Here is a 57,671-nt window from a genome sequence, read left to right as displayed (position 1 = left end):
ACCAAGGTTTACTAAGCGACCTTCAGCAAGCAAGATGATATCTTTCCCGTTAATGGTATACTTATCAACCTGTGGCTTGATCTCTATTTTAGAATCACCATGCTTTTCGTTTAACCAGGCAACGGCGATCTCGTTATCAAAGTGACCAATATTGGCAACAATGGTCTTGTCTTTCATTGCTTCAAAATGCTCTCCACGTACGATGTCTTTGTTTCCTGTAGTAGTGATCACGATATCTGCCTTTGGAAGTACAGTTTCAAGTTTCTTAACCTCGAAACCATCCATAGCAGCCTGTAAAGCACAAATAGGATCAATTTCAGTAACAGTAACAATAGAACCTGCACCTTTAAAAGATTGAGCCGTTCCTTTACCAACATCACCATATCCACAAACAACTACACGTTTACCGGCAAGCATCACATCTGTAGCACGACGAATCGCATCTACAGCACTCTCGCGACAACCGTATTTATTGTCGAATTTTGATTTTGTAACCGAATCGTTCACGTTGATAGCAGGCATAGGAAGTGTCCCCTTTTTCATACGCTCGTATAATCTGTGAACTCCCGTAGTAGTTTCTTCAGAAAGACCTTTGATACCTTTACCAAGTTCAGGATATTCATCAAGAACCATATTGGTAAGATCTCCTCCATCATCAAGGATCATATTCAGGGGTTCACGCTCTTCTCCAAAGAAAAGTGTTTGCTCAATACACCAGTTAAATTCTTCCTCAGTCATTCCTTTCCAGGCATAAACCGGAATTCCGGCAGCAGCAATAGCAGCAGCAGCGTGATCCTGAGTAGAGAAAATATTACAGGAACTCCAGGTAACATCAGCACCAAGCTCAACAAGCGTCTCGATTAATACTGCTGTCTGGATCGTCATATGTAAACATCCCGCAATTCTCGCTCCTTTTAAAGGCTTAGACTCTCCGTACTCTTTACGAAGGGCCATAAGACCTGGCATTTCTGCTTCAGCAAGTTCTATTTCGCGGCGTCCATATTCGGCAAGCTCAATATCTTTTACTTTATAGGCGGTATACGGTACTGTTTTAGTTGACATATTATTATATTTGAATATTAGCAATTTTTGTGCTTGCAAAAATAAGGAAAAGCTTATAAATTTTATGCCTCTTTTTAAAACAATAACAGTTGATGAACGTACTAAAGTCTTCATTTGGAAGGTTGAAGAATCTTTTGAATGGCTGTCTCAAGGTGTTGAATTAACAGATCATTGCCAGAAGAGAGTTGATGGAATGAAGTCTGAAATACATCGTCGTGGTTTTATGAGTATCAGGCATTTGATGGCTGAAGCTGGTTATACAGATCACGATCTTTATTATGATGATCATGGGAAACCCCATCTTAAAGATGATAAATATATTTCTATCACGCATTCTTTCAACTTCACTGCGATCATCATTAGCGATAGAGATGTGGGGATAGATATTGAAAAGCAGCGAAATAAGATCCTTACCATTGCTAATAAATTCACTCCGCTGGATGAATATCATACCCTGGCTAATGAAGATGCTTTAATTCGAAAACTTACAATCGTTTGGGGTGCCAAGGAATCTGTATATAAGATGCTGGCTCAACCCGGGGTTGGGTTTTTACAGCATATCAATGTGACCGACTTTGATTTCGATGATGCTGAAACTACCACCCATGTTAGATTCAATGGAATTGATGACTGGTTTGACGTCAATTTCCTGGAATTTGAAAATTTTACGTGTGTGTATGCTTTACCTTCTAATTCCAAGCCGAAAGCCTGATGATCGAAGTTCAAAGTTATCTGGAAGAAATTCAGCAGGCAGCTTATGAAAACAGGAAGCTCCTGGCGGTACTTGTAGATCCTGATAAATTTGATGAAAACAGTATTTCTGAATTCATTCAAAATTTACCGAAGGAAACCACTCATATTTTTGTTGGAGGAAGTACCGTTGAAGAAGGAAGAACCTGTGCAGTGGTGAAGGCTTTTAAAAACCTGCGTGGATTACCAATAATACTTTTTCCCGGAGATCATAGTCAGATCTCTTCACATGCCGATGCTTTACTTTTTTTAAGCCTTATTTCCGGGAGAAATCCTGAATTTTTGATCGAGCAACAAGTTCGTTCTGTAAAAAAGATCAGAAATACGAGTCTTGAAATAATTCCAACAGGTTATATTCTGATCGATGGCGGCAGAGAAACTTCGGTTCAGAAAGTGAGTAATACAGTTCCATTAGCTCAGATGAATGTTGAGCAAATTGTGAATACCGCGCTGGCGGGGCAATATTCCGGTAAAAAGCTGATCTACCTGGAAGCGGGTAGTGGAGCGAATAATCCCGTTTCTTCGGAAATTATTAGTTCTGTAAAGAATGAATTGAATATTCCAGTTATTGTAGGTGGTGGAATCCGTAGCACACAACAACTCCAGCAAGCTTATGATGCTGGGGCAGATTTAGTGGTGATTGGAACTGCTTTCGAAAATGGATCTTTTCAGCAATAAGAGCACTTGGACAGGCTCAGTGTAACAAGTTAAACAATCTTAATATACCTCTTTGTCACCCTGAACTCGATTCAGGGTCTCCTGAGATGCTGATTCAATTTCAGTATGACATCCGTTTCCAAAGGTCATTCCGAGCAAAGCGAAGAAATCTTTACGTAGTTGAGACAGCTCATTTTGTTTGTATTGACACAGGAGCACATCGACAATCTCAGTGTAACAAGATAAACAATCTTAATATAATTTTTCGTCACCCTGAACTCGATTCAGGGTCTCCAGCGATGCTGAATTAATTTCAGCATGACGGTTTAGGATTTTTCATCCAGTGCGTAGTCGAGGAAACTTCACAACTGGATTTTTTTGTCATTTCGACCAAAGGGAGAAATCTTAAAATTTAGATTTCTCAGTCGCCTTGCTTCTTCGAAATGACCTGGAACTGTCCTCCTTAGCGAAATTGAATTATGCTAAAACTAAGTCCGTACGAGCATTTCAATGTGAACATGATATGACATAAAATCAGCAAAATCTCCCCTTTAAATTCTGATTGAAAAAAGGTTAAATTTAAGTCTGTTTAACTTTTAATCAAATAATTATGAAAACTGAAAATCCGGTAGTTTGGTTTGAGATCTATGTGAATGATCTGGACCGGGCCAAATCTTTTTACGAGCAAGTCTTTAAAACTAAATTAACTCCTTTGGGTAATCCAACAGAAGATACCTTGCAAATGCTTTCTTTTCCAGGGGATATGGATTCAAAAGGAAAAACATCTGGCGCCCTGGTGCATGTCGAGGGTGTGGAAGCTGGAGGTAATAGTACCATTGTTTATTTTGGAAGTGAAGATTGCAGTGTCGAGGAATCCCGGGTTAAAGATGCCGGCGGGGATTTAGTAAGAGAGAAAATGTCTATTGGGGAATTCGGTTTTATAAGTCTGGTTAAGGATACCGAAGGTAACATGATCGGGATTCATTCCATGCAATAGAAAGGTATTTCGACAGGCTCAGTGTAACAAGTTGAACAATCTTATTATAATTCTTCGTCACCCTGAACTCGATTCAGGGTCTATTGAGATTCTAAACCAATTTCAGCATGCCGGTTAAGAACTTGTCTTCATGAGCGTATTCTAGGGATACTTCATAACGGGATTTTCTTTTTTTGTTAATTCGACCAAAGAGAGAAATCTCGGGTAGTTGAGACCAATTCATTTTGTTCGAAACGATATAAAATAGATTTCTCAGGTGCTTCGCTTCTTCGAAATGACTTTTTAATTAATAGGAAGTTTCTTCACCTTTATAGTCAGTTTTTAATTGTCCATTATCAATTACCAGATTTCCATTCAGTTTTGGCTAACTTTGGGATGAAAACAGAATACTATGAATATTTCAGTTGAACTTACACTAACCCCTATTCAGGATAATTACGAACCAGCTATTATTAACTTCATTAAAAAGATGCGTGAATCTGGTCTTACGGTTAAAGAAAATCCGTTGAGCACCCAGGTTTATGGAGATTATGATGAGGTGATGGGATTATTAAATAGAGAGATCAAAAATGCATTTGAAGCCATAGACCGCGGCCTCATGTATGTGAAGATCGTAAAATCTGACCGTAGCGAGTATGCAGCCGATTTTTGATTTTTTCTTTCAGCAGTATTCAGATTACCCAACGCTTTTTATAATTCTCGAGATCATTGCGGTGATCTTCGGATTCTTATCGGTATGGTATTCCAAACAAAATAATATCCTGGTTTACCCAACAGGGATCGTGAGTACGATGATCTTTGTCTATCTGCTTTGGCAATGGCAACTGTTAGGGGACATGATGATAAATGCCTATTATTTCTCGATGAGCATCTATGGCTGGTATATCTGGACCAGAAAAGTTGATTCGGAACATTATACACCCATTACTTCAACTACGAAGAGGGAACAAATACAGTCTGTTTTTATATTTATAGGAACTTTATTATTTGTCTTTGCAGTTTATGAGTGGTTCGATAAATGGAATAACTGGACGGCATATGTAGATACAATTACTACCGCGATCTTCTTTGTGGGGATGTGGTTAATGGCGAAAAGAAAGATCGAAAACTGGATCTACTGGATCATTGGTGATATTATCTCAGTTCCGCTATATTTTTACAAAGGACTTACCTTTACCAGTCTGCAATATCTGGTGTTTACCATCATTGCTATTTACGGATATAAAGCATGGAAGAAAAACTTGCGCAACGACCTGCGTCCTGCATAAAAATCGTCCTTTTTGGACCTGAATCTACCGGAAAGACCACACTTTCTGAAGATCTTGCCAGGCACTATCAGGAACCAATGGTTAAGGAATATATGCGGGAATACCTTCAGGAGGTATGGAATTCTGAAAAACGTATTTGTGAACCTAAGGATATCATACCTATCGCCGAAGGACAAATGGAAGCAGAAAACCGACTTTCAGAAGAGGCAGAAGAACTTTTGATCTGTGACACTAATCTGCTCGAATTAAAGGTTTATTCTGAAGCTTATTATGATGGCTATTGCGACCCGCAACTTCTTAAACATGCGTTAAACAACCACTATCATCTCTACTTTTTAACGTATATTGATGTTCCCTGGACTCCAGACGATTTAAGGGACAAACCTCGCGACCGTGAAGAGATGTTCCAGAGATTTCAAAAAGCACTGGAGCTACATCAAAAACCTTATTTTATTTTAAAAGGAGACAGGGAAGTGCGTTTTAATAACGCAGTGAAAAAAATTGACCAATTAATAAAAGAGAAGAACCGTGAATTTTAGTGAAAAAGATATTTTACAAATAGAAGAAAAAGGTATAACCTCTAAGGAAGTTGAAGAGCAGATAGAAATTTTCAAACGCGGAAATATAAAAGTCGACATCACCGAGGCAGCAACAACAGGGAACGGAATTAGCAAGATTGAGTCTGCTGAAAAACATGAGCTAATCGAATTTTACGATACCGAAAAGGACAAACATGAGATTTTAAAATTTGTTCCGGCGTCTGGAGCTGCATCAAGAATGTTTAAATCACTGCACAATTTCGCTGATGAATTTGATCCAGAAAGGCATGAATTACGGGAATATATAGATGGGACCGGCGACAAAGATCTAAGGCATTTTTTTAATCATATTGAAAAACTGCCGTTTTATGAGCACGCTCTTAAAAAGACCAGGAAAAATCATTCTGGTTATGATGACTTTTCTCATGATGCCCAGTATAAATTACTGGTAAAAACTATTCTGAAATCAGATGGATTGTTTTTAAGCAATTTGCCTAAGGGATTGGTGCCTTTTCATAAATACGGAACTCATATCGCGACGGCTTTCGAAGAACATTTACTTGAAGCCGCAAAATATCTGGAGGTAAATGGAGTTGCGAAACTTCACTTTACGGTCGCTGAAGGAGATAAAGAAAAATTCCAGGGTGAATGGAAAGAAATTCAGGAGCGGGTAGAAGAGAAGACCGGAGTAAAATTCGAGATAGAATACTCCTATCAGGATCCTAAGACAGATACTATTGCTGTAAACAACGATTATGAACCATTTAGAACTGAAGAAGATGATCTTTTCTTCAGGCCTGGTGGTCATGGGGCACTTATCGAAAACATGAACCAGCTTGACGAAGAAATTGTTTTTGTAAAGAACATCGATAATGTAGTGACTGAAGATGCGCTTCAGAATGTTGTGGATCATAAAAAAATGCTGGGAGGTAAACTGTTCCAGGTTCAGAAGAAAGTTTTCAATTATCTGGAGATCCTGGAAAAAGGGAATGTGTCTTCAGAAAAATTAAATGAAATTCAGGCATTCTTGAATGATGAACTTTTTATTAAAGGCTCCTCTAATGAGGATCTTTTTGTAGAATATCTGAAGGAAAAACTACATCGCCCTCTAAGAGTATGCGGCATGGTTAAGAATGAAGGTGAGCCCGGAGGTGGTCCATTCCTGGTAAAAGATAAGAATGGAGAGATATCTCTTCAAATCATCGAAGGAGCGCAGATAGATAATGATAATCCTGAACAGGCAAAAACAGCCCGGGAAGCTACTCACTTTAATCCTGTGGATATTGTGTGTAGTTTAAAAGACCATAAAGGCGAAGCTTTCGATCTTCATGAATATGTTGATGAAGAGATGAGTTTTATTGCTGATAAAACCAAAGATGGGAAACCTTTAAAAGCATTGGAACGTCCGGGGTTATGGAATGGAGGAATGGCGAAGTGGAATACAATCTTTGTAGAAGTGCCAGTAGAAACCTTTAATCCTGTGAAGACAGTTTCAGATTTGCTTAAAGAATCTCACCAGCCGCGTTAATATGAATGATGAACTCATTCTTACAGAACTGGATTATAAAGCTGTAAGAAGCTCAGGACCGGGCGGTCAGCATGCAAATAAAACTGCTACCAAGGTAGAACTTAGCTTTGATGTTGAAAATTCTGAGGCTTTGTCTGAGAAAGAGAAGCTGCGAGTTCAAAAGAAACTGGCCGGGAGAATTAATAAGGAGGGCTTTCTAAAGATGAGTAGCGAAGACTCGAGAAGTCAGCATACAAATAAAGAGATCGTAACTCAGAATTTCCTTTTCGAGCTAAAAGAGTCCTTGAAAAAACCAAAACCTAGAAAAAAGACCAGGCCAACTAAAGCTTCGAAAATTAAACGTTTAAAAGCTAAAAAGAAAAAGTCTGAGATCAAGGCAAATAGAAAAGATCCACTGAAGTAAAAATTGGGGAATTCTTACTCAATTGTGAAACGTTTTCTACAAATTTTTTGGGGAATTGTACTTTTAAAAATTAAGCCCTGAAAATATAAATAGCTGTTCTCCTGTATTTAACGGGGTCGAATAGGTTTTTTCACTTATTGGTATAGTTTTTACAATGTAGTAAGTAGGTTAGTATTGGGAATAGAATAAATTAAAAACTAACTAATTTATTCTGTTTTATAATTTAGATTTTCGGATTGAAAAGGCTCCACTCGGAGCCTTTTCTATTTTATAACAATTCGTACTAAGAAAACTATATAAAACTGATGCTTAATTTCCACAGTTGTGGTTGAGGAATCTCTACTTTTCTACATAAAATTTTGTAAAAAATTCAACTAAAATTTAAATATCCTTCTGTTTATCTGGCATTTAGAGAAAATGTATTAAAATGGCACAATTATTCTATATCTATTAACATAACAGAATGATCAAATAACCAGGATCAATAAAACCACATATTATGAAAAAGTTTGCATTAAGTATTATGACAATTGGTGCCATGTTTTTTGGAACACAAAATATACAGGCACAAGTTGAAGAAGAAATTGAAGTAGAAACTGAAATGGAAGTTGCACAGGAAGAATTTGCTAGTGTAGATGTAGCTGAACTTCCTCAGGCGGTAAAAGATGCTTTAGCCACAGATTATAATGGAGCAGTAGCTTCAGAAGCCTGGATGAAATCGAAAGATGACAAAAAGGTATATAAACTTAAACTAGACGTGAAAGGCGAAACAAAAAAGGTTTATATAGACCAGGATGGTAAATGGCTTGAAAAAGAAGATAAAGGCCAGACTGAAAAGTAAATGCCCAATACTGGAGAAACCAACTTCAGGGCAACAGATTGATGACAATGCCAAGTAGAATATAAATCTACCCCGGCAAACTTGCAAAAAAGTGACTGTTTTCAGAATTTATTCTGATTACTAACGACCAGAAAACTAACACTATAAAAGTCACTTTTTTGCTTGTTTATAAGGTTTGAAGAGGAAGATCTGTTAAATGGGAATTAGTTAAGGCAGTTTTTTTTAATCAAAAATTGCCAGAAAAGAGGGGTTGTACTACAACCTCTCTTTTTTTATGCTTTCTTTTAAAACCTAATGGTTTAAAGATTATTACCTTTGTTAAGCTTTTTAAATTTGATCTATGTCTAAAGTTTTGGTCGTTGAGGACGATGTTGCATTTGGAACCATGTTAAAAACCTTTCTGGAAAAAAGGGATTACAAGGTAGCACTGGTTTATTCAGCTTCTGAAGCCTTCAAGAAAATATCTTCAGATAAATTTGATCTGGTACTTACAGATGTGAGACTTCCAGATAATGATGGGTTGGAAATTCTTAAGAGTGTTAAGACTGAAAATCCTTCTACCCAGGTAATTGTAATGACGAGCTATGCTGAAATAAGCATGGCCGTAAACGCAATGAAAGAAGGCGCTTTTGATTATGTGGCCAAACCTTTCAGGCCTGAGTCCATTCTTCAAACAATAGAAAATGCCCTGCATACTAATGAGGTTGCTCCGGTTGTAGAAAAACCTAAGCCAGCCAGGAAAAGCAATGGACCGTTAAGTGAAAATAAAGATCTTGTGAAAGGAGTAAGTGAGCCTTCACGAAGGTTGAGTGATTATGTAGAGCTGGTGGCGCCAACCAATATGTCTGTGCTTATAACAGGCGAGAGTGGAACCGGTAAAGAGCAAATTGCAAAAAGTATACACCTGCAGAGTAAAAGACATGCGGCTCCTTTTATAGCTGTAGATTGTGGTGCCATTCCTAAAGAGATCGCTTCCAGCGAATTCTTTGGTCACCTTAAAGGATCTTTTACAGGTGCTATTAACGATAAGACAGGACATTTTGCTGCTGCCAACGGTGGTACACTTTTTCTGGATGAGATAGGAAATCTTACTTATGAACTACAGGTGCAATTATTAAGAGCACTTCAGGAAAGGCGTATAAAACCGGTAGGGAGTAATAATGAAATAGAAGTTGATATTCGCGTGGTCACGGCTACTAACGAGGATCTTTCTGAAGCTGTTAAAGAAGGTGAATTCAGGGAGGATCTCTATCATAGATTGAATGAATTTTCAATTAAAGTGCCGGCATTAAGAGAAAGAAAAGAAGATCTAATGCTTTTTGCTAACCAGTTCCTGGATGAAGCGAATGCCGATCTTGAAAAGAATATTGTAGGTTTTTCTGATGAAGCAATACATGCCTTTAAGAACTATAACTGGCCGGGGAATTTAAGAGAGCTTAAGAATATGGTTAAAAGGGCAGTGCTTCTAACTAAAGACGATCTTATTCCGCTTAAAGTATTACCACATGAGATCGCTACTTCTACGCGAACAAATGATAGTGATTACGGTTTGTTCAAAAATAAGAATGAGGAACAATTGATCCTTGATGCTTTAGAAAAAACTGGAGGTAATAAAAGTAAAGCAGCAAGAATGCTTTCGATAGACCGGAAGACTCTTTATAACAAATTGAAACAATACGGGATTAAACTGTAATATTAGGATCGAGACTGGCCATTAATCGGTTGATCTTGACCACAAAATGGTCAAATTCAGGTTGACTTACTTTTTCCCGGGATTCCAGTTTCATTAAGATAACAACAACTTCGTTGGCTTTCATTTGTCTAAGCATAGGTAACATTCGATGCGCTAATTTCCCTAGTTTATCTTCATCTTGAACCTCGTAAGCTGCTTTTAGTTCATTCAGACTTTGATTTGCACCCTCAATAAATGCCTGAATAATGGTTTGCATGGCATCTTCATCTCTACCAGAAAACTCGTAAATATCAGTAAGATCGTAATTATCAGATTTTAATCTCTCGTTATCAATTTCTACTGATTCCTCTTTCTTTTCATATTCCAGATGAAGCAGCTCGGCGATGTTCTGCTTTAATTCCTCTGGCTTGTACGGTTTTAATAGCTTATTGTTGAAACCTGCTTTAGTATAGACTGCTTTTTCAATATCTGTTCTGCCAGACAATGCGATCACTGGTATATCTTTTAGACCTTCACTACGACGTATAGATTCAATAAGTTTAAACCCGTCAAAAATAGGCATTTGTATATCTGTAAGCACAATATCATAATTATCTGTAGTGAGCTTTTCAAGTCCGCTTTTGCCATTCTCGGCTGTTTCTATTTCAAATCCCATAGATTTTGCTACTTCTACAGTTAGGGATAGCTGTCCAGGCTCATCATCTATGATAAGAGCTTTCAACCCTGTAGCATCATGGTCTATGGTTTCTAGTGTGATCTCATCTTCCTGTTCTCTTTCAGAATCTTCGCGGGTTTCAGAAAGTTTAACTACAGGGATAAGAATGGTAAATTCGCTTCCCTCTCCCTGAACACTTTCCAGTTTAATTTCACCATCTAAGAGCTGCGAAAGTCTTTTGGTAATTGCCAGTCCAAGCCCGGAGCCACCAAAACGTTTTTCAATACTGCTGTTTTCCTGGGAGAACTCTTCAAATATATTCTCCTGCATTTCTTTTGAAATCCCTATTCCGGAATCTTTCACCCTGATTTCCAGAATATGATTTTCACCAGATTGATTCTTAAGTGCAGCCGAGATCACTATTTCTCCCTTTTCGGTAAATTTCCACGCATTCGAAATTAGATTCGCCAGTATCTGTTTTATTCTGAATGGATCACTCTGTATCTGGACATTTGTATCTTCAGATATTTCAATAACAATATCTACATCCTTATTTTTTTCAGCCGGTATGATATTGTTTACAGTATCGTGAATAAGTTTTTTTGGATTGAAAGACAGATTTTCAATAAGCATTTTCCCCGCCTCCAGTTTTGAAAGATCCAGGAGATCGTTCACCAGCCTTAGAATGAATTCTGAAGATTTTTTGATCTGGTTTAAATAGTGTTTCTGCTTTTCGTTGAGTTCTGTTTTCTGGATAAGGTCTGTATAACCCATTACTGTGGTAAGCGGACTTCTTAGGTCATGAGTAATAGCGGCCATGAATTGTTCCCTGCTGGCTAGAAGAGATTCAGCAAAATCCTTTGCTTCTTCAAGCTGTACCCTGTAGCGCTGACTTCTGGTTACGTCTCCAATGATATTAATAATGAAATAAAGGATAATAAGCAAAATGATACATCCACCTAAAATTATAATATTGGAAGTTTTATCCAGCATATTCTGGAAAACTTCGGCCCTTTCAACAGTATTTTCTCGTTCCTTCAGTTCTAAACTAGATAATAGGCTTTGCAACTGTTGATTAAGTATAAGGTCATTATTAAGTAATTCGTTTTCCTTCTGAATCACTTCATTCTGAAATTGCCTGTTGGCAAATTCCAGATCTGTAAGTACACGCTTCACAGATTTTACTACAGAATCCAATCTCTCGGTAGTAATCCGTTCTGCATTGTCTTCTTTGGAATATTCCAGCCATTTTACCAGAACGTCTTTCTGGTAGGGTTTTAAATTCCTGAACCGGTTTTCGTAACTATAATCTTTAAAGGAGGCATCTATATTTCGTAGCTCCCTAAGCGCTTTAGAATAATAATTGGTGTTCCGGTCTGAGTCTCTTAAGGCAACTAGTTCCTTTAAGTTTTCAGTCTTTTTGTCTAGAAGTTTATTTATACTATCAGTTTCATTTTCAAGGTAAATATTCTCATAAGACTGCTCCAGCGTTTGAAGTTTGGATTTTATGCCTTCAATCTGGGAATTGTATAGTTTCAGTTCTTTCTCCTCACCAGATTGTATTAATCTTCGACTTGTATTTTCAGATTCATTAAGGTTGGTGCTTATTTCACTTACCAGGATAAGTTGCTGGTTGTTTTCGGTGTTAGATTGGGCAATTTCAGAATATGCGATTACCTGATTGTATACATACCAAACCGCAAGACCGGCAAGTATTGCAACGATTACATATCCTGTAACGATCTTTACGGTGATGGAGCGTTTTGCACTAAACATTACTTATGTTTTATCTAAAATTAAGCCAATTCTCTTAAATCTCTCCAAATGTATTGTATTTCTCAAAAAGCGTATTACTTTTGCGCCACAATCTCATAAGGGGTGCCCGGAAGGGCTGAGATCATACCCAATGAACCTGGGCGGGTAATGCTGCCAAGGGAATTGTGCGAAAGCACAGTGTATGTACTCCTGATTTTGCCAGATGGCAGGTTCAGGATTTTTTATTTTTAAACCAAATCAACAAGAATAATCGCCCCTTTTATTCGTAAAATTATTACGAATGAAAAATGTGTTATTTCTGGCAGGCCTTTTACTTCTCTCATTGCAGGGCCTCGCACAAGAATTTAAAGTAACAGGAACAGTGACTGAGAATGGAGACCCCCTGGAGGAGGCCACCATCTATGTGAAAAGTACCGGCGTTGGTACGGTTGCAGATGAAAATGGCAATTACGAACTTACTCTTAAAAAAGGAACCTATACCCTTGTTTTTGCCTTCGGAAATCAGAAAAGTAAGAAACTGGTACTGGATTCAGACATGCAATTGAATGTTGATCTTGCCGGAGCCAAAGAAACTTTAGATGAAGTATTCCTTTCCGCAGTAAGAGTAACAGAGCAATCTCCCATCACCTACAGTAACCTTAGTAATGAGGAGATCGAAGACCGAAACCTTGGTCAGGATATTCCAGTTTTAATGAATTATATGCCCAATGTGGTAACTACTACCGATGCTGGAAACGGAGTGGGATATACAGGAATTCGGGTAAGGGGTAGTGACGCTACCAGGGTGAATGTAACCATAAACGGAATTCCTTATAACGATGCTGAAAGCCAGGGAACATTCTGGGTAAACCTGGGGGATTTTGCCTCATCTGTAGAAAACCTACAACTACAAAGAGGGGTTGGAACTTCAACTAATGGCGCCGGTGCTTTTGGCGCTAGCTTAAATATTCTTACAGATTCTTATAAAGAAGAAGCACAGGCTGAGGTTTCAAATAGCGTTGGTTCGTACAACACTTTTAAACATACCGTGAAATTCAGCACAGGATTAATAAACGATCATTTTTCAATTGGAGGAAGAGCTTCTAAAATTCGGAGCGATGGTTATATAGACCGGGCTTCCAGTGATCTTAAATCCTATTTTTTACAGGGTTCTTATGTAGATGAAAATACGTTGGTTAAAGCGGTGACTTTTGGTGGTACAGAAAGAACTTACCAGGCCTGGTATGGAATAGATCAGGAAACGCTGGAAAATGACAGGACTTTTAATCCAGCCGGGATCTATACCGATGAGAGTGGAAATACAAAATTCTATGATAATCAAACCGATAATTATAGTCAGGATCATTACCAGTTCTTATGGAACCAGGACTATAACTCTAACTGGTCTTCTAATATAGCTTTGCATTATACGTATGGTAGAGGATACTATGAGGAATATGAAGAGGATGCTGATCTGGCAGATTTTGGTTTACAAGCTTTTAATTCAGAAGGAGAGGAAGTGAATACCTCAGACCTTGTGGGAACTAAATGGCTTGATAATCATTTCTACGGAACGGTTTTCAGTTTAAATTATCAAAACTCAAATTGGGATGTGACTCTTGGCGGTGGATGGAATAAATACGAAGGAGATCATTTTGGGGAAGTTGTTTATACAAGATTTGCCAGGAATAACGATCCCTATGAGCTTTATTATTTTAACCAGGCAGATAAGACCGATTTTAATATCTACGGAAAAGCAAATTTCAAGATCACTGAAAAACTTTCCGGTTATGGCGACCTTCAGTTGAGAACCGTGAATTACGAAACCGATGGAGTACTAGACGATCAGTCAAGATTTCAAAATGACGATAATTTCAACTTTTTCAATCCAAAGGCGGGATTAACTTATGCATTGAATGATGCAGATCAATTTTATCTTTCCTATGCTCGTGCGCATAGAGAGCCAAGTAGAAATGATTACGAAAATGGGGATCCGGAACCTGAAGAATTAAACGATTTCGAGCTTGGATGGAGACATAAAAGTCAAAATTTTATTCTGAATACAAACCTGTATTATATGGGTTATGAAAATCAGTTAGTTCTAACCGGCGGTATAGATGATGTTGGAGCTTTTATTCGCCAGAATAGCGGAAACAGCTACCGTTTCGGGCTCGAGGTAGATGCAACAGTTAGATTTTCAGATAAATTATCTGTAAGACCAAATATTGCCCTGAGCCGGAATAAGAATATAGATTTTGTTTCACCTTTTGATGGAGAATTGGTTGCCTATGGAGATACAGATATTTCTTATTCTCCTGAGATCGTAGCTGGTAATATTATTGGTTACGAGCCGGTAGGAGGTCTGGAGCTGAAATTACTTTCAAAATATGTGGGCGAGCAGTTTATGAGTAATGTAGAAGCTATTAACTCTAAACTCGATAGTTATTTTGTGAACGATTTTAATATTCAGTACACCTGGGATAAGCCATGGTTCTTTAGAGAAATCGTACTTACAGGATTGGTAAATAATATCTTCAATGAGAAATATATTTCAAATGGCTACTACTACACTTTCAATATTCCTAGTGAAGATACTCCTTCTGGTGTGCAAACTTTAGATGGGGCCGGATATTATCCCCAGGCCACTACCAACTTTTTACTAGGACTAACAATGAAGTTTTAAAGTTCAATAGTTTAATCGGCTTCCTTTCCATTTCGCGGAGTATCTGGAAAGGGGGCTTTTTTAATTAAATACTTCTAATAAATCCCCAGATCGTTGAACCCGGTATGGTTGCATGGTGTATTCACCATCACCATCTACGAGCTCACCAGTGATAACATTATACTCATTATCATCGCATCCACAGCTGGCAATGACCCCATTAACTGTCATTCCCGAGCAACTACTCGGCGGGTGATTGGGATCGCTAAGTTCAAACGCAGCATATTGCTGATTATTTATATTGTATATAACTACTCCTCTTACTCCATGATTGTAGGTTGCATAAGAGTTTCCCGGAAACTGCAGATCGTTATATTCCGGTAAATTTAAGTTCAGCTGAAAGCGGAAATTCACGTTCGGCAAATTTGGGTTATTGCGGTAAGAATCATCAGAACCCGAACAGGCCATAAGCAGCGAAATAATGGATAAAATGAAGAGCGTTTTTTTCATAAAAAATTGAGTTACAGCGAAAATAATATAATTGTACCGAAAGATTAAATTTCTTACATTTGTTTATAGAAATCCCGCTATAAATGGGATTTTTTCAGTTAATGATACAATAGTTTGAACCCGGAGAGTTAAAAACTTATAGAACCGGGCAATCCCGCATCCAGGGATTTATTTTAGTACTAAAATCATTATAAGGTATGTTTTCCGGTTTCAGGAGTTTCTCCTGGACCGCGATTAATAAAACGATAAAGTTATGAGCAAAGTATCTTATTATACCCCAGAAGGGTTAAAAAAGCTTAAGGATGAGCTTAATCACCTTAAAGATGTAGAGAGGCCTAAAGCTTCAGAAGCGATTGGTGAAGCTCGTGATAAAGGTGATTTAAGTGAGAATGCTGAATATGATGCAGCAAAAGAAGCGCAGGGCCTATTAGAAATGAAGATCTCTAAATTAGAAGAGGTGGTTGCTAATGCCAGAGTTATAGATGAATCGCAATTAGATACCTCCAAGGTTTTAGTGCATTCGCATGTGAAAATAAAGAACAAGACCAACGGCGCAGAGATGAAATATAAACTTGTTGCCCAAAGTGAAGCCGATCTTAAAGCCGGTAAGATCTCTGTAGATTCTCCTATTGGGAAAGGGCTTCTTGGTAAAGAAGTTGGCGACACTGCAGAAATTGAGGTTCCTAACGGAACTGTGACCTTTGAGGTTATAGAGATCTGGAGAGAATAAGCCTGTTCGTATCAGTTAAAATTTCATCCTTTTCTTTCATCTGTATTTTCGGATTTGAGAAAAGGATTTTTTATTTTTATTAAAAACCAACCTAATCATGTCAACACTATTCACAAAGATCGTAAAAGGAGAAGTGCCTGCGTATAAAGTCGCTGAAAACAGCCAGTTTTTAGCCTTCTTAGATATCAGGCCAAATGCAAAGGGACACGTTTTGTGTATCCCGAAGAAGGAGATCAACAAGATCTGGGACCTGGAAGAGGAAATGTATCATGAACTAATGCGTTTTACGAGAAGAGTATCTATTGCGTTAGAGCAAACAGTTTCTTGCAAAAGAGTAGGGATGGCCGTAGTAGGACTGGAAGTACCACATACCCATGTTCATCTAATTCCGCTTAATAGTATGAAGGATATGGACTTTTCTAATAATGTAGAAATGTCTGATGAAGAATTTAAGGAACTGGCCGCTGCAATAAGCGAAAATGTTGAACTGTGATAAAAATTTCTGATTATAAACTCAGTCTGGAATTACGCATAGATTGGGGAGATCTGGATATGTATGAGCATGTGAATAATGTTTCTTATATGCGTTATTTGCAAAGCGGAAGAGTGAATTTCTGGGAAGCCTCGGGTATTCATGAATTCTATCGCAATTCTAACCAGGGTACGATGCTGGTTTCTACGAAATGTGATTTTAAAAGATCATTAATTTATCCCGGAAAGGCGGTGGTTAAAACCAAACTCGATTTTATAGGTAACAAAAGTTTTGGATTGAAGCATTTAATTCTGGATGAAAAAGGGGAGATATGTGCTGAAGGTACAGATGTTGTGGTTTGCTTCGATTTTGATAAAAATGAAACTTTTCCCGTGCCAGATTGGTTGAGAAAAAAGATCTCTGAATTCTAGATCTTTTTCAGACTTATCTGAAAAGTTGTTCCTTTATTGATCTCACTCCGGGCAACTTTGATCTTTCCTTTGTGATATACCTCGATAATTCTTTTAGCCAGCGATAGGCCTAATCCCCAACCTCGTTTTTTTGTCGTCTGTCCAGGATCAAAAATAGACTTGAATCTATTTTTATCGATCCCTTTCCCGGTATCGGTAATGTAGATATGCGCCTCTTTTATATCCTGCTTGATCTCGATCATTAGCTCACCTTTTCCACGCATGGCATCAATAGCATTTTTCACGAGGTTTTCTATGGTCCAGCTATAAAGCTGTTCATTTAGCTGAACATAAATAGGCTGTCTTGGTGTTCTTATGCTGAAATCGATAAGATTAGAGCTTCTTAGTTTTAAATAATCAAAACTTTCCCTGGTCGCGGCCACTATATCTGTTTGCTGTAAATTTGGTGCAGAACCTATTTTGGAAAATCTTTCGGTAATGGTTCGTAACCTGTCAATATCCTTTTCCATCTCCTCCACGTAAGATGGATTTACATTTTCTGTCTTTAAAATTTCGGTCCATCCAATAAGAGAGCTTAGCGGCGTTCCTATTTGATGAGCAGTTTCCTTGGCCATCCCGGCCCATAGCTTATTCTGTTCGCTTGATTTTGTAGTTGTATAAAAGAAGTAAACAACTCCAATGAATAAGAACCCGATCAAAGTTAAGCCAATAGGGTAATACTTCAGTTTATTTAGAGCCGGTGAATTCCCGTAATATAAATACTGTATCTGGTTATCACCTAGATCTACCTCAATTGGTTCATTTTCTTCCTTCAGGTCTTCCAGGTATTCTGCGGTTCGTTCAGGATCTTCAAGAATGGAAGGGTCTAGATTAGTGGTATATGCTATTTCTCCGTTCTCATCGGTATGTATGATGGGGATGGTAGTGTTATTATTTAAAATTTGAAGAATCAGGCTCAGGTCGGCATCTTCCGGAGCATTGCTTAGTTCCTCCTGTGCCTGCGCCCAGATATTCATTTTCGCCCGTTCATCTTCTTTTAGTCGCTGAAAAAATATACTTGTATTCCAGAGCACCAGTACGATGAGCACAAGGCAGGAAATAATGATAAACCAGCGATTAAAGCTGCGCTCGTCGGGTAGATTCATGTATGTTTCCGGCTTTTAATCAAAAATAAATATAAGCGTTTTAAAACTATTTTTATTGTAATGCATTGCTTTTCATTCCTTGCTCGATTCTTTATCTTTGGCAAAAATTAATCTATGTTCAGTATAGAACCCAAGGACGTAAGTGTCGGGAAATTACATAAATATCTTCTGGGTGCTATAGGTCCAAGGCCTATTGCATTTGCCAGTACAATTGATGAAGATGGTAATCCTAATCTTTCTCCTTTCAGTTTTTTCAATGTTTTTGGAGCGAATCCGCCGGTATTGATCTTTTCTCCGGCAAGGAGAGGAAGAGATAATACTACGAAGCATACTTTTGAAAATGCTAAAAAAGTAGATGAGGTGGTGATCAATATCGTGAATTATGATATAGTTCAGCAAATGTCACTTTCAAGTACTGAATATGGTGAAGATGTAAACGAGTTTGAGAAGTCTGGATTAACCATGCAGAAATCTGATCTCGTAAAACCTTTCAGAGTAGCAGAATCTCCGGTTCAGTTTGAATGTAAGATCAAAGAAGTGATCGAAACTGGAACTGAAGGTGGCGCAGGAAACCTGGTGATCTGCCATGTTGTGAAAATGCATATCAAGGAGGATATTCTGGATGCAGACGGATTTATAGATCAGCATAAAATAGATCAGGTAGCCCGTATGGGTGGTAACTGGTATACCCGTGCTAAAATGGGAATGTTCGAAGTTCCAAAGCCACTTTCAACATTGGGAATTGGAGTAGATGCGATGCCAGAAGGTGTTAGAACCAGTGAGATCCTTACCGGGAACGACCTTGGTAAATTAGGGAATGTAGAAGCTCTGCCTGAAAACGGGGAAATTGAAGCTTTCCTTAATTCAAATAAAGAAGAAGCCGAACTTGTAAAAAGCGGTGATAAAAAGAAAATTCATATACGGGCGCAGGCTTATCTTGAAGAAGACAGACCTGAAGACGCCTGGAAAATATTATTAGCAAAATAAACAGACAATGGAAGTACAGGGAAAAATTAAGCTTATTGGCGACACAAAAACATTTGGAAGCAACGGATTTCAGAAAAGAGAAATGGTTGTAACCACAGAGGAGCAGTATCCTCAACATATAATGATCGAGTTCGTTCAGGATAAATGCAGTCTTTTAGATGCATTTCAGGTTGGGCAACCGGTTAAGATTGGAGTAAACCTTAGAGGACGTGAATGGGTAAGCCCACAGGGTGAGACTAAGTATTTCAATTCTATCCAGGGTTGGAGAATTGAAAATCTTGCAGCACAGCAGCCGTCAGGTGGCTCTAACGTGCCACCACCGGACCAGTTCGAGCCGGCTAGCGATCTTAATGAAGAAGATTATGATGATCTTCCTTTCTAAGGCAATTTGAGTCATTTCGATCAATGAGAGAAATCTATAGAGATCTTTCACTTTTGTTAGAGATGTCTCATTTTAAAATTATTTGTAGAACTGAGCTTGTCGAAGTTCGATATAATAAAATCAAAGTCCGGTTAGAAAATTCGCCGGACTTTTTTATTTTCAATTATTAAAATAATATCATTTGTATTTTATCTATCCAGACCAGGAATTGCCACCGGTGAGTTTCGCAGACAGCGAGGGATTACTTGCTGTGGGTAGAGATCTAAGTCCTGAAAGGTTGAAAGAGGCTTATTATAAAGGTGTTTTTCCATGGTATAGTGAAGGGCAACCGGTCCTTTGGTGGTCACCAGATCCAAGAATGGTTCTTTTCCCTGAAGATCTTAGAATAGCCAGAAGCATGCGACCCTTTTTAAACCAGGATAAGTTCCAGGTTACTTTCAATCAGGAGTTTGAAAGAGTTATTGAGAATTGCGGGCAGGTAGATAGAAAAGGCCAGGATGGAACCTGGATAACTCCCGAAATTAAGGAGAATTATCTTCAACTACATAAAGAAGGTTTAGCGCATTCTGTAGAAGTATGGGATAATGAGGATTTAGTAGGTGGACTTTATGGAATTTATCTAAAGGACAAGCAGGTATTCTGTGGGGAAAGTATGTTCGCCAAGGCCAGTAATGCTTCTAAATTTGGATTTATAAAGCTGGTTCAAAAACTGGAAAGGGATGGGGTGAAATTAATAGACTGCCAGATATATACCAGCCATCTGGAAAGTCTGGGAGCAGATGAGATCCCCAGATCGGAATTCCTGGAATATCTTAAATAGAAATTTTCTCTCCTAGCTTCTTTACTTCCTTATACCGGAAGCAATCTGTCTGATGATCGTTCACCATGCCGGTAGCCTGCATGTGGGCGTAGATCACGGTGGAACCTACAAATTTGAAGCCTCTCTTTTTAAGATCTTTGCTTAGTTTATCACTGAGGTCTGTAGTGGCAGGTGCCTTTTTATAATCTTCAACTTCATTTTGTATAGGCTTGCCATCTACAAATTGCCAGATGTATTTACTGAAACTGCCAAATTCATCCTGAATTTTTATAAATTCCCTTGCATTGGTCACAGTGGCCCTGATTTTCATTTGATTCCTGATAATACCGGCATTCTGCATTAATTCGGTGATCTTGGCATCTTTGTATTGCGCTATTTTTCGATAGTCGAAATTATCAAAAGCTTCTCTGAAATTATTTCTTTTTCGAAGTACGGTGATCCAGCTTAGTCCCGCCTGAAAGGTTTCCAGGGTTAGAAATTCAAATAAAGTGTCGTCATCCAGTACAGGAACTCCCCATTCATGATCGTGATAAGCTTCATATAATGGATCACCTACACACCAGCCACAACGTTTTATATCTTCCATAATTTCTAAGATCTAAAATGATAAGTAATTGTCCCTATCTGAGAATCTCTCCCAGCCAGTTTACTGAATTTAGCTCCTGAAGAATATTCCAGAGCACGATCTGTAAGACATTCATTAGAAGTTGTTGAACTTCCCTTGTTCACTGAGCTGTCCAGAACATAGCCGTTCGCATCTACCGTGATATTGATCACCACTTTTCCGGCCTGATCACATGTGTATACCGGATTAGGAATTTTCACGGCTCGTCTACCTTTTAACGAATATGAAATGGAACTATAATCGTAAGCTGCAGATTTTTGAGAAGCTTCTTCAGCCGAATCATCTCCGTCTGATCGCTTTTTCCTGTCTTCAGCATTCTTTTTGCTCAAGGCATAATTTCCTTCGGAACCTTCGGAGTCTTCATTTTCAGATTGTTCCTGTTGAGCCGAATTCTTTTCGAAGATCTTATCCAGTTGATTTTTAAAATCTGCTTCCCGGGTTTCTTTATCCTGATTATAAGCCTGGTGAGTTTGAACATCTCTTGGATTTCTCCGTTGTGCCTCTTCGGGCTGTTCAGGTTCTACCTCTTCTTTTTCTTTAACTTTGAATTGATCGAGATCCACCATCATTTCAGCCGTAGCTTGATTGTTGTTGGCGAGTTTAAAATTATACAGAGCCAGCATCAGGACAGCAAACGAAAGTGTAGTTAGGATAAGCGCTTTATGCTTATCAAAAAAATCCTCAAAACGTTTCATATACAGTTAACAGTCGGTAGACTTAATTATTCTCTCGTGAAGGTAGCAATTTTTCGAAATATTCGATATCCATCGCTTTTTCTACAGAATGATCACCAATCGCAGTTCTCCTTAATTCTGAAAGATGTGCTCCGCTATGCAATGCCTGGCCAAATTCATGAGCAAGACTTCTAATATAAGTTCCTTTGCTGCAAACCACCCTGAAATGAACCTTGGGAAATTCTTTTGAATCGATCTCAAATTCCGAAATTTCAACCTTCCTGGATTTAACTTCAACTTCCTTGCCTTCCCTGGCATATTCGTAAAGCCTTTTTCCGTCTTTCTTTAAAGCGGAGAAAACAGGCGGAGTTTGGTCAATTTCGCCTATGAATTTTTTTGTGGTTTCCTGAAGAAGCTCTGCAGTAATATGATCTGTGGGGAATTTTTCGTCAATTTCTGTTTCAAGATCGAAGGATGGGGTAGTAGCTCCAATAGTAAATGTTCCTGTATATTCCTTGATTTGCCCCTGAAGTTCGGGAATCGTTTTGGTGAATTTTCCGGTGCAAATGATCAGTAATCCGGTGGCTAACGGATCTAATGTTCCGGCGTGGCCTACCTTGATCTTTTTTATATTACAACTTTTTCTGATAAGCCATCGCACTTTATTTACTAACTGAAAAGAAGTCCAGTTAAGTGGTTTATCAAAAAGTAATACCTGTCCTGTTTTAAATTCTTCCGGAGTAATTTCCTTATTGCGCATATGCAAAAATAATAGCCGCCAGTCCCACTACAAAACAATACACGGCAAACCATGAAAGTTTGCTTTTCTTAACCAGAGCTATCATCCAGGTGCAGGCAACAAGTCCGGCCAGGAATGCTGCCACAAAGCCAACTGCCAGAATGGTGAAATCGGCATTGCTTTCCTTCAGCTCACCGCTTAAAAGATCTTTAGCGATCTTCCCGAAGATTAATGGTACTACCATTAAAAATGAGAATCTTGCTGCTTTTGTTTTATCGTTCCCCAGTAATACTGAAGTTGAAATGGTAGCTCCACTTCTTGAAATTCCTGGTAACATGGCGATTGCCTGAGATACCCCAATTACGAATGCATTACTGTAACTTACTTTTTTACCTGTATTCTTGGCTTTATCAGCCAGCCAAAGCAGTAATGCAGTGATCAATAACATAAAGCCTACGAAAAGGATATTTCCCCCAAATAAAGCTTCTAATTGTTCTTCGAATAAGAGCCCAACAAGAACTGCCGGGATCATGGAAACGATGATCTTTAATGAGAATTGAGTTTCCTCATTCCATTTAAAACTTAGCAAGCCGCCTATGATTTCTATAATGTCTTTTCTAAAGACCACGATCGTACTCAATGCAGTGGCAAAGTGAAGTACAACTGTAAATAGTAGTGACTCTTCGGGCACACTGGTGTCCCCTAAAATAGCTTTTCCTAATTCTAAATGTCCACTGGAGGATACAGGTAAAAATTCGGTAAGTCCCTGGATGATCCCAAGGATCACGGCATCTAATACGTCCAAACTTTTTATTTTTTATTAGGATTCAACAAAATGGCATATACCTCAATGGCAAAACCAATTAGCACCATAGCCGGTGCAAGTCGAATTCTTTGAAAATTATAGATGGCATCATTAAATTCGTTAGGATCTTCGCTACCACCGCCAGACATTAATATAAAGCCTAATGCGATCACCGCCAACCCTATGAACATAAAGGTGTAGTTCTTCTTCCCGAATACAAATCCGGTATTAAAACTACCGCCGTTGTGAATCTCCTTATCCTTTTTCATCTTCTAATAATATAGTTCGTCGGTTTTCAAGTTTAGAAAACGCGAGGTGGCAAAATACGTACTTATCCATGTAATTACAATTCCCATCAGGAAAATCCCTGAGAATAAGATCACCAGCATTTTTACGTCTCCCAAAAGATTAAGTTCAGTAAAACTGTTGTTCAGGTAATATAATACTGCAGCCATTCCTATTAATGCCAGAATTGCTCCTATAAGTCCAAGTTTTACGCTTTGCCATATAAATGGTCTTCTAATAAAACCTTTGGTGGCTCCAACCATTTGCATGGTCTTAATAATAAATCTTTTTGAATACACAGCTAATCTAATGCTACTGTTAATCAATAGCACAGCAATGAACGTGAAAACGCTGCTGGCTATTAAAACCCAGAAACTAATTTTTTTTACGTTATCGTTTAATAAAGCGATAAGCGGTTTGTCATAAACCACCTCGTCTACAAAATTCTTTGAAGTGAGATCTTCTGCGATCTGGTCTACCTGTTCAGAAGACACAAAATCTGCATTCATATATACATCTATAGAATTCTGAAGAGGATTATAGCCCAGGAATTCCATGAAATCTTCGCCAATTTCCTCACTATGCGCCTCGGCAGCATCTTCTTTAGAAACATAAGTGGTAGACTTGGTATAGTCGGCCATGGCCAGGCTTTTCTTTAATTGCTCAATTTCGACTTCCTTAGCGTTATCTTTCAGGTAAACAGTAAGTGCGATCTGCTCTTTAAAATGATCGGCAACCTTTTTAGTGTTCAATACCAAAAGGCCCAGCATTCCTAATAAGAATAGTACTAAAGAAATACTGATAACTACTGAAAAATAGGAAGATATGAGTCGGCGTTTCTGATACCTTTCAAAAGATGTGGTCATAGATTGACTTCAGATTTTTTGTAAAAATAAGAAAGTTCAGCTTTCCTAATCTTTAAAACGTTTAAACTTTTGAAAATATTGGGAATCCTTCTTTTTTATCTAAGAATGTCATGCTGAGCCTGTCGAAGCATGCGTTTGAAGAAATGCACTTCGACAAGCTCAGTGCAACACAGGGATGTCATGATGAACTTGCTTCAGCATCTCATCTACAGACCCTGAAGTTCAGAGTGACGTTCGCTCTAAGTTTCCTAAATTTGATAAAATTCGATTTATGGAAATACTGGTTTACGGTGTAGGTGGTGTTGGAGGTTATTTTGGTGGAAGGCTGGCAGAAGCCGGGCATAATGTTAGTATGATCGCCAGGGGAGATCATTTAAAAGCTATTCAAAAAAACGGACTTGAGGTTGAAAGTATCAAAGGAAATTTTAAGGTGAAGCCGACGGTTGCGACTTCAGAAGTTGCTGAAGTTCCAAAACCAGATCTCATTATTCTGGGAATCAAATCCTGGCAAATTCCGTCTGTCGCTGAAGAATTAAAGCCGATAATAGGAGAAAATACGATCGTTCTTCCTTTGCAGAACGGTGCAAATAATTATGAGAAATTAATAGAAGTGCTTCCAGAAGAAAATGTTCTGGCAGGTCTGTGCTTCGTCGTTAGTTTTATTGAAAAACCTGGAAAGATCAAACATGCGGCTTACGAGCCAAAGATCGTTTTTGGGGAAAATGATAATTCGAGATCAGATCGTGTGATGAAAATTCACGACATTCTTGATGAGGCAGGAATCGAAAATAATATTCCGGAAAGTATTCAGCTTGAAATATGGAAAAAATTCCTTTTTATCTGCACTATCAGTGGTATTGGGGGGCTCACTCGGGTTCCTATAGATAAGATTCGGGACAGTAAGTTTCTATATGATATGATGAGAGATTCGGCTAAAGAGATCATCGAAGTTGGAAAAGCAAAAGGCATTCCGCTCAGTGAAAAACATGTGGAAATGGTCTTCGAGATCATTAATTCTCAGCCGGAAGGAACTACCGCTTCAACTCAGAGAGACCTCATGAACGGTAAACCTTCAGAATTAGAAAATTTCAATGGCTTTATTGTAAAAGAAGGAGAAAAGTTGGGGATTGAAACTCCGGTGAACAGGTATATCTATGAGTGCCTGAAACCTATGGAAACTGCCGCTCGAAATTCGAAATAATAGAACATCTAATCATTCCGCATAAGTCCTTTAAAATTGTATTTTTGCAGGCAGGTTAAAATACGTCACCCTGAACTTGATTCAGGGTCTTATTTTTAGATGCTGGATCAAGTTCAGCATGACGAAATCTAAAAGAAAGCGATAGAAGATGAGTTACCACTTTAATAAGATCGAGGAAAAATGGCAGAAATACTGGGCAGAGAACCAGACATTCAAAGCTTCAAACGATTCTGATAAATCAAAATATTATGTGCTGGATATGTTCCCTTATCCTTCGGGAGCAGGCTTGCATGTTGGGCATCCGCTGGGTTATATCGCCAGTGATATCTACGCGCGTTTTAAGCGTCACAAAGGCTTCAATGTGTTGCATCCCCAGGGATATGATAGTTTTGGGCTTCCGGCAGAGCAATACGCTATTCAAACCGGGCAACATCCTGCGGTAACTACAGAGAATAATATAGCTCGCTATCGTGAGCAATTAGATAAGATAGGGTTTTCTTTTGACTGGAGCCGCGAAGTGAGAACCAGTGAACCAGACTATTATAAATGGACCCAATGGATCTTTATTCAGCTTTTCGAAAGCTGGTATGACCAGGAAGCTGAGAAATCCCGTCCGATCTCTGAATTGGAAGACATTTTTTCTTCGGAAGGTAACTCGAGAATAAATGCAGCTTGCGATGATGATTTTGAGGAATTTTCTGCTGAAGAATGGAATAAATATTCTCAGGATGAAAAAGAGCAAATATTGCTGAAATATCGCCTGACTTATTTAGCGGAAGCTGAAGTGAACTGGTGTCCACAATTAGGGACCGTTCTGGCGAATGATGAGATCGTAAATGGTGTTTCTGAACGTGGAGGATATCCCGTAGTTAGAAAGAAAATGACCCAATGGAGCATGAGAATTTCTGCTTTCGCAGAAAGACTGCTTCAAGATCTTAATAAAATAGACTGGACTGAAAGTTTAAAGGAAAGTCAGCGTAACTGGATCGGGAAATCTGTTGGAGCTCATGTAGACTTCAATATTAAAGATACAGATCATAAAGTTGGTGTTTTTACTACCCGTCCCGATACTATTTTCGGAGTTAGCTTTATGACCCTTGCACCAGAACATGACCTGGTAAAAGAGATAACTACTTCAGCGCAAAAAGAAGATGTAGACGCTTATATTCAGGCCAGTGCCAAAAGGAGTGAACGTGAGCGTATGGCCGATGTGAAGACCATTAGCGGTGTGTTTACCGGTGCTTATGCGGAACATCCGTTTACAAATGAATCTATACCGATCTGGATCGGGGATTATGTGCTTGCCGGATACGGAACCGGGGCGGTAATGGCGGTTCCATGTGGAGATCAACGTGATCATGATTTTGCAAGACATTTTGATCTGCCAATTCCGAATATTTTTGAAAATATAGATGTTTCCCAGGAAGCATATGCGGGAAAAGAAGGTACGGTGATCGCGAATTCAGATTTCCTAAGCGGACTGGAATATAAAGAGGCACTTAATAAAGTAATTCTTGAGCTGGAGAAAACTGGTCAGGGTTACGGAAAAACGAATTACAGGTTGAGAGACGCGGTATTTAGCCGCCAGAGATATTGGGGAGAGCCATTCCCGGTTTATTATGTGAATGGTTTACCTAAAATGATAGACCTTGAGCACCTTCCTTTAAGGTTGCCTGAAGTTGAGAAATACCTGCCTACCGAAACCGGCGAGCCACCATTAGGAAATGCAACCGATTGGGCCTGGGATACAGAGAAAAATGAAGTAGTTCCCAATAAGATGCTGAAACAAGTTCAGCATGACGAATCTAATTCTGATGTCACCCTGAGCGAAGTCGATGGGTCTCAAGACAACGGAATCTATCCTTTAGAGCTGAATACCATGCCGGGTTGGGCTGGTAGTAGCTGGTATCTTTTCAGATATATGGATTCTGGAAATCCAGATCGTTTTGTTTCTGAAGAAGCTCAGCAATACTGGGAAAATGTAGATCTATATATAGGTGGTAGCGAACATGCTACAGGACACCTATTATATTCCAGATTCTGGACGAAGTTCTTACATGATCGCGGATTTTTAACCGTTGAAGAGCCATTTAAAAAACTGATCAACCAGGGAATGATCCTGGGAACCAGCGCTTTCGTATACAGACTTGAAGGGGAAAATGTTTTTGTTTCCAAAAATCAGATCAAAGGAAATAGCGTGCAGCCTATACATGCCGATGTTTCTCTGGTGAATTCATCAGATGAACTGGATATTGAAGGCTTTAAAAAATGGCGACCAGAATTTGCAGATGCTAAATTCCTGACTGAAGACGGAAAATATGTTGTAGGCAGGGAAGTGGAGAAAATGTCCAAATCCAAATACAATGTAGTGAACCCTGATGAGATTTGCCATGATTATGGAGCAGATACTTTAAGAATGTATGAAATGTTTCTTGGGCCATTAGAACAGGCAAAACCATGGAATACCGCAGGAATTACCGGAGTACATAACTTCCTGAAAAAGCTCTGGAAGCTGTATCACAATGGAGAAGATTTTTCTGTTTCTGATGATAAGGCTTCTGCAGATTCATTGAAGAGTCTGCATAAGACGATAAAGAAAGTAACAGAGGATATTGAGGATTTCAGCTTTAATACTTCGGTTTCTACTTTTATGATCTGTGTAAATGAATTGACTGCTCAAAAATGTAATAGCAGGGAAGTACTTGAGCCGCTTGTAGTATTAATCGCTCCATATGCTCCTCATATAGCAGAGGAGCTCTGGGAGAAGTTAGGGAATTCAGAATCTGTTACTACGGCGAGCTATCCTGTTTTCGAGGAGAAGTATCTGGTAGAAAGCATGAAGAACTATCCGGTTTCCTTTAATGGAAAAATGAGATTTACGATGGAACTTCCGTTAGATATGGGTAAAGATGAAATTGAAAAAACGGTGATGGCAGATGATCGAACACATAAGCAACTGGATGGTCGAACTCCTAAAAAAGTGATCGTAGTGCCGGGTAAAATTGTAAATATTGTAGGCTAGGCCATTTACTATATAAACTGATAATGACCGCTTTCGAAAGAGGGCGGTTTTTTTTATGCATTAGCGTCATGCTGAACTTGTTTCAGCATCTCTTGATAACCGGAGAAATAAAGGAGGATCAGCCTAAGTATAGGTCAACCAGACCTTCAGGGGTGATTACATGGAGCTTAGAGTTCTTTTTGTCAATCTTATCAATGAATTGGTCATTCATAGGAATAAGGATCTGCTTACCATTTTTGTCTATTTCGAATAAAGCCTGGGCAGTAGAGTCGTTTATAGAGACTATTTTCCCAATATTACCATGTTCAGCATCGATCACATCAAAACCTATGATCTCATGAAAGTAAAATTTATCCTCAGGAAGTTCCGGCAGCATGGTTAATGGAAGATAGAGATCGGTGCCTATCATATCTTCGGCATCATCTTCTGTATCTATATCTTCAAATTTAGCACGTAGGAGGGTGCTTTTGTGGAGGTAGGATCTTTCAATAAAAAATGGAACCAGATTATCGTTGTATTCAACGAAAACTGATTCCATTTCTGTGTAAGTTTCGGGTTCATCGGTGTCCAGTTTAATGAGCACCTCTCCCTTAAAGCTAAATTTTGCCACGATTTTCCCGAGGTAGAAGCATTCTTCCTTAGTCATCGCTGGCTGCTATTTAAGCGTCTTTTTTGTCTTCAGTTTTAGCTTCTTCTGCAGTTGCAGCTTCCACCTCTTCTTCAGCAGCTTCTACTGTAGCCTCATCTGTAGCTTCTGCAGTTGCAGCAGCTTCAGCCTCAGCAGTAGCTTTCGCTTCAGCTTCTTCAGCATCCTTGAATTCAGCTTCACGCTTAGCGTTAGCTTCTTTCTCAGCCTCTAGAGCTTTAGCTTTTTCAGCTTCCTGAGCTTTGCTCAAAGAATCTTTTTTAGCTCCGATCTTTCCTTCTTTTTCTTCTAACCATGCTGTGAATTTCTCCTCAGCTTGCTCTTCAGTTAAAGCTCCTTTATTCACACCTACTGCAAGGTGTTTCTTAAGAAGAGCTCCTTTGTAAGAAAGGATAGCACGAGCGGTATCTGTTGGTTGAGCACCATTTTGCAACCACTTAACAGCTCCATCTACATCTAATTCGATAGTAGCAGGATTCGTGTTAGGATTGTAGATTCCCAATTTGTCCAAAAATTTACCGTCTCTTTTAGCGCGGGTATCCGCAGCTACGATCCAGAAAAAAGGTTTTCCTTTTTTACCGTGTCTTTGTAATCTTATTTTTACTGGCATAAAAATTAAATTTTGGGGTTCTCGACCCCGGTTATTAATAAGTGCGCAAAGATACTACATTTTTCTTATTTCCAAGGTTTTCTGAAATTAAATTGTTGGAATGTGTGGCTGAATTATTAGATATGCTAAACATAATATTTAGGAAGAAATTTGGTTAAAATTCGGGCTTGCTGTTAAAAGAGGTTAATAAGTGCTAAACCCTGTTAAAGAGGTTGTTGGGGCAGATTACTGACCTTATCTTTACTCAAAAGAAAAACAGAAAAAGAGCTATGAGTTATTCAAATGAGATTTCTAAGAAACTAAATGAGTTACTGGAAAAAAATTATGATGCTGAGAAAGGATACAAACTGGCAGCGGAAAAAGTTAAGAATGAGCGTTTAAAAGCATTTTTTACTGAGCGTGCTCAGGAAAGATATGATTTTGGACATGAATTGAAAAATGAAATCAGGAATTTTGGTGAGAATCCAGATAAGGGAACAAGTCTTGCTGGAGATGTGCATAGATCATGGATGAATTTAAAGGCAACCTTAACCAATGATAAAGATGAGTCGGTTTTAGAAGAAGCGATTCGCGGAGAAAAGGCTGCAATAGAAGAGTATGAGGATATATTGAAAGACTCAGAAATTCCAGCATCTACCGGAAACATTTTATTAAAACAGAAAAACGCTATTGTCGCTTCTTTAAATGAAGTAAAGACATTAGAAAAACAAGCTTAGTATACTACTATTAATAGTCTTTCGGGAAAATCACCCCAATGACACGATACTGAAAGATAGTATACCCAAAGATGCGAGCAATGTTTGATTGAAGTAGTAGTAGTTTTTAGTGTTCGTATCAGGCCTCACAAATTAGCTGTTTATTCAGTATTTTGTGAGGCTTTTTTTACAGTTAATAATTCCTGAAAACAAAGTTTTATTTCAGGGATAAAAGTCCTTATTTTAGCCCGGATGGTTTAATTTTGCAAACCACTAATTTATCTTCATAAAGGCTTAAAAATACTAAGGAATGTACCTCATTTTTGATACTGAAACCACTGGTCTTCCCAAGCGCTGGGATGCCCCTCTAACCGATTCTGATAATTGGCCGCGATGTATACAGATCGCCTGGCAGTTGCACGATGAGATGGGGAATCTTATAGAAAATCAGGATTACCTGGTGCAGCCTGAAGGTTTCGATATTCCTTATGATTCTGAGCGAATTCATGGTATCTCAACAGATCTGGCAAAGGAACAGGGGATTCCGTTGGATGAGGTGTTGGAAAAATTCAATACGGCCCTGAAAAGATCAAAATTTGTAGTGGGTCAGAATGTAGGTTTTGACCTTAATATAATGGGAGCGGAATTCATCAGGAGAGATTTTGATAATTCGCTACAGGAAATGCCAGTTCTGGATACCTGTACAGAAAAGACGGCCGAACTTTGTAAAATTCCCGGTGGTCGTGGTGGTAAATTTAAATTACCAACCCTTACCGAGCTTCATGAATTTTTATTTGACCAGGCTTTTGCGGAAGCGCATAACGCAACTGCCGATGTTGAAGCAACTACACGTTGTTTTCTTGAATTAATTCGTCAAAGGATTTATACAGTAGAAGAACTGGATGTTCCTGCCAATTATTTTGAAAACTTTTCAGAAGAAAATCCGCAGCGCATAGAGCTTATAGGGCTGAAGCATATCAATCTTAAGAAAGCTTCAGATAAGATCAGGAAAAGGCTGGAAAAGCAACAGCCTTCAGATGATATTTCTAATGAAGAGATCCAGGAGAACCTGGAAAAACTTGATGAGGTTCCTTTTGCTCATTTACATAATCATTCCCAATTTTCAGTATTACAGTCCACTATAAGTATTCCAGATCTGGTTGCTGCGGCTGCAGAAGAAGGTATGAGCGCGGTTGCACTAACCGATCATGCAAATATGATGGGTGCTTTTCACTTTGTAAAAGAAGTAGGGACTTATAATAAGAGTGTAAAAGAACATAATGCAACTGCCGAGGAAAATGGTGAGGATCTGAAGAAACCATTAAAGGCAGTTGTTGGCTGTGAATTTTTTGTTTGTGAAAATCATTTAGATAAGAGCCGAAAGGATAACGGATACCAGATAGTGATGCTGGCCAAGAATAAGAATGGTTATCACAATCTGGCTAAAATGTCTTCCAAGGCCTATACAGATGGGTTCTACTATTTGCCTCGTATAGATAAAGAAGTCATTAAGCAATATAAAGAGGACATAATCGTCCTCACTGGTAACCTCTATGGTGAAGTGCCAAGTAAGATTTTAAATGTTGGAGAAAAGCAGGCTGAAGAAGCTTTGCTCTGGTGGAAAGAAGAATTTGGTGAAGATCTGTATATCGAACTTATGCGTCATGACCAGGAGGATGAGAACAGGGTAAATCCTGTTTTGATAGAATTTTCCAGGAAGCATGAGGTGAAATTGATCGCAACTAATAATACTTATTACTGGAGACAGGAAGATGCCAATGCCCATGATATTTTACTTTGTGTAAAAGACGGGGAGAAGCAGGCAACTCCAATAGGACGTGGACGTGGCTATCGTTACGGATTACCTAATACGGAATATTACTTCAAGTCTGGAAGCGAAATGAAGAAACTCTTCAAAGACCTGCCAGACGCGATTAGTAATATTCAGGAAATAGTAGATAAAATTGAGCCATTTGAACTGGCCAGGGATGTATTGCTTCCGGCTTTTGAGATCCCGGAAGAATTTATAAGTGAAGAAGATAAAGCTGATGGTGGTAAAAGAGGTGAAAACGCATTTTTAAAGCATATCACTTTTGAAGGAGCTAAAAAGCGATATCCGGAGATCACCCCGGAAATAGAGGATCGTTTAAATTTTGAGTTATCGGTTATTGAAAATACCGGATATCCCGGGTACTTCCTTATTGTAGAGGATTTTATTCGTGCGGCCAGAGAGATGGGTGTTTCGGTAGGGCCGGGACGTGGATCTGCAGCGGGATCTGTAGTGGCATATTGCCTTTGGATCACCAATATCGATCCGATCAAATACGATTTACTTTTTGAGAGATTTCTTAATCCGGATCGTGTGAGTATGCCCGATATTGATATTGACTTTGATGATGAGGGTCGAAGCCGGGTAATGGATTATGTGATCGAGAAATATGGAGCAAACCAGGTGGCACAGATCATTACCTATGGTACCATGGCTGCAAAATCTTCAATTCGTGATACCGCCCGAGTTCTGGATCTGCCGTTGATGGATTCAGACAGGATCGCGAAGCTTATTCCGAATACCAAGCTAGGAAAGCTATTCGCAATGGATGAAAAGACGATCAAGTCTAAATTCCGTAGTGAAGAAATTGAAAAAATAAACGAACTCTTTAATATATCTGAAGGAGATGACCTGGAGGCGCAAACTGTGAATCAGGCTCGAATTCTTGAAGGTTCAGTACGAAATACAGGTATTCACGCCTGTGGGGTGATCATTACTCCCGGGGATATTACCAACTATGTACCGGTATCGGTAGCTAAAGACTCAGATCTTTATGTGACTCAGTTTGATAACTCGGTTGTTGAAAGTGCCGGGCTGCTAAAAATGGATTTCCTGGGTCTTAAAACCCTGACCTTAATTAAGGATACTGTGAAAATTGTAAAGGGGAGACATGATGTAGACCTGGACCCGGATAATTTCCCGCTGGACGATGAGGAAACTTATAAGTTGTTCCAGAGAGGAGAGACAGTTGGGGTATTCCAGTATGAATCTCCCGGGATGCAGAAACACATGCAGTCGTTGAAACCAACGGTTTTTGATGACCTTATTGCAATGAACGCCTTATATCGTCCGGGGCCGATGGAATACATTCCAAGTTTCATTGCCCGTAAACATGGGGATGAGGAGATCGCGTATGACCTTCCAGAAATGGAAGAGTACCTGGAAGAAACCTATGGAATTACGGTCTACCAGGAGCAGGTGATGCTTCTTTCACAGAAACTCGCCGGTTTTTCCAAAGGTGAAGCCGATATGCTTCGTAAAGCGATGGGTAAAAAGATCGCCGCTTTACTTGCAGAATTAAAGCCGAAGTTCATTGGTGGAGGAGAGGAGAAAGGGCATCCAACAGAAGTTCTGGAGAAGATATGGAAAGACTGGGAAGCCTTCGCTTCTTATGCTTTTAATAAATCTCACTCCACCTGTTATGCTTGGATCGCCTATCAAACGGCCTATTTGAAAGCACATTATCCTGCGGAATATATGGCAGCGGTACTTTCGAATAATATGAACGACATTAAGCAGGTTACGTTCTTTATGGAAGAATGTAAACGAATGAAGCTGAATGTTCTTGGACCAGATGTAAATGAATCTTATTATAAGTTCTCTGTAAATAAAGACAATGCTGTTCGATTCGGAATGGGAGCAATTAAGGGAGTTGGTTCCGGAGCGGTGAAGACCATAGTTGAAAACAGAAAATCAAAAGAAGGACCATATCGATCAATTTTCGATATGGCAAAGAGAATAGACTTAAGAGCTGCGAATAAAAAGGCATTTGAAAATCTTGCCCTGGCAGGAGGATTTGATGGTTTTGGAACCACGCATAGAGCACAGTATTTCCACGATGACGGGAACGGAATGAGTTTCCTTGAAAAAGTAGTGAAGTACGCTCAGAAGTTTCAGGAGAGTCAGAATTCTTCACAGGTGAGCCTTTTTGGTGAAGCCAGTGATGTTCAGATCCCGGAACCTGAAGTTCCAGGATGTGAAGAATGGGGAACCATGGAGAAATTACGACGTGAGAAGGAAGTTGTGGGGATCTATATTTCGGGTCACCCTCTTGACGATTTCAAGATCGAAATGAATTATTTCTGTAACGGAAAATTATCAGATTGCAGAGATCTCGAGGCTATTGTGAATCGTGATCTTACAATGGGTTGTGTAGTGGTAGATGTGCAGCACCGGGTTTCCAAGAACGGGAAAGGCTGGGCGATATTTACCGTTGAGGACTATGATGAATCTTATGAGTTTAAAATATTTGGAGAAGAGTATTTGAGGATGAAGCACTTCTTTGTTCCTAACAACTTTATACATATGAAGATCTTTGTGAAAGAAGGTTGGACAAATAAGGATACGGGAAAGAAGGGAGAGCCTAGAATACAATTCAGGGAAATGAATCTTCTACATGATGTGATGGATAAAAATGCTAAGAAGCTAACCATCCAGCTTAATATTAATGATCTTAAGAATGAAAAGATAGAGTGGTTAAAAGATACTTTTATGTCTCATAAGGGGGATTGTCATTTGAATTTTGTGGTTTATGAAATGGAAGAGCAGGTAAAACTGCGTATGCCTAGTAGAAAACATAAGATCAAGATTTCACAAGAGTTGATCGAGGCCTTGGAGAAAGAGCAGTTTATGTATAAGTTGAATTAATCTTTATTTTAACGTCATCCTGAACTTGATTCAGGATCTCAGAGAATAGTGCTTCGACTGCGCTTAGAATGACTGAAACATTCTGAAGTCTGGGCCAGGGATTGAGGCGAGCTACCGTGTAGCGCCGAAAGCCCGGTCACGCCATAGGCGTGAGGACCCAAAATAGGGCTAACCAATATGCTCATAGTCAAATGCAATATTGGTGGTGTAAGGAATATTTATTTTATTGACTACTTTTACGAATCGAATTAGAAACATAAAAAACATAATATATTATGGCTATTGAAATAACTGATGCAAATTTTGAAGAGCAGGTACTTAAAAGTGAAAAGCCTGTAATGGTAGACTTTTGGGCTGCATGGTGCGGACCTTGTAGAATGGTTGGACCAATCATTGACGAAATTAGTACTGAATATGACGGGAAAGCCGTTGTTGGGAAACTGGATGTTGATGCTAACCAGGAATTTGCTGCTAAATATGGTGTTAGAAACATCCCTACAGTTCTTGTTTTTCAAAACGGAGAAGTTGTAGGACGTCAGGTTGGAGTTGCTCCAAAACAAACTTACGCAGATGCGATAGACCAGTTATTGTAATAACTGTTCACATATAATATCTAAGCCCCGCAATTAGCGGGGCTTTTTTTATTCATAAAGTTGAGTTACATTAATGCATCCTATGAACATTGAAAAAGAACTTCACGAAACCGGCGGATTTTTACATCTGGACCTCCTGGCAAAACAGGTGGTAGAAGGTTATATTTCTGGGATACATAAGAGTCCGTTTCATGGTTTTTCTGCGGAATTTGCCGAACATAAAATATATAATAGTGGTGAAAGCACCCGGCATATAGACTGGAAACTGTATGCTAAGACCGATAAGCTGTATACCCGTCGTTATGAGGAAGAGACGAATTTAAGGTGTCATTTGATCCTAGATAACTCCGCTTCCATGCATTATCCCGGCATGAAAGCTCAGAATTTAGGTGCATTGAATAAAATTGGGTTCTCTGTTCTAGCTTCGGCTTGTTTAATGGAGATATTAAAGCGTCAGAGAGACGCGGTAGGTGTAAGTATATATAGTGATGAATTTGAATTTTACGCACCGGAGAAGTCAAGTGAGCGACATCATCATATGCTTTTGAGTAAACTGAACGAAATCTTAAGCGATTCTGCCAAAAGAAAGAATACAGATACCTATACTTATTTGCATCAAATTGCTGAAAAACTTAAGCGCAGGTCCTTGATCTTCCTGTTTACTGATATGTTCCAGGCAGATGCTGATGAGGAACGCTTGTTTGAAGCTTTAAGGCATTTAAAATATAACCGGCATGAAGTGATCCTTTTTCATGTGATCGATGAAAAGAGGGAGCTGGATTTCAACTTTGTGAATACGCCGCGAAGATTTACTGATGTAGAAACAGGAGCTGAGGTCGATCTTTATTCAGATAATATTAGAGAAAATTATAGGAAAGCGGTAAAAAAGTACCTGGCCGACCTAAAAATGCAGTGTGCTAAATACCGTATTAAATATGTAGAGGCAGACATCAATAAAAATTTCGATAATATTATGACCGCTTACTTGCTTGAAAAACAAAAGTTTGGATAAGGGTTCAAAAATTAGTTTGAAATATTTTAAAAAAAGGTTTGGTGAATCTAAAAAGGGGCGTATATTTGCCCTCGCAATAACGCAACGGTCTGGTAGTTCAGTTGGTTAGAATACCTGCCTGTCACGCAGGGGGTCGCGAGTTCGAGTCTCGTCCAGACCGCAAAATTGCAAAAAAGCTCCTCTATACGGGGGGCTTTTTTTGGCGCTAAAGATTAGTTGTGTTGTTTGTCCCAGGAGACTGGGATGTGTAGTTAACCAGTTATAATCCTTGTTGTGTGGATTTTGGTTAACCAATGAAAAGCTTTTTTCCATTCGATGGAAGAAGGCTTTTTTGTTTTTACAATTTTCTTAGTCAATCTACCTTTATCCATTCTTGGTTAATTGCTTTCTTAATTACAATATAAATAGAGCTAATATTAATTTCATTTTATATTATCTATTTACTGATTATATCTATAAGTTTAAAAATGTATCCAAGCGTACAAGTTTTTAATAGTTAAAAAATGCGCTTCATCGATATTTTAATTTATTCAGTTAACACTCTTAAAACGAATGTGTTAAAATTTTATTAATTAGCGAATTCTTAGTTATTTAAACTAATTTCTAAATATCTTTTATTGAATGGAATATATTTCATGAAATTTTTGCTAATTATATTAGGTTTCTCTCCTTATTTATTAGGAACAATATTTAATTTCAAGTGTAACTGTTTGAAATTTAACATATTAGAACTTGTTAGTTTGCAACATTTTCATAAATTCATTTAATGTTAGTTGTAATTCTACAAACTAATTTCCCTACTATAACTATTAAATCTGTCCCCAAGATTTTGTTATTATCTAATTTCAAGAGGAAACATTTTTGGGACTCTTGTGGCGAAGCCATAGATTTAGATGGTATAGCAGGTATACTTAAAGTAATTATTTCTTACCCCCTAATCAATCACCTATTAGAACATCCTATTTATTAATTGGACCGTATAAATCTAATTATTATTATCCGAAAATCTATTTAAAATGGGGTGGTACGTTTTATATACTAAGCCAAAATCTGAAATGAAAGTTGCAGAAAATCTACAAGGCGCAAATTTTGAGGTCTTTTGTCCAACTATTAAAGAAATTAGGCAATGGAGTGATAGAAAGAAGAAGGTGGAGGTTCCACTGTTCACTTCTTATGTATTCATAAGATTAAAAAACTCTGAACGATCTAAAGTATTTAATTATCCAGGTGTTGTAAGATATTTGTATTGGTTAGGAAAACCAGCAATCGCCAGGGATGAAGAAATTCAAATTATCAAAGATTGGTTAGAAGATGATGCATGTGACGATCTTAGAATTGAAGGCATTTCTTTAGGTAATATGGTTAAAATAAAATCTGGGCCGTTCCAAAATCAAAAAGGAATTGTACAGAGTATTGGATCAAAAAGAATGAAACTTGTGTTGAAAGGGATAGGTATAACCGTCAATGTAAAGGTTAGAGAATTAATTTAGCATATCCTACCGTTAATCGATTTTATTATACAAATCACCTTAAAAAACTATTTATTTTAAAATAGTAGATTGGTTGTAAATAGAGTACCTGTCTATTATTTTCTTCCCTAAAATTATCCCCTAAAACTTACAGCTTACACATATTCTCCTATTAAAGGGGACGGCTATTCTATTTTTAAAATTTTAATATATGAAAGTTGCTTTAATTACTGGTGTAACCGGTCAGGACGGTGCTTACCTTAGTGAATTCCTTTTGGATAAAGGATATATCGTACATGGTATCAAAAGGCGAACATCACAGTTTAATACTGAAAGGATTGATCATCTTTACCAGGATCCACATGATGAAAATAGAAACTTCATATTACATTATGGAGATATGACCGATACCACCTGTGTAATTAGGTTAATTCAAGAAATAAAGCCAGACGAAATTTATAATCTTGCGGCAATGAGCCATGTACAGGTGTCTTTTGAAACACCTGAATATACAGGAAATACTGATGGATTAGGGGTGCTTCGCATACTTGACGCGGTAAGGTTACTTGGGTTAGAAAAGAAAACAAAGGTATATCAAGCTTCTACATCAGAGTTGTATGGTAAAGTACTGGAAGTTCCGCAGAATGAAAAAACTCCTTTTTACCCTAGAAGTCCCTATGCGGTTGCTAAAATATACGGCTACTGGATTACAGTTAATTATCGCGAGGCTTATAATATTTTTGCGTGTAATGGTATTTTATTTAACCATGAGTCCCCAATAAGAGGAGAAACTTTTGTTACCAGAAAAATTACTAGAGCAGTATCCAGAATTGTTCTTGGTCTCCAAAATAAAATTTATTTAGGAAATATGGATGCGCGCAGGGACTGGGGACATGCGAAAGACTATGTTAGAGTGATGTGGATGATATTACAGGCAGAGGAGCCAGAAGATTGGGTAATATCCACGGGAAAAACTACAACGGTTAGGGAATTTGTTAAAATGGCTTTTGCAGAACTGGGGATAGAATTAGAATTTAAAGGATGGGAATTAAATGAGAAAGCTTATGTATCTTATTGTTCGAACCCAGATTACCAGTTGGAAATCGGAAAGGAAGTACTGGCAGTAGATCCCCGTTATTTTCGACCTACAGAAGTTGAACTATTAGTTGGAGATTCATCCAAAGCGCATAAAAAGCTTGGCTGGAAACCAGATTATGATCTACGTGGATTAATTAAAGAAATGATGCATAGTGATCTAAATTTAATGCGCAGGGAAAAATATCTGAATGGAGTGGGTTTTAAAACCCCCAATTATTACGAATAGCCAAAATTTATATGATGAAAATAGATTCGAAAATATACATAGCTGGACATAATGGACTTGTTGGGAGAGCCTTAATGAAAATTTTGAAATTAAAAGGTTATCATAATTTAATTGGGAAGACTCATGATGAGTTAGATTTAACCAATGCTCAGGCCGTAAGAGAATTCTTTAAAAAGGAACAGCCAGAAATTGTGTTTTTGGCGGCAGCTAAGGTTGGAGGAATTTCAGCCAATAATACTTACAGAGCAGAATTCATTTATGAAAATTTGATGATCCAGTCCAATGTAATTCATCAAAGTTATAAGCATGGTGTTAAAAAGTTATTGTTTCTGGGAAGCACCTGTATCTACCCAAAACATTCCCCGCAACCTATCAAAGAAGAAAATCTTTTAACCGGAAGCTTGGAGTATTCTAACGAACCATATGCGATTGCTAAAATTGCCGGAATTAAAATGTGCGAGGCTTATAACCTGCAATATGGGACTAATTTCCTTGCCGTAATGCCTACGAATTTATATGGTCCAGGAGACAATTTTGACCTCGAAAAATCACATGTTTTACCAGCTTTAATGAGAAAAATGTACCTGGGAAAATTACTGGAAGAAAAGGATCTGGAGAGTTTGCGGAGACATCTTAAATTTCTTCCCATCTCAGGCTTAAATATTAATATGTCATTAGATAATATGAGAACGGCACTCGAGCAATATGGAATAAAGCTGATAAATGGAAAAGTAAATGTAGAAATTTGGGGAAGTGGAAAACCTTTACGCCAATTTTTGTATAGTGAAGATATGGCAGATGCCTGTATTTTTCTAATGGAGAATATAGATTTTGAGGATTTAGTGAAAGAATTCAAAGTCGATAATAGTACTGAGGAAATTCGCAATACGCATTTAAATATCGGAAGTTGTGATGAGATTTCAATAAAAGACCTTGCCTATATGGTTAAAGATATTATTGGATTTAACGGTAAACTCTATTTTAACACTTCTAAGATGGATGGGACTCTAAAAAAAACAACAGATAATTCTAGAATAAAAAAATATGGTTGGACGCCAAAGGTTGGGTTAACTGAAGGTATTCAAAGGTTGAGCGAAGAAATGAATTGTGCATTGTCAATCAATATTAGCAATTAGCCCGAACAAGCCTTATTAATTCACTCTTTTAATCATCAACCTAAAAACATATATATTAAAACTCCAGGAATACCCCAGTTATTCAAAGCTTTTTAAATGGGGTAAGCTAATTAGCGCAACGAGTTTTGTTCAAATTTTAGTTCAGGGAATTGGTTTCTTAAGCGGAATCATAGTCATTAGGCACCTGGCGGTTGAAGAATATGCGTTTTATACTCTGGCGAATACAATATTAGGTACAATGACCCTTTTGGCTGATGGAGGTATTACCGCAGGGGTGTACGCCCAGAGTGGTAAGGCCTGGAATGATAAAAAGCAGCTGGGAAAAGTAATTGCCACGGGACTCGAACTTAGAAAGAAATTTGCTTTAGTAAGTCTATTAATTTCAGTTCCAATATTATTATACTTACTCAGGCATCACGGGGCTTCCTGGTTAATGGCTATAATGATTGGTATTAGTTTGATACCAGCATTCCTAGCAAACCTTTCCAGCGCAATATTTATAATTGTTCCAAAAATTCAGCAGGATATACCGCCAATTTTAAGAAATGATGTAGAAGTTGGGATTGGAAGACTGATACTTACATTTTCATTAATCTTTATATTTCCTTTTACATTTATTGCTCTTTTAGCAAATGGATTACCTCGAATCTATGGTAATTTTAAACTGAAAAAAATAGCTTCCCCCTATCTATCCAGACAAAAGCAAAGTAAAAAAATAAGGCAACAGCTTTACAGAACAGTTAAGAGAATGTTTCCAGGCGTGGTTTATTACTGTTTTTCAGGTCAAATAATGTTATGGTTAATTTCTTTTTTAGGGAATACAACTGCATTAGCTCAATTAGGAGCATTGGCTCGAATAGCAGTGGTTTTAAGTTTAATAACAAGTCTTTCACAGACCCTTGTAATCCCAAGATATGCCAGGTTAGAGGAAATAAAGAAGAAACTATTAAAATATTATTTTCAAATTTTTGCAAGCTTCTTATTGATTGTGATACTTTTTATTAGCATAGGATATTTTTTCTCGGAACAAATACTTTGGGTGTTAGGAGAGAATTACTTTGGATTACATATGGAATTATTATTAGTGCTAATTGGTGGAGGTTTAAGTTTACTAAGTGGAATATTCTTTGAACTGAACCTTAGTCGCGATTGGATCATTAATCCCATAATATCAATATCTCTTAGTGTTGGTGCTATAATCTTCGGTGCAATTTTTCTAGATCTATCTGACTTGAAAGGAGTGCTTGTGTTTAATATTTTTCTTGCTTTAACACAATTACTTATCAATGCATTGTACGGCCTGTTGAAAATTAAAAGACTTGAGGTAGCATAAGAATATTAAATAGATTAAAATGAGTTCGAAATCAGAAATTAAGTTATCTGTTGCTATAGTGACCAGGAATCGCCCAGATAGTCTTTTTGAGACTATAGATAGTCTGTCCAGGCAAAGTGTACAGCCTTATGAAATTGTGATTTCAGATGATTCAAATCAGGAAGAACTAATTCTTAGAAATAAGAAAATAGCAGAGAAATTCGGAGGTCACTATTTTACAGGTCCTCAAAATGGTCTCTACGCGAATAGAAATTTTGTAGCTAAAAAGTGTACAGGCACACATTTTAGAACTATGGATGATGATCATTTTTTTCCAGAGGATCATTTAAAGAACTGCATAAATGCAATTGAGATGGAACCCAGAACTATATGGACATTAGGAGAATATTATCCAAGGACTAAGCATATGACTTTGCCTCCTCCAATACCTGGTCAACTCCACCCCAGAGGGTTTTCAATTGTTCCGGTTAATATGAATGAGTATTTCGGGATTTCTTGTGGAGGTACTATATATCCTGCAGAGGTTATAAAAGAAAAAATTTTTAATTGTGAAATTTATAAATTCGGAAGCACTTTTTTAGAGTATGGTGCGAGACTTAAAAGTAAAGGTTTTCGTATAAAGTTTTTGGCAGACACTTATTTTGTGCATAACGATACCGAGACAACCGGTTCTGAAATATCTTACAGAAAGCTGAGAGAGGCAAGATTATTTTCTATGCTTTGTTATTCGTTCGAATATCAGAAAACATGGAAGAATCAAATTCAGACGCTTGCTCAAATCAGTTATGATATCCTCATGGGACGATATAGTTTTTCTGAAGTTTCAAGAGCCTATAGAAACTTTAGAGTTTATCCCAAAAATTAAATCTATAATTTAACTGTACGCCAATATATCAAACAATTAGACCTTTCTCCTATTTCTAATTTTTTTCAGAATTAACCCAAAGTTTCATCATAACAATGCCTGTGAAATTATTTATAGGCTTCAGCTTTAAAATTTAATTATATGACAGTTTCCGTAATTATTCCAACATATAATAGACTCGAAATGCTCAAGGAAGCAATTGATTCTGTTTTAAATCAAACCAGGTTACCTGATGAGATAATAATAGGGGATGATTCAAATAATAATCTAACAAAGACATACATCAATAAAGAGTTGATCTTGAAAAGTGAAGTTCCAATAAGATACTTTCATCATGAACCTTCATTAAAACAAGGTCGAAATGTTGAATTTATACTAAATAAGGCAGCTTGTGATCTATGTATGTTACTACATGACGATGACCTTCTAATGCCAGATTGTATTAAAACCCTGATTAAACCATTAGAAGAAAATCCGGAAGTTGTAGCAAGTTATGGAGATCAGATTTTTATCCATGAAAACGGTAAGGAAATCAAAGATAGTTTTAGACTGAATAAGAAATATTACAGAACTCCTGAGCGACAAGGGATCGTTGAAGGAAAGTGGGCTTCGGTAGTACAGATGTTTCCTAACGATGCATTTCTGGTTAGAACTAAAGCAGCCCTGAAAACGGGATATTTTGCCAATGGCAGAGCCGGTGATGCGGTAGATTTTTATTTTGGATATAGACTTGGGGAGGGAAACAAATTCTTCTATGTAAATAGATACACTGCCAAATATCGAATGTGTACAGAATCTGTATCAGGTTCTGGATCAACAAATTTCATGTCTGCTACACTTAAAGTCCTGCTTCAGGAAATAGACACCTCTATGAGAGAAACACCTGAAGTGAGAAAGAAGATCAGGCAATTAATGAACCCTGCTATTAGCGAGGTCATACGAGGAGGAGATAAGAATTTAGCCCTTAAATGGATGACCTCTAAATATTACAATCTCTTTAGCCTACGAGGGTTTAAGCGAATAATGATGTTGGTAATTCCTTATAGAAGTTAATGAAAATTGTATTCCTATGTGGTTCTCTGGAACCCGGTAAAAATGGGGTGGGAGATTATGTAAATCGCCTTGCTGGTTGTCTTCTACATGAAGGCGTGAAGGCATATTCCATAGCTCTTAACGATCATTTTATTGAAGGATGGCAGTTTGACAAATTTTACCATGGAAACAAGATCCATCAGGTTTTGAGATTCGGTAAGAATCTGTGTATTGAAGAAAAAATTAATATGGGGCGTGACTGGATAGAGGACCTTGAACCAGATTGGATTAGTCTTCAGTATGTACCATATTCTTTCAATAAAAAAGGAATTCCATTATTATTAAATAAGGAACTTGAAAAGTTAGGTAGAGGTCATAACTGGCATATTATGTTTCACGAATTATGGGCAGGAATGGGAAATAATAGCTCTATAAAATTGCGAATTTATGGTTTTATGCAAAAATTTATAATTCAGGATCTTTTAAAATCACTGAAACCAAGAAGTATTCATACTCATGCCACCATATACAGAAAACAACTACAGGTTAGAGGTTGGGAGGTGTGCCAATTACCACTATTTGGGAATATTAGATTTTATGAAAATGGAAAAAAACCTATTTCGGATAAAAGAATAAAGATAGCTGTATTTGGCTGTATTCAACCTGAAGCTAAATTAATTGAATTTATATGCTGGCTGAGATCCCAGAATTTAGATAGTTTTTGTTTTCATTTTCTGGGTAATAATGGAAATGAACTAGATAGCTGGCTGGAAATTTTAGAAGAATCTTGTATAGAATATAAGCTATTTGGGTGGTTAGAAGAAAAGGAATTGTCAATTGAATTATCCAATTGTGATCTTGGGATCACCAGTACTCCGTATTATCTAGTTGAAAAGAGTGGTTCTGTTGCGGCTATGATAGAACATAAAATGAATATTATTTGCATTGGGGCGGTATGGATTCCGAAGGGACTGAAAATAGAGAAAATGCAGATGCCTGTACCAAGACTAGAGCAAAAATTAAGGTATGATGAAATTTGCAGCCCTATTTCTTATCATAAAAAAATAAATATTGAAAATGTTGCCAGTAAATTCTTAACAGACCTTCAAGTTAACTGATACCTAGCTTCACCTGCATGCTTACTTATTATTAGAATCAATTTTATGTGCTTCAGCATGATATTTTAAACATATGGGAAATAAAGTAAAAACAAAAATCATCCTTTCTCATCCTACAGGAAATGCAAATGTGCGCGCTGTGGCAGATGGTTTCCTGAAGATTGGGGTTTTGTCCAGCTTTTATACCTGTATTGCTATTTTTAAGGATAGTAGACTATTTAAATTATCTGGTTTCTGGTTTCTAAAAGAATTTCGTCGAAGAAGTTTTAACCCGAAATTGAAATCTTTTACCAAAATTAGACCTTTAAGGGAATTTGGGAGATTAATTTCTCAAAAGGTAGGATTCAAAATGTATATAAAACATGAGAAAGGGATATTCTCTGTAGATAAAGTATACAGAGATCTGGATAAGCATGTAGCAAAGAAATTAAATGGGGTGAATGCTATTTATGCATATGAAGATGGTGCACTTGAAAGCTTTAAAAAGGCAAAAGCTAATGGAATTAAGTGTTTCTACGAATTACCCACTGGATACTGGAGAGCTCACAAGAAGTTTCTAGGTGAGGAATTAATAAAAAGGCCAGATTGGGCCCCGGGTTTTAATTGCTTTCTGAATTCTTCAGAAAAACTTACTCGTAAAGATGAGGAGCTGGCGTTGGCAGATCTAATTTTTGTCGCTAGTGATTTTACTAAAAGAACTTTAGAGTTATATCCAGAAAATTTAGGGTCTATACATATAGTTCCATATGGATTTCCGGAAGTTTCCTGGGAAAGATCATACTTCAATTTAAAGAATCGAAGATTAAAGATCTTGTTTGTTGGTTTGTTATCTCAACAAAAAGGAGTAGCAAATATTTTAGAGGCTATGAATCAGTTGGATGAGAAGGTAGAATTAACCATGGTAGGAAGGAAGTCAATTCAGAATTGTGGGCTTTTGGAGAATGGAATTAAAAAACATACCTGGTTCCCTTCACTTCCTCATAACAAAGTCATTGAAATCATGAAGGATCATGATATTCTATTATTTCCTTCACTCTTTGAAGGATATGGCCTAGTTATCACAGAATCAATGGCGCAGGGAACACCAGTGATTACAACTAAAAGAACTTGTGGAGCTAATTTTATAGAAAATGGTGTTAATGGATGGTTTGTGAAACCGGGATGCACCAACTCAATAGTCCAAAAAATTAATTCAATTCTGGAGGAGACAGAATCATTGGAAAAGATAGGTAGAGCAGCAATGCTAACCGCTAAAGCATTACCAATAAATACATATGGAGAGAGAGTAGCCAGGGCAATTAAATCATATATGAAATGATAAGAGTTCAGAATGATAACATCCTGAAAAATCTAAAACTCTGGGTTTGGATCTACTTCATTTTATTGATTTTTGAAGGAGCTCTTCGAAAATGGTTCTTACCACAACTGGCAGATCCAATATTAATAATTCGAGATCCTGTAGCATTATGGATAATTTATAAATCAGTCACTCATGGCTACTGGAAACCGGAGGGCGCGGTAAATTTAATATTGTTTATTACGATCCTGTCTGTAATCTTAGCTTTGATTATTGGTCATGGAAACCTTTTCGTTGCTTTATATGGTTTTAGAATTACAGCCATTCATTTTCCACTGATTTTTGTAATAGGTAAGATTTGGGAGTGGGAAGATACTGTGAAGCTGGGTAGAGTTATACTCTGGCTAATTATTGGAATGACAATTTTAGTTGGGATCCAGTTCTTTAGTCCTCAATCGGCCTGGGTTAATAGAGGGGTTGGTGGAGATATATCAGGATCTGGATTTGGAGCTACCGCGGAATTTTATAGAGTTCCCGGCACTTTTTCATTTACAAATGGATTGGCATTTTTTTATGGCTTGTCAACAGCCTTTATTCTATTCTTTTGGATGAGTGCGAAAAAACATGTGCCATATTACCTTCTGATTATTTCAACTATATCGTTAATTGCAGCGATTCCGTTAAGTGTAAGTAGAACAGTATTATTCCAAATTGCCGTATCCCTTGCTTTCTGTCTGGCTATCTCCAAAAGTAATCCAGGTGTTTTAAAAAAAATATTGACAATAGGAGTACTCTCATCAGTTTTATTACTCATTTTGAAAAATTTTGAATTTTTCAAAACTGCCAGTCTTGCTTTTGAAGAAAGATTTACAAATGCAAATGAAACAGAAGGAGGCGTTGAAGGTGTTTTTGTTGATAGATTTTTGGGAGGAATGTACAAAGCAATTATGGACGAATCTTTTGAATTTTGGGGAAGTGGTCTTGGAATTGGAACCAATGCGGGAGCCAAGATAATGACAGGTAAAAGGGATTTTCTTATAGCAGAAGAGGAATGGGGTCGTATAATAGGAGAAATGGGCCTTATTCTAGGCCTAATAATGATAATGATTAGAGGAGGGGTTGTTTTTAAATTGATTCTTGAATCATGGAGTATGGTGAGAAAAGATAATATTTTACCCTGGATGTTAATGAGTTTTGGAATGTTCATTATTTTACAGGGAGCCTGGGCTCAACCTACCACATTGGGATTTAGCGTGCTTACCGGAGGACTAATTATTTCCTCAGCTAGACGGGCTTAAAATCTAAAAATAAAATCACGGTTTAAAATATAGAACAGTTACTTGTAATGTATTCATCATACTTAAATAGTTATGGTTTGTAGCAGCAGTACTTCTCAATGTATTTGCGTAAGACATTATGAACTGTAACAGTCATCCAATTGCCTCAGTAAGAGGGGGGCTCTCTGAGGTATTTGGTTGGCGTATTTCCTAAAATTCTCTTTAGATTTTAAATTTTGTACTACTGAATCGAAGGTTATTTTTCAGATAAAAAATCTTGTTCTTAATAGGTTTTAGTTTAGCCAGTACTCCTAAAAGACAGGCTTTAATGCCCCTTTATTATAGCATAATAATTAATTGCATTTAATGGAAATCGTGATTTTCGTACATCCAGAATTTATAAAATCTCAAAGCATGCCCAGGTACGCGAGGATGTTGTATGATGGGATGAAAAATAGAGGACACAAGGTGGATATCTGGACCGCTAAAGGCTACTTTTCAAAATTGCCAGCTCCCAGTATGTTTAATAAATGGTTGGGATATTTAGATCAATTTTTACTTTTCCCGGTCTGGGTGAAATTTAAACTTTTCAGTTGTTCTTCTCGAACTCTATTCGTTTTTGCCGACCATGCTTTAGGACCTTGGATTCCCCTAGTTTCACGAAGGCCTTTAGTTGTACACTGCCATGATTTTATGGCACAAAAGTCTGCAATGGGAAAAATTCCCGAGAATAAGGTTAAAGCTACTGGAAGGTTATATCAAACACTAATTAGGAAGGGCTATCGTAAAGGCAGATGTTTTATTAGTATTTCAGAAAAAACTAAAAAAGATCTGCATCAGAATTTAAATACAGAACCAAAATTGTCAGAAGTCGTATACAATGGTCTGAATCAGAATTTCCATCCGTGTAATGACCTAAGTATAAAGCAAGATCTAAGCAGATATTTTCAACTTGATCTTCAAGCAGGGTATATTTTACATGTAGGCGGCAATCAATTCTATAAAAATAGAGGAGGAGTGATTGAAATTTATGATTTATGGAGAGAATTATCAAGGTCGAAGTTGCCACTTATACTTATTGGGACTAAACCAACCGAAGAACTTTTGGCAAAAAAGAAATCAAGCAAATATTGCTCTTCGATTTATTTTCTATGCAATGTTTCTGATGAAGATCTAAGACTGTTTTATCAGGGTGCAGAAGTGTTCCTTTTTCCTTCTCTTGAAGAAGGATTTGGATGGCCTATAGCTGAAGCAATGGCAAGTGGATGCCCGGTAATTACTACAAACGAACCACCTATGACTGAAGTTGGGGGACCTTTTAGCTATTATATCCCCAAAAAGCCCTTAAAGAGCGATGAAGTAAAAGCATGGGCAAAGAATGCTGCTATCCTTCTGGAGGAAATTATTAGAATGCCATTAGCACAAAGAAATGATCAAATTCAGAAAGGCCTTGATTATGTGAAAAGGTTTGATGCTGAAGAGTCTCTGGAACATATAGAATCTATTTATAAGGAAGTTCACCAAATATGTCAGATATGAAAATCTTACGAGTAATACCATCAATGAATCCTAAAAGCGGAGGGCCATGCCGGGGAATTAGAAATAGTATCCCTGTCCAAACAAACATAGGAGTAATTAATGAAGTTGTTTGCTTTGATGATCCAGATGAAGATTTTTTAAAAACTGGGGAGAAATATATAATTCATGCAATTGGTCCTGCAAGTGGGCCCTATTCCTATTGCAAAAAATTAAACGGTTGGCTTTTAGATAATATGAATAGGTTCGATGTGATAATGATTCATGGGATATGGCTGTATCATAGTTATGGGACATTCATGGCGTGGAGAAAGTTTAAGAAGGCAAATAGGAATGCACCCAGACTTTATGTGATGCCACACGGGATGTTGGATCCTTACTTCCAACGTGCGAAATCCAGAAGGTTGAAAGCAGTTAGAAACTGGATCTTTTGGAACCTTATTGAGAATAAGGTCATTAATGGTGCTGATGGATTGTTATTCACTTGTAAAGAAGAGCTTAAACTAGCCAGGCAAACTTTTAAATTATATAAGCCAAAGAAGCAATTTGATGCCGGGTATGGGGTTCCAGAGCCTCCTGAGAAAAATATAAGGAGTATGTGGACATTTTTAAAGAAGTGTCCCAGGTTAGGGGCTAATTCCTATTGGTTATTTCTTAGTAGAATTCATCCGAAAAAAGGAGTTGATCTATTGATCAAAGCCTATGTGGAATTAAAGAAGAAAAAGCAGAATATCCCTGACCTGGTGATTGCTGGCCCGGGCTTAGAAACTCCATATGGGAAAGCGATGTTTGATCTGGCTGGAGATTCTTCAATTCATTTTCCTGGAATGTTAAACGGTAGAGCGAAGTGGGCTGCATTTCATTTTTCTGATGTTTTCATTTTACCCAGCCATCAGGAGAATTTTGGTATTGCTGTAGTAGAAGCGATGGCATGTGAAAAGCCTGTCCTTATTACAAACCAGATAAACATTTGGCGAGAGATCAATAACGCAAAAGCAGGTTTAGTTTTACAAGATACCCAGGAAGGGGTGTACAATTTGATTGCACGCTGGGATTCCCTGCCAGAAAGAGAAAAGGAACAGATGGGTTTAAATGCTTATGAACTTTACAAAGAGAAATTTTCAGTAAAGAATGCTGCGTTGAGAATGATGACGTGTATTTCTAATGATAATCAGTTAATAAACCAGGCAGTTTGATTCATCCGTTCAGTAGTTATTAAATTAAAATTTTGAAAAAATGATCCATAATAATATCGAATTGTCACAAACATCCAGTCCTTTCAGCTTTTCAAATAAGGTAGGCCGTGTCCTTTGGTATTTTTTTTACTGGATATTATTCCGACCATTTAATCTCAAATTTTTTCAGGGATGGAGGACGTTGGTATTAAAAATTTTTGGGGCTACTATTTCTAAAGATGTGAGTGTATACGCCAGTGTGAAAATTTGGGCTCCCTGGAACCTTAAAATAGGTAGCTATTCTACAATTGGTCCAGGGGTAGATATTTATAATCAGGGAGAAATCGTGATTGGGGAACATAGTATAATTTCTCAAAAAACATATTTATGTGCTTCCACTCATAATTATAATTTATCTCATTTTCCCCTTATAGAAAAACCTATAACCATTGGCGATCACGTTTGGATAGCTGCAGATGCTTTTATCGGTCCTGGAGTGACAATAGAAAATGGTGCGGTTATAGGTGCCAGATCCTCTGTTTTTGAAAATGTAGACAACTGGTCTGTTGTAGGGGGTAATCCGGCAAAATTTATCAAAAAAAGAAACTTTAAAATTAACGGGCATTCTGCCCCTTCCTCAAACTCATTAAAAGTCAGGAAGCCTGAAATGGAATCAGGAAGTTAATTTTGTATCATCCAGTACATTTAGTGTGTTCTGCCAAATCGCACACTAAATCGTAATTACCTGAATTTTTTTAAAGGCCTAAATCTTTGGAGGCAAGATGTGAGTTAGCATTAGTCAATGATGGCAATCTATGTTCAAATACCTGATTGCAGGCTAGCTATTTATTATTTTTTTAAATCTAAGTCTATGTTCAATTTTTACAATTCGAAATGGAAGTATTCCATTGTTCTTTGGGTTTTGGTTGCTAGCGTTATTTTTTGTGAAAAGGCGATAAGTCAGAGCTTTTCTCAGAATGCTATCGATTTTAATGGTTTTGGTACTCTAGGAAATGGTACCTCCCTGGCGTATGGTCCGGATAGTAGGTTATATGTTACTGAGTATACAGGAGGAATTAAAATTTATACTATCGAAAGGGATGGACCCGGAGATTATAAAGCAGTAGACCTGGAGGTAATCAATGATATTCAGAATATACAGGATCATAATGATGATGGAACCTTATATTCTAATAATTTAAGAGAGACCATAGGCTTAGCCGTTACAGGAACACCATCTAACCCTGTGTTTTATGTGAGTTCCAGTGACTTTAGGATAGGTGGAACAGGAAATGATACAAATCTTGATACAAACTCTGGAATTATAACAAGGTTCACGTGGAATGGTACTTCCTGGGATGTGGTAGATATAGTAAGAGGACTACCAAGATCTGAAGAAAACCATGCAACCAATGGACTTGAGTTTACGACCGTTAATGGAGTTGATTATTTAATCGTGGCCCAGGGAGGTCATACCAATGCAGGAGCTCCTTCTCATAATTTTGCTTATACATCGGAGTATGCACTATCTGCTGCAGTTCTATCGATCAACCTGAACGAAATAAGTTCAATGCCGATTCTTGACGATAACGGTCGAAAATATATTTATGATATACCTACTCTAGACGACCCAACAAGATCAAACATCAATGGTATTGAAGATCCCGATGAGGTTGGATATGATGGCATAGATATTAATGACCCTTTTGGAGGTAACGATGGTTTAAATCAGGCGATGATCGTTCCTGGTGGTCCTGTTCAGATATTCTCACCGGGATACAGAAATACCTTTGACCTGGTAGTAACAGAAAAAGGAGCTGTTTACGTTACAGATAATGGTGCCAATGGAGGTTGGGGAGGTTTTCCCGTAAATGAGGGCGGTGGAAATGCGACTAATGATTATGACCCAAATGAACCGGGTAGCACAAGCTCTATAGATGGTGAACAAGTGAACAACGTAGATCACCTTAATATGGTGACTAATAATATTAATAATTATAACTTCGGAAGTTTTTATGGAGGTCATCCAACACCTGTAAGGGCTAATCCTATTGGTGCTGGTCTTTATACGAATCCATCCGGTGGAGATAGAACTGGTGCGTTATGGAGAAATTTAATTTATCATCCTACTAAGAATGAGCCAGGTTATACCCAGGATCCTGATATTGGTCTCCCGGCAAACTGGCCACCTGTACCTGTTTCTGAAGCAAATCCTGTCGAAGGAGATTGGCGCGGACCAGGGATTAATAATCCCGATGGTTCTAATGATGATATTATTGTTACCTGGGGTACAAATACAAATGCAATCGATGAATATACAGCCTCCAATTTTGATGGAGCCATGCAGGGTGATCTTTTAGCAGGTGTAAATTATGGGGTAATTAGAAGGGTAGAGCTTAATGAGGATGGAAGCTTGCAGAACTTTACTTCAGAATTCATATCTGGTCTTGGAGGCAATGCGCTAGGAGTTAGTTGTAATGGAGATTCAGAAATATTTCCTGGTACTATTTGGGTAGTTACTTTAGAAGGTGATCTAATAGTTATGGAACCTCAGGATTTCGGTACTTGTATCGAACCGGGAGAACCAGGATATGATCCCTTAGCAGATAACGATTTTGATGGATATTCCAATCAGGATGAGGTTGATAATGGTACACTCCCCTGTAATGGTGGTTCGCAGCCACGGGATTTTGATAAGGCAGTTGGAGGTGCCTTTGTTTCAGATTTGAATGATCCAGATGATGATTCTGATGGTATACTGGATGAAAATGATTCTTTTCAATTGGGAGATATTTCTAATTCGGGTTCAGATGCCTTTACAATTCCTGTTATTAATGAACTTTTCTCAAGTAATGGAGAATTAAAGGGTTACTTAGGATTAGGTATGACCGGAATGATGAATAACGGTGATCCCAATCCCAACTGGTTGAATTGGATCGACAGGAGAGACGATCCAAATGATCCCAATCCCAATGATATACTCGGAGGTGCAATTGGAGCGATGACCATGCAAATGACTTCTGGAACTGCTTATGGCACATCTAATTCTCAGGAGAAAGCATTTCAGTATGGTATACAAACAGATGTGAATACCGGTGTTTTTACTGTATCCGGTGCGATACTTAATTTTGATGCACCCCTTCAGCTATATGGAAATACGAGTGCGCCTTCCGGTGAGTTAGGATTTTTTATTGGGGATGGAACCCAAAGTAATTATATTAAATTCGTCCTCACCCCGAACGGCTTTATTGGAGAACAGGAGATAGAGGATGTGCCCGGGACGCAATTAACTATCCCAATTTCAGAAAGGCCTGCTTCGGTTGCTAATTTCTATTTTATAATAGATCCCGTATCAGGTGAAGTCCAGCTCGAATATAGCCTGGATAATGGTAGTAGAATAAGCTTGGGAACTATTATGGCCAGTGGTTCAATTCTGGATGTTATTCAACAAGCCGGGTCAGACCTTGCAGTAGGCTTTATAGGAACTTCAAATGCTAGTGGGGTAGAAGTTGAAGGAACATGGGATTTTCTAAATGTGACATTCAGCACACCGGTTTTAGTATCAGAAATACCTGATCTAGATAGAAATGTAGGGGATAGCTCAGATAGCATCAATCTTGAAGATTACTTTCTGGATGATGAGGGCCTCGAAAATCTTACTTATACAGTACAAAGCAATAGTGATCCTAGTATTGATGCCACTATTGCAGGTAACATTCTCAATTTGACTTACCCTTCTTCAGAAGCAGAGGCAACTATTACCATAAGGGCAACAGATAATGATAACAATTTTGTTGAAGATACCTTCACGGTATTTTTAACCGAGCTTCCTTTAGTACTTTATCGAATAAACGCTGGAGGTCCAGGTATTGCTTCTATAGACGGAGATCTAGATTGGGCTCAGGATAATGCAGAGGTTCCTTCAGTATATTTGACAGAGCCTGGCACAGGTTCAATTTATTCCGGAACTATAGTAAATTATACAAGTGATGTAGATCAATCAACTACACCGGTAAGTGTATTCGATACAGAACGTTATGATGGTGAATCTGGCATTCCGAATCTAAACTATTCATTCCCGGTTTCAGAAACAGGTTATTATGAAGTAAGATTATATATGGGTAATGGCTATGATGGAACCGCCGGGACAGGCACAAGGGTATTTGATGTGGCAATTGAAAATATTATCTATAGTGAACTGGACGATGTAGATCTTTCTGATACTTATGGGCATCAAACAGGAACTATGATAAGTCAGGTAGTAAATGTGAACGATAGCTCGATCGATATTTCTTTTATTCATGGAATCCAGAATCCATTGATTAATGCTATTGAAATATTGAACTATGATGGCCCTGTTGATACTCCAATTCAGGTTTCCTCGATCCCTGATCAAGTAAATAGTTTAAATGAAGAATTGGATGGTAGTCTTGTTGTATTGGCATCAGGCGGTGACGGAAATTTAAGTTATAGTATGGAGGGAGCTCCACCAGGAGTGACTATAGAACCTACTAATGGCCAGATTGGTGGAACAATTAATGCCAGTGCAGATATTAGTAATCCATATACGGTAACAATAAATGTTGATGATAATGACGAAAATGTCAATGACATAGCGTCTACCATTTTTACCTGGACAATTGTTGGAAACACACCGGTTCTGGCAACTGAAATTCCAGATTTGGAGAGAATAGTAGGAGATGTTGGAGATGATTTAGATCTTGATGAATACTTTCTTGATGATCAGGGCGTAGAAAACCTCACTTATACAATTGAAAGTAATACCGATACTTCAATAAATACGGAAATAACAGGGAATATTCTTAGTCTGATCTATCCTTCTGATCCTGCAGAGTCAACGATCACCATAAGGGCTACAGATGAGGATAGTAATTTTGTTGAAGATACATTTACAGTGTTTTTGAGCGATCCCCTGGTCTTATTTAGAGTGAACACAGGAGGACCGGCTGTTACGTCTATCGATGAAGAGATTGATTGGGCTGAGGATAGTGCTTCATCACCTTCAGAATTCTTGATGGAGGCTGGCAATGGAGCGATCTATTCAGGAAATATTAATAGTTATTCAGATGAAGTAGATCAGGGGTCAGTTCCTGTTAGCATATTTCAAACTGAACGCTATGACGGTGTCTCGAGTTCACCACATCTCACTTACTCATTCCCGATTTCGGTCCAGGGAAATTACGAAGTGAGATTGTATATGGGTAATGGTTACGATGGTACCGCTGCTACCGGGACCAGGATATTTGATGTTTCTATAAATGATGTCATTTACCCAGAACTAAATAATGTAGATCTTTCTGATACCTATGGTCATCAAACGGGTACAATGATTAGTCAGGTTATTAATGTTACAGATGGATATATTGATATAAGCTTTATTCATGGGGTGGAGAATCCCTTGATTAATGGCATCGAAATAATGAAATACAGTTCAGTAGACCAGCCTATAGTACTGGAAGCTCTTGTGAATCAGGCAGGATATATTGGTGAAGTTATGGATGGTAGCATATTCGTTCGTGCAAGCGGTGGAGACGGGCCATTAGATTTTAGTATGGTTGGAGCACCTCCAGGAATTAGTATAGATCCATTAACAGGAATAATGGAAGGTACAATTTCCAACTCGGCAAATGTTTCCATTCCGTATTCTGTTACGGTGACTGTCGACGATTTTGATGCTGATCCAAATGACACTGAATCTATAATTTTTAATTGGACCGTATCAGAAGATCCACCGTCTCTTTGGAGTATTAAAGATGAAGATAAAAACTATACTCCGAGACACGAATGTTCATTCGTGCAGGCTGGAGATAAATTTTACTTGATTGGAGGACGTGAAAATGCCAATACATTAGATGTTTACGATTACAGTTCAAACACGTGGGTTTCTTTATCCGATTCAGCTCCAAAAGAATTTAATCACTATCAGGCAACCGAATATCAAGGTTTAATATGGGTAATTGGAGCTTTTCAAACCAATAGTTTCCCAAATGAATTACCTGCAGAATATATCTGGGCATTTGATCCAGCCACTGAAGAATGGATCCAGGTTATTGAAATTCCCGCTGATAGACAAAGGGGTTCTGCGGGACTAACAATTTATAATGATAAATTTTACATTTCGGGGGGTAATACCATTGGACATAATGGTGGATTTGTATCCTGGTTTGATGAGTTTGACCCGGCGACGGGGATCTGGACGAGTCTTGCAGATGCGCCCAGAGCGCGAGATCATTTCCATTCAGCGGTCATAGATGATAAATTATATTTGGCTGGAGGTAGACTTTCAGGAGGAACGGGAGGTACTTTTAAACCTGTAATTCCCGAAGTAGATGTTTATGATTTTACCACCAATACATGGAGTACACTATCATCAGATCAAAATTTACCAACACCTAGAGCTGCAGCAGCTACCGTTAATTTCAATGGAAAACTTGTAGTAATTGGGGGTGAAGTAGAAAATGAATTAGTATATGGCGATCTAACCTCAGACGCATTAAAAATTACCGAACAATATGATCCGGCAACCGGTATATGGAATAGACTGGCAGATATGAATTTTGAAAGACATGGAACTCAGGGAATTGTTTCAGGAGAGGGAATTTATGTGCTATCTGGATCACCTAATCAGGGTGGTGGAAGTCAACAAAACATGGAATTTTATGGTGAAGATAATCCGGTAGGTGAACCAAGTGTAGCCAGTAGTTTTAGTGCTCCAAACGCGGTTTTAATACAAGCAGGTTCTACAGGGGATATAGATTTGGAGGTGTTAAATGGTAATGTAGGAATAATTGTTTCTTCCATGAGTATTACCGGACCGGATTCAGATAATTTCCAGGTTAATATAGGAAATTTAATTAGTTCCTTACTTAAGCCAAATAGTTCGCACAGTATTACGATTGAGCATGTGGGCTCTTTACCAGGAGAAACTGCAAGCCTAATTATTAATTATGGGCTGGATGACATATTGGAAATTCAATTGGAATCGAATACTACTAGTCCTATTGTAAATATTACGACTCCTTCTAATAACCAGGTATTTTCTGCTCCTGCCGATATTCAAATTATTGCTGAAGCGTCGGATCCAAATGGTTCAGTTATCTCGGTTGAATTTTTTAATGGGACAGTTTTAATAGGAACAGATAATGACGGAAGTAATGGTTGGGGAATAGTTTGGGAAGGTGTTTCTTCAGGCGTCTATGAACTGACAGCCGTAGCCACCGATAATGATGGTGCGAGCACTACCTCTTCGATCATTAGTATCAGTGTTGATAATGCACTTCCAACAGTAGCGATCACCACGCCAGGAAATAACGACACCTTTACGGCTCCTGC

Annotated in this window: 48 protein-coding genes and 1 tRNA gene (1 of these 49 running past the window's edge); 37 read left to right on the top strand and 12 right to left on the bottom strand. The window is 38.0% G+C overall.

Going from position 1 to position 57,671, the window contains the following annotated elements:
- Positions 1-1,062: the 5' portion of an adenosylhomocysteinase gene (gene ahcY, locus G530_RS0100670; protein WP_026932687.1), read on the bottom strand. The gene continues 255 nt to the left of window position 1, outside the view; only the first 1,062 of its 1,317 coding nucleotides appear in the window; it begins with the start codon at positions 1,060-1,062; its stop codon lies off the left edge, out of view.
- A 64-nt stretch (positions 1,063-1,126) separates the two neighbouring features.
- Here ahcY and G530_RS0100665 point away from each other — a divergent pair, with 64 nt between their 5' ends.
- From G530_RS0100665 to G530_RS0100620, 10 genes are all read left to right on the top strand, one after another.
- The gene (locus G530_RS0100665; protein ID WP_026932686.1) at positions 1,127-1,774 is read left to right on the top strand and encodes a 4'-phosphopantetheinyl transferase family protein; all 648 of its coding nucleotides are present in this window, start codon (positions 1,127-1,129) and stop codon (positions 1,772-1,774) included.
- Positions 1,774-2,490 (top strand): phosphoglycerol geranylgeranyltransferase, encoded by a 717-nt coding sequence (locus tag G530_RS0100660; RefSeq protein ID WP_026932685.1) that lies wholly within the window; start codon positions 1,774-1,776, stop codon positions 2,488-2,490. Before G530_RS0100665 ends, G530_RS0100660 begins: the two co-directional genes overlap by 1 nt.
- Positions 2,491-3,079: 589 nt before the next feature.
- A complete protein-coding gene (locus tag G530_RS0100655) occupies positions 3,080-3,466 on the top strand; it encodes a VOC family protein (protein ID WP_026932684.1) in 387 nt (128 codons plus the stop codon).
- 391 nt (positions 3,467-3,857) lie between these two features.
- Positions 3,858-4,118: a thiamine-binding protein gene (locus G530_RS0100650; protein WP_026932683.1), complete on the top strand. Its 261-nt coding sequence runs from the start codon at positions 3,858-3,860 to the stop codon at positions 4,116-4,118.
- Entirely contained in the window at positions 4,102-4,734 is a 633-nt protein-coding gene (gene pnuC, locus G530_RS0100645) for a nicotinamide riboside transporter PnuC (protein WP_026932682.1), read from the top strand. The genes G530_RS0100650 and pnuC overlap by 17 nt, the downstream gene beginning before the upstream one ends.
- The gene (locus G530_RS0100640; protein ID WP_026932681.1) at positions 4,695-5,273 is read left to right on the top strand and encodes an AAA family ATPase; all 579 of its coding nucleotides are present in this window, start codon (positions 4,695-4,697) and stop codon (positions 5,271-5,273) included. The genes pnuC and G530_RS0100640 overlap by 40 nt, the downstream gene beginning before the upstream one ends.
- Positions 5,263-6,801: a DUF4301 family protein gene (locus G530_RS0100635; protein ID WP_026932680.1), complete on the top strand. Its 1,539-nt coding sequence runs from the start codon at positions 5,263-5,265 to the stop codon at positions 6,799-6,801. The genes G530_RS0100640 and G530_RS0100635 overlap by 11 nt, the downstream gene beginning before the upstream one ends.
- A 1-nt stretch (position 6,802) precedes the next feature.
- Positions 6,803-7,204, top strand: a complete 402-nt coding sequence (gene arfB / locus G530_RS0100630; protein ID WP_026932679.1) for an alternative ribosome rescue aminoacyl-tRNA hydrolase ArfB — start codon at positions 6,803-6,805, stop codon at positions 7,202-7,204.
- A 499-nt stretch (positions 7,205-7,703) separates the two neighbouring features.
- Positions 7,704-8,045: a hypothetical protein gene (locus G530_RS0100625; protein WP_026932678.1), complete on the top strand. Its 342-nt coding sequence runs from the start codon at positions 7,704-7,706 to the stop codon at positions 8,043-8,045.
- A gap of 340 nt (positions 8,046-8,385) precedes the next feature.
- Positions 8,386-9,738 carry a sigma-54-dependent transcriptional regulator gene (locus G530_RS0100620; protein ID WP_026932677.1) on the top strand — a complete coding sequence of 451 codons (1,353 nt, stop codon included), beginning with the start codon at positions 8,386-8,388 and terminating at the stop codon, positions 9,736-9,738.
- Here the strand turns inward: G530_RS0100620 and G530_RS0100615 are convergent.
- A complete protein-coding gene (locus tag G530_RS0100615; protein ID WP_026932676.1) occupies positions 9,728-12,169 on the bottom strand; it encodes an ATP-binding protein in 2,442 nt (813 codons plus the stop codon). The genes G530_RS0100620 and G530_RS0100615 overlap by 11 nt on opposite strands.
- 280 nt (positions 12,170-12,449) lie before the next feature.
- Here G530_RS0100615 and G530_RS0100610 point away from each other — a divergent pair, with 280 nt between their 5' ends.
- Positions 12,450-14,831: a TonB-dependent receptor gene (locus G530_RS0100610; protein WP_026932675.1), complete on the top strand. Its 2,382-nt coding sequence runs from the start codon at positions 12,450-12,452 to the stop codon at positions 14,829-14,831.
- Positions 14,832-14,891: 60 nt separating this feature from the next.
- On the opposite strand, the gene G530_RS0100605 is transcribed toward G530_RS0100610, so the two are convergent.
- A complete protein-coding gene (locus G530_RS0100605; RefSeq protein ID WP_026932674.1) occupies positions 14,892-15,320 on the bottom strand; it encodes a Rieske (2Fe-2S) protein in 429 nt (142 codons plus the stop codon).
- 253 nt (positions 15,321-15,573) lie between these two features.
- Here G530_RS0100605 and greA point away from each other — a divergent pair, with 253 nt between their 5' ends.
- The 3 genes from greA to G530_RS0100590 all read left to right on the top strand — a co-directional run bounded on the left by greA (position 15,574) and on the right by G530_RS0100590 (position 16,953).
- Entirely contained in the window at positions 15,574-16,050 is a 477-nt protein-coding gene (gene greA, locus G530_RS0100600; protein WP_026932673.1) for a transcription elongation factor GreA, read from the top strand.
- A 97-nt stretch (positions 16,051-16,147) separates the two neighbouring features.
- Positions 16,148-16,543: an HIT family protein gene (locus G530_RS0100595; RefSeq protein WP_026932672.1), complete on the top strand. Its 396-nt coding sequence runs from the start codon at positions 16,148-16,150 to the stop codon at positions 16,541-16,543.
- The gene (locus G530_RS0100590; protein WP_026932671.1) at positions 16,540-16,953 is read left to right on the top strand and encodes an acyl-CoA thioesterase; all 414 of its coding nucleotides are present in this window, start codon (positions 16,540-16,542) and stop codon (positions 16,951-16,953) included. The genes G530_RS0100595 and G530_RS0100590 overlap by 4 nt, the downstream gene beginning before the upstream one ends.
- On the opposite strand, the gene G530_RS0100585 is transcribed toward G530_RS0100590, so the two are convergent.
- Entirely contained in the window at positions 16,950-18,098 is a 1,149-nt protein-coding gene (locus G530_RS0100585) for a sensor histidine kinase (protein ID WP_026932670.1), read from the bottom strand. The two genes, G530_RS0100590 and G530_RS0100585, sit on opposite strands and share 4 nt — an antisense overlap.
- Positions 18,099-18,212: 114 nt before the next feature.
- Here G530_RS0100585 and G530_RS0100580 point away from each other — a divergent pair, with 114 nt between their 5' ends.
- The 3 genes from G530_RS0100580 (at position 18,213) to aat (ending at position 20,287) form a co-directional block, all read left to right on the top strand.
- Positions 18,213-19,085 (top strand): flavin reductase family protein, encoded by an 873-nt coding sequence (locus tag G530_RS0100580; RefSeq protein WP_026932669.1) that lies wholly within the window; start codon positions 18,213-18,215, stop codon positions 19,083-19,085.
- A gap of 7 nt (positions 19,086-19,092) precedes the next feature.
- Positions 19,093-19,467: a DUF3127 domain-containing protein gene (locus tag G530_RS0100575; RefSeq protein ID WP_026932668.1), complete on the top strand. Its 375-nt coding sequence runs from the start codon at positions 19,093-19,095 to the stop codon at positions 19,465-19,467.
- Positions 19,468-19,648: 181 nt separating this feature from the next.
- Positions 19,649-20,287: a leucyl/phenylalanyl-tRNA--protein transferase gene (aat, locus tag G530_RS0100570; RefSeq protein ID WP_026932667.1), complete on the top strand. Its 639-nt coding sequence runs from the start codon at positions 19,649-19,651 to the stop codon at positions 20,285-20,287.
- On the opposite strand, the gene G530_RS0100565 is transcribed toward aat, so the two are convergent.
- From G530_RS0100565 to G530_RS0100540, 6 genes are read right to left on the bottom strand one after another with little or no spacing between them, the layout of a single operon-like run.
- Entirely contained in the window at positions 20,280-20,873 is a 594-nt protein-coding gene (locus tag G530_RS0100565) for a DNA-3-methyladenine glycosylase I (RefSeq protein ID WP_026932666.1), read from the bottom strand. The two genes, aat and G530_RS0100565, sit on opposite strands and share 8 nt — an antisense overlap.
- 5 nt (positions 20,874-20,878) lie before the next feature.
- Positions 20,879-21,607 (bottom strand): energy transducer TonB family protein, encoded by a 729-nt coding sequence (locus G530_RS0100560; protein ID WP_026932665.1) that lies wholly within the window; start codon positions 21,605-21,607, stop codon positions 20,879-20,881.
- Between the two features lie 22 nt (positions 21,608-21,629).
- On the bottom strand, positions 21,630-22,346 hold the full coding sequence (gene truB, locus G530_RS0100555; protein ID WP_026932664.1) for a tRNA pseudouridine(55) synthase TruB: 717 nt from the start codon (positions 22,344-22,346) through the stop codon (positions 21,630-21,632).
- A complete protein-coding gene (locus tag G530_RS0100550; RefSeq protein WP_026932663.1) occupies positions 22,336-23,130 on the bottom strand; it encodes an undecaprenyl-diphosphate phosphatase in 795 nt (264 codons plus the stop codon). Before G530_RS0100550 ends, truB begins: the two co-directional genes overlap by 11 nt.
- Before the next feature lie 5 nt (positions 23,131-23,135).
- Positions 23,136-23,399: a DUF3098 domain-containing protein gene (locus G530_RS0100545; RefSeq protein ID WP_026932662.1), complete on the bottom strand. Its 264-nt coding sequence runs from the start codon at positions 23,397-23,399 to the stop codon at positions 23,136-23,138.
- 3 nt (positions 23,400-23,402) lie between these two features.
- Positions 23,403-24,281: a cell division protein FtsX gene (locus tag G530_RS0100540; RefSeq protein ID WP_026932661.1), complete on the bottom strand. Its 879-nt coding sequence runs from the start codon at positions 24,279-24,281 to the stop codon at positions 23,403-23,405.
- Between the two features lie 271 nt (positions 24,282-24,552).
- Here G530_RS0100540 and G530_RS0100535 point away from each other — a divergent pair, with 271 nt between their 5' ends.
- Entirely contained in the window at positions 24,553-25,482 is a 930-nt protein-coding gene (locus G530_RS0100535) for a ketopantoate reductase family protein (RefSeq protein WP_026932660.1), read from the top strand.
- Between the two features lie 148 nt (positions 25,483-25,630).
- Positions 25,631-28,504, top strand: a complete 2,874-nt coding sequence (locus tag G530_RS0100530) for a leucine--tRNA ligase (protein ID WP_026932659.1) — start codon at positions 25,631-25,633, stop codon at positions 28,502-28,504.
- Positions 28,505-28,622: 118 nt separating this feature from the next.
- Here G530_RS0100530 and rimM read toward each other — a convergent pair whose 3' ends face one another.
- Together rimM and G530_RS0100520 are read right to left on the bottom strand one after the other, a co-directional pair.
- The gene (gene rimM, locus G530_RS0100525; protein WP_026932658.1) at positions 28,623-29,150 is read right to left on the bottom strand and encodes a ribosome maturation factor RimM; all 528 of its coding nucleotides are present in this window, start codon (positions 29,148-29,150) and stop codon (positions 28,623-28,625) included.
- Positions 29,151-29,163: 13 nt separating this feature from the next.
- Entirely contained in the window at positions 29,164-29,760 is a 597-nt protein-coding gene (locus tag G530_RS0100520) for a 30S ribosomal protein S16 (protein ID WP_026932657.1), read from the bottom strand.
- A gap of 269 nt (positions 29,761-30,029) precedes the next feature.
- Between G530_RS0100520 and G530_RS0100515 the strand changes: the two genes are divergently transcribed.
- From G530_RS0100515 to G530_RS17205, 18 genes are all read left to right on the top strand, one after another.
- Positions 30,030-30,476: a ferritin-like domain-containing protein gene (locus G530_RS0100515; RefSeq protein ID WP_026932656.1), complete on the top strand. Its 447-nt coding sequence runs from the start codon at positions 30,030-30,032 to the stop codon at positions 30,474-30,476.
- Between the two features lie 289 nt (positions 30,477-30,765).
- Positions 30,766-35,151 carry a DNA polymerase III subunit alpha gene (gene dnaE, locus G530_RS0100510; protein ID WP_026932655.1) on the top strand — a complete coding sequence of 1,462 codons (4,386 nt, stop codon included), beginning with the start codon at positions 30,766-30,768 and terminating at the stop codon, positions 35,149-35,151.
- Positions 35,152-35,426: 275 nt separating this feature from the next.
- The gene (trxA, locus tag G530_RS0100505; protein WP_026932654.1) at positions 35,427-35,744 is read left to right on the top strand and encodes a thioredoxin; all 318 of its coding nucleotides are present in this window, start codon (positions 35,427-35,429) and stop codon (positions 35,742-35,744) included.
- An 82-nt stretch (positions 35,745-35,826) separates the two neighbouring features.
- Positions 35,827-36,756: a DUF58 domain-containing protein gene (locus G530_RS0100500; RefSeq protein WP_026932653.1), complete on the top strand. Its 930-nt coding sequence runs from the start codon at positions 35,827-35,829 to the stop codon at positions 36,754-36,756.
- Positions 36,757-36,842: 86 nt separating this feature from the next.
- A tRNA-Asp gene (locus G530_RS0100495) sits at positions 36,843-36,916 on the top strand.
- A gap of 856 nt (positions 36,917-37,772) precedes the next feature.
- Positions 37,773-38,246, top strand: a complete 474-nt coding sequence (locus G530_RS0100485) for a UpxY family transcription antiterminator (protein WP_026932652.1) — start codon at positions 37,773-37,775, stop codon at positions 38,244-38,246.
- Positions 38,247-38,436: 190 nt separating this feature from the next.
- A complete protein-coding gene (gmd, locus tag G530_RS0100480; RefSeq protein ID WP_026932651.1) occupies positions 38,437-39,549 on the top strand; it encodes a GDP-mannose 4,6-dehydratase in 1,113 nt (370 codons plus the stop codon).
- A gap of 14 nt (positions 39,550-39,563) precedes the next feature.
- The gene (locus G530_RS16385) at positions 39,564-40,685 is read left to right on the top strand and encodes a GDP-L-fucose synthase family protein (protein ID WP_084519360.1); all 1,122 of its coding nucleotides are present in this window, start codon (positions 39,564-39,566) and stop codon (positions 40,683-40,685) included.
- A 238-nt stretch (positions 40,686-40,923) separates the two neighbouring features.
- Positions 40,924-42,018, top strand: coding sequence for an MATE family efflux transporter (locus G530_RS0100470; RefSeq protein WP_051199626.1), 1,095 nt, complete (start codon positions 40,924-40,926; stop codon positions 42,016-42,018).
- A 19-nt stretch (positions 42,019-42,037) separates the two neighbouring features.
- Positions 42,038-42,883, top strand: coding sequence for a glycosyltransferase family 2 protein (locus G530_RS0100465; protein WP_035715653.1), 846 nt, complete (start codon positions 42,038-42,040; stop codon positions 42,881-42,883).
- A gap of 141 nt (positions 42,884-43,024) precedes the next feature.
- Positions 43,025-43,936: a glycosyltransferase family 2 protein gene (locus tag G530_RS0100460; protein ID WP_026932648.1), complete on the top strand. Its 912-nt coding sequence runs from the start codon at positions 43,025-43,027 to the stop codon at positions 43,934-43,936.
- A complete protein-coding gene (locus G530_RS0100455; RefSeq protein ID WP_026932647.1) occupies positions 43,936-45,033 on the top strand; it encodes a glycosyltransferase in 1,098 nt (365 codons plus the stop codon). Before G530_RS0100460 ends, G530_RS0100455 begins: the two co-directional genes overlap by 1 nt.
- A 73-nt stretch (positions 45,034-45,106) precedes the next feature.
- Positions 45,107-46,351 (top strand): glycosyltransferase family 4 protein, encoded by a 1,245-nt coding sequence (locus tag G530_RS0100450; protein ID WP_026932646.1) that lies wholly within the window; start codon positions 45,107-45,109, stop codon positions 46,349-46,351.
- The gene (locus tag G530_RS0100445; protein WP_035715650.1) at positions 46,348-47,628 is read left to right on the top strand and encodes a hypothetical protein; all 1,281 of its coding nucleotides are present in this window, start codon (positions 46,348-46,350) and stop codon (positions 47,626-47,628) included. The genes G530_RS0100450 and G530_RS0100445 overlap by 4 nt, the downstream gene beginning before the upstream one ends.
- Before the next feature lie 345 nt (positions 47,629-47,973).
- On the top strand, positions 47,974-49,146 hold the full coding sequence (locus tag G530_RS0100440; protein WP_026932644.1) for a glycosyltransferase: 1,173 nt from the start codon (positions 47,974-47,976) through the stop codon (positions 49,144-49,146).
- Positions 49,143-50,339, top strand: a complete 1,197-nt coding sequence (locus tag G530_RS0100435; RefSeq protein WP_026932643.1) for a glycosyltransferase — start codon at positions 49,143-49,145, stop codon at positions 50,337-50,339. The genes G530_RS0100440 and G530_RS0100435 overlap by 4 nt, the downstream gene beginning before the upstream one ends.
- Before the next feature lie 40 nt (positions 50,340-50,379).
- Positions 50,380-51,003, top strand: coding sequence for an LbetaH domain-containing protein (locus tag G530_RS16380; RefSeq protein ID WP_084519359.1), 624 nt, complete (start codon positions 50,380-50,382; stop codon positions 51,001-51,003).
- Between the two features lie 186 nt (positions 51,004-51,189).
- The coding region (locus G530_RS17205) for a malectin domain-containing carbohydrate-binding protein (RefSeq protein WP_051199624.1) at positions 51,190-57,671 on the top strand (6,482 nt) is incomplete at its 3' end.

This window comes from Christiangramia echinicola DSM 19838 (assembly GCF_000423065.1).
GTDB lineage: Bacteria > Bacteroidota > Bacteroidia > Flavobacteriales > Flavobacteriaceae > Christiangramia > Christiangramia echinicola.
This window is presented reverse-complemented; position numbering and strand designations above follow the sequence as displayed.

Bases quoted from the DNA above. Each gene is read 5' to 3' on its own strand.
- G530_RS0100655 (WP_026932684.1), top strand. From the start codon at position 3,080: ATGAAAACTGAAAATCCGGTAGTTTGGTTTGAGATCTATGTGAATGAT.
- gmd (WP_026932651.1), top strand. From the start codon at position 38,437: ATGAAAGTTGCTTTAATTACTGGTGTAACCGGTCAGGACGGTGCTTAC.
- G530_RS0100530 (WP_026932659.1), top strand. From the start codon at position 25,631: ATGAGTTACCACTTTAATAAGATCGAGGAAAAATGGCAGAAATACTGG.
- G530_RS0100560 (WP_026932665.1), bottom strand. From the start codon at position 21,607: ATGAAACGTTTTGAGGATTTTTTTGATAAGCATAAAGCGCTTATCCTA.
- G530_RS0100580 (WP_026932669.1), top strand. From the start codon at position 18,213: ATGTTCAGTATAGAACCCAAGGACGTAAGTGTCGGGAAATTACATAAA.
- G530_RS0100650 (WP_026932683.1), top strand. From the start codon at position 3,858: ATGAATATTTCAGTTGAACTTACACTAACCCCTATTCAGGATAATTAC.
- G530_RS0100620 (WP_026932677.1), top strand. From the start codon at position 8,386: ATGTCTAAAGTTTTGGTCGTTGAGGACGATGTTGCATTTGGAACCATG.
- G530_RS0100545 (WP_026932662.1), bottom strand. From the start codon at position 23,399: ATGAAAAAGGATAAGGAGATTCACAACGGCGGTAGTTTTAATACCGGA.
- G530_RS0100625 (WP_026932678.1), top strand. From the start codon at position 7,704: ATGAAAAAGTTTGCATTAAGTATTATGACAATTGGTGCCATGTTTTTT.
- G530_RS0100615 (WP_026932676.1), bottom strand. From the start codon at position 12,169: ATGTTTAGTGCAAAACGCTCCATCACCGTAAAGATCGTTACAGGATAT.
- G530_RS0100470 (WP_051199626.1), top strand. From the start codon at position 40,924: ATGACCCTTTTGGCTGATGGAGGTATTACCGCAGGGGTGTACGCCCAG.
- G530_RS0100610 (WP_026932675.1), top strand. From the start codon at position 12,450: ATGAAAAATGTGTTATTTCTGGCAGGCCTTTTACTTCTCTCATTGCAG.
- G530_RS16385 (WP_084519360.1), top strand. From the start codon at position 39,564: ATGAAAATAGATTCGAAAATATACATAGCTGGACATAATGGACTTGTT.
- G530_RS0100455 (WP_026932647.1), top strand. From the start codon at position 43,936: ATGAAAATTGTATTCCTATGTGGTTCTCTGGAACCCGGTAAAAATGGG.
- G530_RS0100565 (WP_026932666.1), bottom strand. From the start codon at position 20,873: ATGGAAGATATAAAACGTTGTGGCTGGTGTGTAGGTGATCCATTATAT.
- G530_RS0100460 (WP_026932648.1), top strand. From the start codon at position 43,025: ATGACAGTTTCCGTAATTATTCCAACATATAATAGACTCGAAATGCTC.
- G530_RS0100435 (WP_026932643.1), top strand. From the start codon at position 49,143: ATGAAAATCTTACGAGTAATACCATCAATGAATCCTAAAAGCGGAGGG.
- G530_RS0100465 (WP_035715653.1), top strand. From the start codon at position 42,038: ATGAGTTCGAAATCAGAAATTAAGTTATCTGTTGCTATAGTGACCAGG.
- G530_RS0100445 (WP_035715650.1), top strand. From the start codon at position 46,348: ATGATAAGAGTTCAGAATGATAACATCCTGAAAAATCTAAAACTCTGG.
- G530_RS0100535 (WP_026932660.1), top strand. From the start codon at position 24,553: ATGGAAATACTGGTTTACGGTGTAGGTGGTGTTGGAGGTTATTTTGGT.
- G530_RS0100540 (WP_026932661.1), bottom strand. From the start codon at position 24,281: ATGACCACATCTTTTGAAAGGTATCAGAAACGCCGACTCATATCTTCC.
- greA (WP_026932673.1), top strand. From the start codon at position 15,574: ATGAGCAAAGTATCTTATTATACCCCAGAAGGGTTAAAAAAGCTTAAG.
- G530_RS16380 (WP_084519359.1), top strand. From the start codon at position 50,380: ATGATCCATAATAATATCGAATTGTCACAAACATCCAGTCCTTTCAGC.
- G530_RS0100520 (WP_026932657.1), bottom strand. From the start codon at position 29,760: ATGCCAGTAAAAATAAGATTACAAAGACACGGTAAAAAAGGAAAACCT.
- arfB (WP_026932679.1), top strand. From the start codon at position 6,803: ATGAATGATGAACTCATTCTTACAGAACTGGATTATAAAGCTGTAAGA.
- G530_RS0100575 (WP_026932668.1), top strand. From the start codon at position 19,093: ATGGAAGTACAGGGAAAAATTAAGCTTATTGGCGACACAAAAACATTT.
- dnaE (WP_026932655.1), top strand. From the start codon at position 30,766: ATGTACCTCATTTTTGATACTGAAACCACTGGTCTTCCCAAGCGCTGG.
- truB (WP_026932664.1), bottom strand. From the start codon at position 22,346: ATGCGCAATAAGGAAATTACTCCGGAAGAATTTAAAACAGGACAGGTA.
- G530_RS0100595 (WP_026932672.1), top strand. From the start codon at position 16,148: ATGTCAACACTATTCACAAAGATCGTAAAAGGAGAAGTGCCTGCGTAT.
- G530_RS0100660 (WP_026932685.1), top strand. From the start codon at position 1,774: ATGATCGAAGTTCAAAGTTATCTGGAAGAAATTCAGCAGGCAGCTTAT.
- trxA (WP_026932654.1), top strand. From the start codon at position 35,427: ATGGCTATTGAAATAACTGATGCAAATTTTGAAGAGCAGGTACTTAAA.
- G530_RS0100605 (WP_026932674.1), bottom strand. From the start codon at position 15,320: ATGAAAAAAACGCTCTTCATTTTATCCATTATTTCGCTGCTTATGGCC.
- G530_RS0100500 (WP_026932653.1), top strand. From the start codon at position 35,827: ATGAACATTGAAAAAGAACTTCACGAAACCGGCGGATTTTTACATCTG.
- G530_RS0100515 (WP_026932656.1), top strand. From the start codon at position 30,030: ATGAGTTATTCAAATGAGATTTCTAAGAAACTAAATGAGTTACTGGAA.
- G530_RS0100665 (WP_026932686.1), top strand. From the start codon at position 1,127: ATGCCTCTTTTTAAAACAATAACAGTTGATGAACGTACTAAAGTCTTC.
- G530_RS0100640 (WP_026932681.1), top strand. From the start codon at position 4,695: ATGGAAGAAAAACTTGCGCAACGACCTGCGTCCTGCATAAAAATCGTC.
- G530_RS0100585 (WP_026932670.1), bottom strand. From the start codon at position 18,098: ATGAATCTACCCGACGAGCGCAGCTTTAATCGCTGGTTTATCATTATT.
- pnuC (WP_026932682.1), top strand. From the start codon at position 4,102: ATGCAGCCGATTTTTGATTTTTTCTTTCAGCAGTATTCAGATTACCCA.
- rimM (WP_026932658.1), bottom strand. From the start codon at position 29,150: ATGACTAAGGAAGAATGCTTCTACCTCGGGAAAATCGTGGCAAAATTT.
- G530_RS0100485 (WP_026932652.1), top strand. From the start codon at position 37,773: ATGGGGTGGTACGTTTTATATACTAAGCCAAAATCTGAAATGAAAGTT.
- G530_RS0100440 (WP_026932644.1), top strand. From the start codon at position 47,974: ATGGAAATCGTGATTTTCGTACATCCAGAATTTATAAAATCTCAAAGC.
- G530_RS0100450 (WP_026932646.1), top strand. From the start codon at position 45,107: ATGGGAAATAAAGTAAAAACAAAAATCATCCTTTCTCATCCTACAGGA.